The sequence below is a fragment of the Methylophaga sp. UBA3603 genome, assembly GCF_002375335.1.
Taxonomy (GTDB): Bacteria; Pseudomonadota; Gammaproteobacteria; order Nitrosococcales; family Methylophagaceae; genus Methylophaga.
In genome coordinates, this window is the sequence record NZ_DFMC01000002.1 from 269,723 (window position 1) to 327,393 (window position 57,671).

50 protein-coding genes (2 of these 50 running past the window's edge) are annotated in these 57,671 nt (G+C 46.2%); 20 read left to right on the forward strand and 30 right to left on the reverse strand.

The features are described from left to right. The 4 genes from B4F66_RS01870 to B4F66_RS01885 form a co-directional block, all read left to right on the forward strand. Nucleotides 1–1,094, forward strand: partial view of a type IV pilus secretin PilQ gene (locus B4F66_RS01870; RefSeq protein ID WP_292358241.1) — the 3' portion only. 1,042 nt of this gene lie to the left of the window's left edge; only the last 1,094 of its 2,136 coding nucleotides appear in the window; its start codon lies off the left edge, out of view; it ends in the stop codon at nt 1,092–1,094. A gap of 93 nt (nt 1,095–1,187) precedes the next feature. Beyond that, nucleotides 1,188–1,715, forward strand: a complete 528-nt coding sequence (gene aroK, locus B4F66_RS01875; RefSeq protein WP_292358239.1) for a shikimate kinase AroK — start codon at nt 1,188–1,190, stop codon at nt 1,713–1,715. 5 nt (nt 1,716–1,720) lie between these two features. Continuing rightward, on the forward strand, nt 1,721–2,806 hold the full coding sequence (gene aroB, locus B4F66_RS01880) for a 3-dehydroquinate synthase (protein ID WP_292358237.1): 1,086 nt from the start codon (nt 1,721–1,723) through the stop codon (nt 2,804–2,806). Between the two features lie 8 nt (nt 2,807–2,814). Continuing rightward, the gene (locus tag B4F66_RS01885; RefSeq protein WP_292358235.1) at nt 2,815–4,524 is read left to right on the forward strand and encodes an SPOR domain-containing protein; all 1,710 of its coding nucleotides are present in this window, start codon (nt 2,815–2,817) and stop codon (nt 4,522–4,524) included. Here the strand turns inward: B4F66_RS01885 and B4F66_RS01890 are convergent. Genes B4F66_RS01890 through B4F66_RS01910 form a run of 5 tightly spaced genes read right to left on the reverse strand, consistent with a single transcriptional unit; the run spans nt 4,499 to nt 9,679 of the window. After that, nucleotides 4,499–5,680: a pyridoxal phosphate-dependent decarboxylase family protein gene (locus B4F66_RS01890; RefSeq protein ID WP_292358233.1), complete on the reverse strand. Its 1,182-nt coding sequence runs from the start codon at nt 5,678–5,680 to the stop codon at nt 4,499–4,501. The genes B4F66_RS01885 and B4F66_RS01890 overlap by 26 nt on opposite strands. Next, entirely contained in the window at nt 5,677–6,252 is a 576-nt protein-coding gene (locus B4F66_RS01895) for an amino acid kinase family protein (RefSeq protein WP_292358231.1), read from the reverse strand. Before B4F66_RS01895 ends, B4F66_RS01890 begins: the two co-directional genes overlap by 4 nt. Next, nucleotides 6,253–7,638, reverse strand: coding sequence for an aminodeoxychorismate synthase component I (gene pabB, locus B4F66_RS01900; protein ID WP_292358229.1), 1,386 nt, complete (start codon nt 7,636–7,638; stop codon nt 6,253–6,255). A gap of 9 nt (nt 7,639–7,647) precedes the next feature. Further along, the gene (locus B4F66_RS01905) at nt 7,648–8,691 is read right to left on the reverse strand and encodes a hydantoinase/oxoprolinase family protein (RefSeq protein WP_292358227.1); all 1,044 of its coding nucleotides are present in this window, start codon (nt 8,689–8,691) and stop codon (nt 7,648–7,650) included. After that, nucleotides 8,684–9,679 carry an ATP-grasp domain-containing protein gene (locus B4F66_RS01910; RefSeq protein ID WP_292358226.1) on the reverse strand — a complete coding sequence of 332 codons (996 nt, stop codon included), beginning with the start codon at nt 9,677–9,679 and terminating at the stop codon, nt 8,684–8,686. Before B4F66_RS01910 ends, B4F66_RS01905 begins: the two co-directional genes overlap by 8 nt. Nucleotides 9,680–9,701: 22 nt before the next feature. On the opposite strand from B4F66_RS01910, the gene B4F66_RS01915 reads away from it, so the two are divergent. Next, nucleotides 9,702–10,397, forward strand: coding sequence for a HisA/HisF-related TIM barrel protein (locus B4F66_RS01915; RefSeq protein WP_292358225.1), 696 nt, complete (start codon nt 9,702–9,704; stop codon nt 10,395–10,397). Nucleotides 10,398–10,438: 41 nt separating this feature from the next. Here the strand turns inward: B4F66_RS01915 and fae are convergent, their stop codons facing one another. From fae to pilG, 12 genes are all read right to left on the reverse strand, one after another. After that, nucleotides 10,439–10,957, reverse strand: coding sequence for a formaldehyde-activating enzyme (fae, locus tag B4F66_RS01920; protein WP_014705284.1), 519 nt, complete (start codon nt 10,955–10,957; stop codon nt 10,439–10,441). Nucleotides 10,958–11,075: 118 nt separating this feature from the next. Then, nucleotides 11,076–11,954: a triphosphoribosyl-dephospho-CoA synthase gene (locus B4F66_RS01925; RefSeq protein WP_292358223.1), complete on the reverse strand. Its 879-nt coding sequence runs from the start codon at nt 11,952–11,954 to the stop codon at nt 11,076–11,078. Beyond that, nucleotides 11,944–12,870: a RimK family alpha-L-glutamate ligase gene (locus B4F66_RS01930; RefSeq protein ID WP_292358221.1), complete on the reverse strand. Its 927-nt coding sequence runs from the start codon at nt 12,868–12,870 to the stop codon at nt 11,944–11,946. The genes B4F66_RS01925 and B4F66_RS01930 overlap by 11 nt, the downstream gene beginning before the upstream one ends. A gap of 9 nt (nt 12,871–12,879) precedes the next feature. Continuing rightward, nucleotides 12,880–13,863: a methenyltetrahydromethanopterin cyclohydrolase gene (mch, locus tag B4F66_RS01935; protein ID WP_292358220.1), complete on the reverse strand. Its 984-nt coding sequence runs from the start codon at nt 13,861–13,863 to the stop codon at nt 12,880–12,882. A gap of 62 nt (nt 13,864–13,925) precedes the next feature. Continuing rightward, nucleotides 13,926–15,167, reverse strand: coding sequence for a multifunctional CCA addition/repair protein (locus B4F66_RS01940; RefSeq protein WP_292358218.1), 1,242 nt, complete (start codon nt 15,165–15,167; stop codon nt 13,926–13,928). A gap of 9 nt (nt 15,168–15,176) precedes the next feature. Beyond that, a complete protein-coding gene (locus tag B4F66_RS01945) occupies nt 15,177–17,120 on the reverse strand; it encodes a transglycosylase SLT domain-containing protein (RefSeq protein WP_292358216.1) in 1,944 nt (647 codons plus the stop codon). 9 nt (nt 17,121–17,129) lie between these two features. After that, nucleotides 17,130–17,615 (reverse strand): chemotaxis protein CheW, encoded by a 486-nt coding sequence (locus B4F66_RS01950; RefSeq protein WP_292358214.1) that lies wholly within the window; start codon nt 17,613–17,615, stop codon nt 17,130–17,132. A 22-nt stretch (nt 17,616–17,637) separates the two neighbouring features. Then, nucleotides 17,638–23,364, reverse strand: a complete 5,727-nt coding sequence (locus tag B4F66_RS01955; RefSeq protein ID WP_292358212.1) for a hybrid sensor histidine kinase/response regulator — start codon at nt 23,362–23,364, stop codon at nt 17,638–17,640. Between the two features lie 28 nt (nt 23,365–23,392). Further along, nucleotides 23,393–24,655, reverse strand: coding sequence for a methyl-accepting chemotaxis protein (locus tag B4F66_RS01960; protein ID WP_292358210.1), 1,263 nt, complete (start codon nt 24,653–24,655; stop codon nt 23,393–23,395). Between the two features lie 24 nt (nt 24,656–24,679). Then, complete coding sequence (locus B4F66_RS01965) at nt 24,680–25,228, reverse strand: chemotaxis protein CheW (protein WP_292358208.1); 549 nt, start codon at nt 25,226–25,228, stop codon at nt 24,680–24,682. After that, nucleotides 25,225–25,596, reverse strand: a complete 372-nt coding sequence (gene pilH / locus B4F66_RS01970; RefSeq protein ID WP_292358206.1) for a twitching motility response regulator PilH — start codon at nt 25,594–25,596, stop codon at nt 25,225–25,227. Before pilH ends, B4F66_RS01965 begins: the two co-directional genes overlap by 4 nt. 6 nt (nt 25,597–25,602) lie before the next feature. Further along, nucleotides 25,603–26,010, reverse strand: a complete 408-nt coding sequence (gene pilG, locus B4F66_RS01975) for a twitching motility response regulator PilG (RefSeq protein WP_292358204.1) — start codon at nt 26,008–26,010, stop codon at nt 25,603–25,605. A 278-nt stretch (nt 26,011–26,288) separates the two neighbouring features. Between pilG and gshA the strand changes: the two genes are divergently transcribed. Beyond that, nucleotides 26,289–27,563 carry a glutamate--cysteine ligase gene (gene gshA, locus B4F66_RS01980; protein WP_292358202.1) on the forward strand — a complete coding sequence of 425 codons (1,275 nt, stop codon included), beginning with the start codon at nt 26,289–26,291 and terminating at the stop codon, nt 27,561–27,563. A gap of 25 nt (nt 27,564–27,588) precedes the next feature. On the opposite strand, the gene B4F66_RS01985 is transcribed toward gshA, so the two are convergent. From B4F66_RS01985 to B4F66_RS01995, 3 genes are all read right to left on the reverse strand, one after another. Next, a complete protein-coding gene (locus B4F66_RS01985) occupies nt 27,589–28,731 on the reverse strand; it encodes an FIST signal transduction protein (RefSeq protein WP_292358201.1) in 1,143 nt (380 codons plus the stop codon). A gap of 207 nt (nt 28,732–28,938) precedes the next feature. After that, nucleotides 28,939–30,381 (reverse strand): Asp-tRNA(Asn)/Glu-tRNA(Gln) amidotransferase subunit GatB, encoded by a 1,443-nt coding sequence (gatB, locus tag B4F66_RS01990; RefSeq protein WP_292358199.1) that lies wholly within the window; start codon nt 30,379–30,381, stop codon nt 28,939–28,941. A gap of 46 nt (nt 30,382–30,427) precedes the next feature. Further along, on the reverse strand, nt 30,428–31,084 hold the full coding sequence (locus B4F66_RS01995) for a histidinol-phosphatase (protein WP_292358197.1): 657 nt from the start codon (nt 31,082–31,084) through the stop codon (nt 30,428–30,430). A 148-nt stretch (nt 31,085–31,232) separates the two neighbouring features. Between B4F66_RS01995 and B4F66_RS02000 the strand changes: the two genes are divergently transcribed. Then, nucleotides 31,233–31,736, forward strand: coding sequence for an RNA pyrophosphohydrolase (locus B4F66_RS02000; protein ID WP_292358195.1), 504 nt, complete (start codon nt 31,233–31,235; stop codon nt 31,734–31,736). Between the two features lie 8 nt (nt 31,737–31,744). On the opposite strand, the gene argA is transcribed toward B4F66_RS02000, so the two are convergent. Continuing rightward, complete coding sequence (gene argA / locus B4F66_RS02005; RefSeq protein ID WP_292358193.1) at nt 31,745–33,040, reverse strand: amino-acid N-acetyltransferase; 1,296 nt, start codon at nt 33,038–33,040, stop codon at nt 31,745–31,747. A gap of 122 nt (nt 33,041–33,162) precedes the next feature. Between argA and ilvD the strand changes: the two genes are divergently transcribed. Then, complete coding sequence (gene ilvD, locus B4F66_RS02010) at nt 33,163–35,016, forward strand: dihydroxy-acid dehydratase (protein ID WP_292358191.1); 1,854 nt, start codon at nt 33,163–33,165, stop codon at nt 35,014–35,016. A 306-nt stretch (nt 35,017–35,322) separates the two neighbouring features. On the opposite strand, the gene B4F66_RS02015 is transcribed toward ilvD, so the two are convergent. Genes B4F66_RS02015 through B4F66_RS02030 form a run of 4 tightly spaced genes read right to left on the reverse strand, consistent with a single transcriptional unit; the run spans nt 35,323 to nt 39,867 of the window. Next, the gene (locus B4F66_RS02015) at nt 35,323–37,107 is read right to left on the reverse strand and encodes an ABC transporter ATP-binding protein (protein ID WP_292358189.1); all 1,785 of its coding nucleotides are present in this window, start codon (nt 37,105–37,107) and stop codon (nt 35,323–35,325) included. A gap of 60 nt (nt 37,108–37,167) precedes the next feature. Continuing rightward, on the reverse strand, nt 37,168–37,929 hold the full coding sequence (locus B4F66_RS02020) for a heme ABC transporter ATP-binding protein (protein WP_292358187.1): 762 nt from the start codon (nt 37,927–37,929) through the stop codon (nt 37,168–37,170). A gap of 7 nt (nt 37,930–37,936) precedes the next feature. Continuing rightward, nucleotides 37,937–38,998 (reverse strand): FecCD family ABC transporter permease, encoded by a 1,062-nt coding sequence (locus B4F66_RS02025; protein ID WP_292358185.1) that lies wholly within the window; start codon nt 38,996–38,998, stop codon nt 37,937–37,939. Continuing rightward, entirely contained in the window at nt 38,995–39,867 is an 873-nt protein-coding gene (locus B4F66_RS02030) for a heme/hemin ABC transporter substrate-binding protein (protein ID WP_292358183.1), read from the reverse strand. The genes B4F66_RS02025 and B4F66_RS02030 overlap by 4 nt, the downstream gene beginning before the upstream one ends. A gap of 244 nt (nt 39,868–40,111) precedes the next feature. Here B4F66_RS02030 and B4F66_RS02035 point away from each other — a divergent pair, with 244 nt between their 5' ends. From B4F66_RS02035 to B4F66_RS02045, 3 genes are all read left to right on the forward strand, one after another. Further along, complete coding sequence (locus tag B4F66_RS02035) at nt 40,112–42,136, forward strand: TonB-dependent receptor, heme/hemoglobin family (protein WP_292411164.1); 2,025 nt, start codon at nt 40,112–40,114, stop codon at nt 42,134–42,136. Nucleotides 42,137–42,150: 14 nt separating this feature from the next. Beyond that, nucleotides 42,151–42,570, forward strand: a complete 420-nt coding sequence (gene hutX / locus B4F66_RS02040) for a heme utilization cystosolic carrier protein HutX (protein ID WP_292358179.1) — start codon at nt 42,151–42,153, stop codon at nt 42,568–42,570. 254 nt (nt 42,571–42,824) lie between these two features. Continuing rightward, the gene (locus B4F66_RS02045; RefSeq protein WP_292358178.1) at nt 42,825–43,361 is read left to right on the forward strand and encodes a HugZ family pyridoxamine 5'-phosphate oxidase; all 537 of its coding nucleotides are present in this window, start codon (nt 42,825–42,827) and stop codon (nt 43,359–43,361) included. A gap of 44 nt (nt 43,362–43,405) precedes the next feature. Here the strand turns inward: B4F66_RS02045 and B4F66_RS02050 are convergent, their stop codons facing one another. Next, nucleotides 43,406–44,083 carry a TIGR04211 family SH3 domain-containing protein gene (locus B4F66_RS02050; protein ID WP_292358176.1) on the reverse strand — a complete coding sequence of 226 codons (678 nt, stop codon included), beginning with the start codon at nt 44,081–44,083 and terminating at the stop codon, nt 43,406–43,408. A 152-nt stretch (nt 44,084–44,235) separates the two neighbouring features. Here B4F66_RS02050 and B4F66_RS02055 point away from each other — a divergent pair, with 152 nt between their 5' ends. Then, the gene (locus B4F66_RS02055; protein ID WP_292402959.1) at nt 44,236–44,676 is read left to right on the forward strand and encodes an arsenate reductase ArsC; all 441 of its coding nucleotides are present in this window, start codon (nt 44,236–44,238) and stop codon (nt 44,674–44,676) included. 32 nt (nt 44,677–44,708) lie between these two features. On the opposite strand, the gene B4F66_RS02060 is transcribed toward B4F66_RS02055, so the two are convergent. Both B4F66_RS02060 and B4F66_RS02065 read right to left on the reverse strand, forming a co-directional pair. Then, nucleotides 44,709–46,499 (reverse strand): GGDEF domain-containing protein, encoded by a 1,791-nt coding sequence (locus B4F66_RS02060; RefSeq protein ID WP_292358174.1) that lies wholly within the window; start codon nt 46,497–46,499, stop codon nt 44,709–44,711. 93 nt (nt 46,500–46,592) lie between these two features. Beyond that, complete coding sequence (locus B4F66_RS02065; protein ID WP_292358173.1) at nt 46,593–47,975, reverse strand: OprO/OprP family phosphate-selective porin; 1,383 nt, start codon at nt 47,973–47,975, stop codon at nt 46,593–46,595. 228 nt (nt 47,976–48,203) lie between these two features. On the opposite strand from B4F66_RS02065, the gene B4F66_RS02070 reads away from it, so the two are divergent. The 3 genes from B4F66_RS02070 (at nt 48,204) to groL (ending at nt 50,783) form a co-directional block, all read left to right on the forward strand. Further along, on the forward strand, nt 48,204–48,659 hold the full coding sequence (locus B4F66_RS02070; protein WP_292358171.1) for an FxsA family protein: 456 nt from the start codon (nt 48,204–48,206) through the stop codon (nt 48,657–48,659). Nucleotides 48,660–48,806: 147 nt separating this feature from the next. Further along, complete coding sequence (gene groES, locus B4F66_RS02075; RefSeq protein ID WP_014705256.1) at nt 48,807–49,097, forward strand: co-chaperone GroES; 291 nt, start codon at nt 48,807–48,809, stop codon at nt 49,095–49,097. Between the two features lie 57 nt (nt 49,098–49,154). Further along, nucleotides 49,155–50,783 (forward strand): chaperonin GroEL, encoded by a 1,629-nt coding sequence (groL, locus tag B4F66_RS02080; protein WP_014705255.1) that lies wholly within the window; start codon nt 49,155–49,157, stop codon nt 50,781–50,783. A 90-nt stretch (nt 50,784–50,873) separates the two neighbouring features. Here the strand turns inward: groL and B4F66_RS02085 are convergent, their stop codons facing one another. Further along, a complete protein-coding gene (locus tag B4F66_RS02085) occupies nt 50,874–51,242 on the reverse strand; it encodes a DUF6164 family protein (RefSeq protein ID WP_289281406.1) in 369 nt (122 codons plus the stop codon). Nucleotides 51,243–51,306: 64 nt separating this feature from the next. Further along, nucleotides 51,307–51,927, reverse strand: a complete 621-nt coding sequence (locus B4F66_RS02090) for an alternative oxidase (protein ID WP_292358167.1) — start codon at nt 51,925–51,927, stop codon at nt 51,307–51,309. 122 nt (nt 51,928–52,049) lie between these two features. Between B4F66_RS02090 and glnE the strand changes: the two genes are divergently transcribed. The 5 genes in view from glnE to ruvA are tightly spaced (at most 48 nt apart) and all read left to right on the forward strand, a layout consistent with a single transcriptional unit that may run on beyond the window. Next, the gene (gene glnE, locus B4F66_RS02095) at nt 52,050–54,887 is read left to right on the forward strand and encodes a bifunctional [glutamate--ammonia ligase]-adenylyl-L-tyrosine phosphorylase/[glutamate--ammonia-ligase] adenylyltransferase (protein WP_292358165.1); all 2,838 of its coding nucleotides are present in this window, start codon (nt 52,050–52,052) and stop codon (nt 54,885–54,887) included. Nucleotides 54,888–54,929: 42 nt separating this feature from the next. Continuing rightward, nucleotides 54,930–55,859 carry a branched-chain amino acid transaminase gene (locus B4F66_RS02100; RefSeq protein WP_292358163.1) on the forward strand — a complete coding sequence of 310 codons (930 nt, stop codon included), beginning with the start codon at nt 54,930–54,932 and terminating at the stop codon, nt 55,857–55,859. A 48-nt stretch (nt 55,860–55,907) separates the two neighbouring features. Continuing rightward, a complete protein-coding gene (locus B4F66_RS02105) occupies nt 55,908–56,657 on the forward strand; it encodes a YebC/PmpR family DNA-binding transcriptional regulator (RefSeq protein WP_292358161.1) in 750 nt (249 codons plus the stop codon). Nucleotides 56,658–56,670: 13 nt separating this feature from the next. After that, nucleotides 56,671–57,210: a crossover junction endodeoxyribonuclease RuvC gene (gene ruvC / locus B4F66_RS02110; RefSeq protein ID WP_292358160.1), complete on the forward strand. Its 540-nt coding sequence runs from the start codon at nt 56,671–56,673 to the stop codon at nt 57,208–57,210. Then, nucleotides 57,207–57,671, forward strand: the 5' portion of a protein-coding gene (gene ruvA, locus B4F66_RS02115) for a Holliday junction branch migration protein RuvA (RefSeq protein WP_014705249.1). The gene runs 132 nt beyond the window's last position; the window shows 465 of its 597 coding nt (coding positions 1–465); its start codon is at nt 57,207–57,209; its stop codon lies off the right edge, out of view. Before ruvC ends, ruvA begins: the two co-directional genes overlap by 4 nt.

Below are 57,671 nucleotides of genomic sequence, written 5' to 3' on the forward strand. Positions count from 1 at the left end.
ATGTCATGCTGATTGCCCCAGCAGCAGAAATTGCCGCTCGCGAAAAACAGGAGCTTGAGGCCAGACGTCAATTGGTCGAGCTGGAACCACTCTATTCCGAGATATTTGAAGTCAACTTTGCAAAAGCCACAGATATGGCTGAGATTTTAACGACAACTCAAGGTCAAACTACAGCCGGGAGCAGTGCTGGCGGATTTCTTTCAGATCGTGGCAGCGTAGTGGTTGACCAACGGACCAACTCTTTACTGCTTCGTGATACTGCTAGAAATCTTGCCGATGTTCGCAAATTAATTGAAAAACTGGATATTCCGGTACGTCAGGTGTTAATTGAATCGCGGATTGTTATTGCCAACAATGACTTTACTAAGGAGCTGGGGGTGCGTTTTGGCACCTCAGCTGAAAGTGGCACCTTGGGAGCAGGCACATCCGGTTCTCTGGAAGGTTTGCAGGTTCCGGCGAATAATCTGGATGCGGTGGTTCCCACAAACCAGGCTGGATTACGTGGTCAGGATTTAAATGTGAACTTACCAGTTGCCAATCCGGCAGGGACTATTGCTTTGGCGTTGGCTAAATTGCCTTTGGGAGCGGTGCTGGAGTTGGAGCTTTCTGCGATGCAGGAGGAAGGCAAAGGTGAGATTATTTCAACACCACGTGTCATCACTTCAAACCAAAAACAGGCTACCATTGAGCAAGGTACCGAAATTCCCTATCAGGAAGCTTCATCAAGTGGTGCAACCTCGGTTTCATTCAAAGAGGCACTGTTAAAACTGGATGTGACTCCGCAGATTACGCCGGATGATCGCATTGTGATGGATCTGGAAGTGAATAAAGACGAAGTAGGTGCCATTTTCCTCGGCGTTCCTAGTATTGATACCAGAAGCGTTCGCACGCAGGTATTGGTGGATAATGGCGAAACTGTGGTGTTGGGGGGTATTTATGAACAAACGTCTAGAACAGAATCGACACGTGTACCATTCTTTGGTGATTTGCCTTATGTGGGCTTTCTCTTCAAAACCAATACGAATGAAGATCGCCAGCGTGAGTTACTGGTATTTGTGACACCAAAAATTATTAAGGAAGGTATGGATTATTAATTCCTGCTTTTTCAGTTAATATAAAAAACCGGATCGACTCAAGCCTGTCGATCCGGTTTTTTTTTCACGATAAACAGTTGAGTCATTAGCCACGTGATTTCAGGTAATATATTTCTGGTGGGACCAATGGGGTCTGGAAAGTCTACCATTGGTCGACAGCTTGCTAAAAAGCTGCATCGTAAGTTTTTTGATAGTGATCGTGAGATTGAAAAGCGCACTGGTGTATCCATCTCCTGGATTTTTGAGATGGAAGGTGAAGAAGGCTTCAGAGAGCGCGAGCAAAAAGTGATTGATGAGCTTAGCGCAATGGATAATATTGTAATGGCAACTGGTGGCGGTGCTGTGCTGGCGGAGGCAAACCGGCGCAATCTGAAACGTGGCAAGGTTGTCTATCTGGCGGCTACAGCCGAACAACTTTACCGCCGCACATCTCGTGATACCAGTCGCCCCTTGTTGCAGGTGGCGGATCGGCGCCTGCAAATAAAACAATTAATGGCACAGCGGGACCCTTTATATCGGGAAGTGGCTGATGTGGTGCTACAAACAGGTGATCAATCTGTTACCCGAACCGTGAACGCAGTGATAAAACAATTACAACAATTAAAAACAAAAGAAACCTGAATATGATGAAAACGCTTCAAGTTGCGCTCGGTGATCGCAGTTATCCCATCCATATTGGTGAAAATCTGCTATCGGGAAGTGATTTATTTACCGCCCATATCCGGGGAAAGGAAGTGTTGATTGTTACCAATGAAACGGTGGCACCTCTGTACCTGGATACCGTAAAAACAGCGTTAAAAGACTATCGGCTGGAAAGTGTTATTTTGCCAGATGGTGAACAATATAAAACGCTGGACACCATGCAGCTGATTTTTGATCGTTTACTGGAAGCCAGATTGTCTCGTCAGGTAACCATTATTGCGCTGGGTGGTGGTGTTATAGGCGATATGGCAGGATTTGCTGCAGCCTGTTATCAGCGGGGGGTGCCCTTTATCCAGGTTCCCACCACCTTATTATCACAGGTCGACTCTTCAGTTGGCGGCAAAACCGCGGTCAATCATCCGTTAGGCAAAAATATGATTGGTGCGTTTTACCAGCCGCAATGTGTACTGGCAGATACTGCCACGTTAAAAACGTTGGATGATCGTCAGTTTTCTTCGGGACTGGCAGAAGTCATTAAATATGGTTTGATTAATGACGCTGAATTTTTTGACTGGCTTGAACAGAATATGTCGCTGCTGGTTTCGCGTGATCCTGAGGCACTGGCACAAGCGATTGCCCGATCCTGTCAGGATAAGGCAACCATTGTGGCAGATGATGAGCGTGAACAAGGTGTCAGAGCTTTGTTAAACCTTGGCCATACATTCGGTCATGCCATTGAGACTGGTTGTGGCTACGGGAATTGTCTGCATGGTGAGGCGATTGCAATAGGTATGGTGATGGCAGCCGACTTGTCGCAACGTATGGGATGGCTTAGCACGGAAAAAGTTACCCGTATCAGCGACATTATGAAAGCCGCTAATCTGCCTGTTACTGTTCCGGGCAAGTTAAGTTCTGCAGATTTTATGAACCTGATGGCGGTAGATAAAAAGGTTCAGGATGGACTGATTCGTCTGGTGTTGTTAAAAGATATCGGTCAGGCCATTATTTCCGATGACTACGATGGTGACGCTCTGGCTGAAACCCTGGCGAAATTTACTGCTGGAAATTGAGTAATGCAATGACTGCAGCGGCAGCTGAACCAAAATATATTTCAAGATTAGCGCTTCAGTCGAATCCATTCAGTGCTGAGGTGACAGAAGCCGGACTGTATATGGGGCCGGAAATTAAGCAGCGTCTGGACCTGGTTCTGCATCTGCTGCGGGCCAGTGACAAAATTCCTTTGCTGTATGGCAGCAACGGTCTGGGTAAAACCACTACTTTAAAAGCCTTAATGAATCGGGGGGGCGATGATTTGCGTTTTTGCCTGATTCAGGCAGAACCCTCATTAACCATTCAGTTTATGGTCAGCCGCTGTTTACAGGTTTTTGGTGCGCCTCAGGAGAGTACGCTGGGCAGTAACAACCTTCAGCTATTACAACAGCGATTACAACAACTGCAGACTTTGCAGATTCGTCCGGTGTTATTGATTGATGATATCAGTAAGCTTGCCGAGCCATTACTCCAGCAATTAAAAACCTGGTTTGACTGGCAACATGAAGGCAACTATCTATGGCGGGCGGTAGTAACTGATGTTACGGCTGATGTCATGGCTTCTCAAAATGAGCGCATTCAACCCTTACTGCTGGGGCCAATTCCACAACAGGAAACCGCTGCTTATTTATTGCAGCGGTTACAGGGTGTTGGTTTCAACGGTGACAGCCCATTTGATAACAAAGCATTAATACGTTTTCATCGACAGTCTTCAGGTGTTCCGGCAGCATTGAATCATCTTGCCCATAAATTTTTACTGGGACAGGGCAAACCGGTGCAGCTGCCTTTCAGCTTCAAGTTTCCTGCTGTTTCTTTGCGCTGGAATAAATGGTTTGGACTGGTTCCGCTGGGTGTTTTATTTGCATTGGTTTTGTTTTACCAGCAGCAGATAAATGACTTGTTTGTTGCTGATAAAAGCACGATTGAAGACGATGTGCTAAATACGGATGCTTTAACCGAAGACTTGCCCATGGTCGTTGTGGATGAGCCAGAAGAACTTACCAGTGTTGCAGAAGCCGATCGCCAGGAATTAGTCGAATTACTCGAAGAGTTGGAACAGACAGATATAGAAGCTGAACCGACGACTGACTCTGATGTTGAAGCAGCAATCGAAACCATTTCCCCGACCGATGAAGTAGAGCCTGAACCTGAACAGGAAGTCGCTGCAGACGTTTTACTTGATCCTGTAGAAATAATTGAACAACCCTCTCAGACTGCTGATTCAGAGGAATCTATTGCCGACGTTGTCACGGTGAATGATGATTCAAGTTCTGAAATAGAAAAAGTGACTTCTGAAACAGCAGAAGAACAAGAGGTTGAGCCACCTTCAACGCCTGAACAAATTAACCCGCCAATTGAATTAATTCCCGAACCCGCTACCACCACGGAGAAAGCTGATACAGCATTTTCTGATCTGGTCGATACGACTTTAAAGGATAAAGAGTGGATTATGCAGCAATCCGCTACTGATTTTACCTTTCAATTAATGGGAACATGGGATAGATCTGAAGTGGACAGCTTTGTGGAAAAAAATGAACTGACAGGTAATGTTGCAGTTTTTGAAAGTATGCGTAATGGTGAAGTCTGGTATGCCGTGATCTACGGGGTATATCCTTCAAAACAGGTAGCAATGCGTGATAGTCAGCAATGGTCCTCTCCGTTAAATAAAATATCGCCCTGGCTAAGACGCTATGATGGCGTACAAAAACAGATTATAGATAAGGCGCCAGATCGCTAATCAGTGTGTCACTGCGGGTCCCAGGTCCGGCAAAGACAGCACGATAGACTCTTTTTCCAGCAATTTCTGTAAGTGAAAAAATACCTTTTTCAAGCAAACCGGAAAGGTCTTTTTGAGGGGGGGGATTAAAACAGACAATGCCTGTGGGAGAACCTTCTGCCTGCCAACCTGGCTGCTCATTGAGAAAATCGGCAAATTTTCTGGCCTGATCGAGTTGAAAGTCAATTTGCTCAACAAGACCTGCTTTTCCAAGTGCTTTAATGGTCAGCCATAAAGGCAGTAAAAGCTCTGCTCCATAGGAACCCGGTAATGTGTCACGTGGTGTTTGTGTCAGGTATTGGGTTGGCGAGGCCGTAGCTTTAATTGGTTGCTGATACATCAATAACCCGCAGGGACGGGGCTGGCCCAGACTTTTGTGCGGATCAAAACAGACCGAATCAGCTTGTCCGAGCTGTTTGTCAGTCAGGGGACTAGTGTTGATTAAACTTAAAAAACCACCCCAGGCTGCATCGATATGCAGCCAACATGGACTATGCCCAATAATTGCTTTAACCGCATTGATATCATCGATCTGTCCACTACTGGTGGTGCCTGCTGTAGCAACAATGGCCATTGGCGTCTGCTCGTTACAGGCAAACGCAAGTGCGGCAATATCCATCTGCTGGGAATCATTGGTGGGGATCAATTGTAACTGCAGGCCCAAAATGTCACACGCCTTGAAAACGGAATAGTGGGATTGATCGCTGGCATATACCCGGTTTGAATGGCCACCGAATTTTTTTCGAGCCTGCCATAACGCATCAAGGTTGCCATAGCTGCCACCATGCGTCGCATGTCCGTGTTGTTGACCAAACAAAGGGCAGAAAAAATCAAAGATATCTTTTTCAATGATCGCAAGTTCTGGATAAAGCTCTGATGAGAGCAGATTACCTTGATGCAAAGCCGCCACAAGCTTTCCCAGTGCGGCTAATTCATTTACTGCAGGCGTCATATGACCTGCCCAGTTTGCTTGTCTGTGACGCTGTCCTGCAAGGAGTAAGGTATCTATTTGTTGGGAAAGCTGTTGAAGCGTTTTAGCATCGATGTCGAATTGTTGCAGAGACTGATTAATTAACGCTGACAGCGTGGCAGATAGTTGACTTGAATCAATGCTCATCCGAGCTTAATTCCATGCTCGGGAAAGTTATCCAGGGCTTGATAATGGATCAATTGAGTTGAAATTGGTCTTTGTTGGAACAGTGCAGTAAAACCCTGATCAATAATGCCTTTTTTACTTAACTCGTTGAGATCTCCACTCTCTGCGGAAACACGTTTGATTAGACTCAAGCTGCTTTGTGGAAATTGCTGTGTAAACCACAAAGCCAGACTGTCGGAAGTGATCTGCCAGTTTTGGGTAATTTCTTTGACTTGCAGTAATTGATCATCTGGCAACCAGATAGCCAGTTGGCAATGGCTGGAAACTTCTGCTGGCGTTTTTACAAGGACAGCGGAGGGTAACAAGGCCTGAAGCATCAACCCATATTGTGCCATGGCAAGGATCGCCATATGGTGAGCATGTTGATCATCAAATTTATGCAGTTGCTGCGCCTGACGCACCATATCAGCAAAAGGACCACCGCCCGGAACAATTACCACAGACTCATTAAGCGCCGTTTGTTCCAGCAATGTTAACCAGGATTTGAGTTCAGCAGTGTGATATAGGCTACCACCCAGTTTAACGACATACATTTAACGTAATGACTCCACCAGACCCAGCATTGCCGCGGCTTTATCAGCCACTTCCTGATATTCGGCTTCCAGTTCGGAATCCGCCACAATACCGCCACCAGCCCAGAAACGCAGACGATTATCACTGAATACCAATGTACGAATCGTAATATTGCTGTCCATATTGCCGTCAAAGCCAATAAAAGCAATGCTGCCACAATAGACCCCACGGCGTTGCGGTTCGAGTTCTTCGATGATTTCCATCGAGCGCAGTTTGGGTGCACCGGTAATGGATCCCCCAGGAAAACAGGCTCTTAATAAGCTGACAGCATCCTGATCTTCAGCCAGTGTCCCGGTAATAGTGCTGACCAGGTGATGTACGGTAGCAAAAGACTCGAGCGCAAAAGGAGATGGCACGGATATGGAACCTGGTGCACAGACTTTCCCCAGATCATTGCGTAGCAAATCAACAATCATTACATTTTCAGCGCGATCCTTGAGGCTGTCCTGTAATTGCCGGGCGAGCATGCGGTCGCGCTCTGCATTGTGCAAATCCCGTGGACGTGTGCCTTTAATTGGTTTGGTTTCCACCAGATTATTTTTGACCCGTAATAATCTCTCCGGTGATGAACTTAATACCGCTGCCTGAGGCGTTGCTAAAAAGGCTGAAAAAGGTGCGGCATTCTGTTTTCGTAACTGCTGATAGGCAATCCAGGGATCCCCTTCAGCATTTACTTCGTAACGTTTGGCCAGATTGACCTGGTAACAGTCCCCATCGGTAATATAGTTTTTTATTTTTTCAAAGGCCGTTTGATAGGCCTGTTGATCCATGTTGCAACGTAATTCGCCGGTCACTTTAAAGCTTGTGGAGTCAGTGATTGGCATTTGGTGTAGTCGGCTGAGTAAATCTGACCATTGCTGATGAGTGAAAGGGTCAACACCATAACTGACTAACCAGCAGCGCTGTTGCTGATGATCATTAATGACTGCCCAGTCATAAATGCCAACAGCCATTTCCGGTATTTGTTCCGAATCTACCGCCAGACTAGGCAGGCTTTCAATTCTGCGGCCCAGATCATAACTGAAATACCCAATGGCACCCCCACAGAAGGGCAGTTCGGTTGACTGCTGAGCATATTTTTTCAGCACAGTCTGCAACAACAAAAAGGGATCGTCCGCCGAATTCAGGCTATTTGCAGTTCGATAGTCAATAGTTGTTGTTTGACCGGTGGTCTGCAGCGTAATAAAGGGATCTGCCGCGATGATATCGAAGCGGGCATTATCGCCTTCGGTAATGGCACTATCCAGGAAAACCGCCCACGGCAAATCACGAATAGCAGCAAACAGTGTGGCACTGTCTATTTGATAGGGAAGCTCGGCACATAAAGGCGGCAATTGAGAATTCATCACAGTATTTTACGTGAACTGCCTCTGGGCTAGAAGGGCGAGTGCGCTGGCTGGGGCATATGTCGCGGCGGTTTCATGTGAGTCAAGCAGGCTATCAAAATCAACATATGGACGCTGTAAACGCTCAGCAATCTGGCTGACGATAAATCGTCCAGCACCTGCGCCAATCACCGGTGCTTGTTTATCAAGATCACAGTGAGCGGATAATACCTGTAAGCAGGCATTATGGATCTGCTGGATTTGCTGTTCAGAAAACCATATTGCGACATTCTGCCAGTCTTCTGCTGTAAACAAATTGGCATCGGTTCCCAGCATTCGAGCTAATCTGCGTTGGCAGTTTTCGGTTTGCCAATCATTGCCATCCGCACTGCTATCATTAATCTGTGTAGCACTGATTTTATCCAGCAGCCGCCAGCAATCCCCAGTAGTCGCAAATAATTCAGCCGTGATAGTTTGCCACTCTCCACGAAACGGCAGCTTCTGCCCGATAGCCATCAAGGGGGTACGGATAACACCTGTATACAGTAACTCACCACTTTTTAGCCGGCCTTGATCATCATATGCGGTTAATTGTGGCTGAGATTGATTAAGTGTAATAATGTCGGTGGTTGTGCTTCCACAATCAATTAAAAGTCCTGCTGGATAATTTGTAGCGGCTAACTGGGCACTGGCCAGCCAATTCATCGAAGCTACTTTATCCCAGTGAGTGCGGGCTTGTTCCTGACTTAACCAGCCATTGCTGCTGAATACCGAAACCCGATCAGTTGGAAAATATTCAGCTATACAGGCCAGAATTTCCGATACACCGGAAGCTCGGTCAGCAAAGCAATCTGCCAGTTCGCCGGTCATGGTAACAAGTTGTTGATCCAATTCATTGTTCAGCGTATCAACTGCCAGACGAATAGCCTTGCGCAGCGCTTCTTTGCCCCGCCAAAGTGGGCAGGGCAGTTCAAGCGCCTGTAATAGTTCGCCCTGATTATTACAGCGAACTACTTTCAAGTGTGCTCCACCAATATCCCAGCCGGTGAAACAGCCTTTTTCTTGTCTATGCATAATATGCTTCTTGTTGCTGAAAACGTTGTAGATGCTGCCATAACGGCAGGGCAGGGTTACGCTGTTTATTGGCTGCAAGGTTGACATAGGCTGTTGTCAATCGGGGGTTAATATCTACCACCACTGGCCCTTGCTTAGTTAATATAAAATCGATACCAACGTAGCCGGATAATCCTGCAATCGCCTGATCAATCAAAGTGGCAAGCTGCATTGCCTGCTGGTCAGTAAATTGCTGTGTCGCAATAGTGTTTACCTGACACCCATGAAAGACAAATTGTTGTGCCTGTTGTTCGATTAATTGCTGATTAATTGACAGTAACTCGATGTTATTTTGTCCCACATACAAACTAATGCTCAAGGCCGGGCCATCAAGGTAAGGTTGCACAATCAGTTTGTTTCGTACCTCTTTAGGCAGACCTATCAGGTATTGTCGAGTTTGTTGTATCGATTCAAATTTGAGAGTATCAAGACAACCGGCACCGTCCTGAGGTTTGACGACATAAGGCTGGTCGAGCAGGCACTGGTCTAATAAACCATCGGCAGCTGATAAAGTCACTGGTGTAGCAATGCCTTTTTTCAGCAGTTGCTCAGAACATTGAATTTTGTCCGTACAAAAGCTGGTTGCCTCAATTGAGCACCCCAGATAGAGATTGTTCGCAGCGATAACCTGCTGTTGCAGGGACAATAAAATATTATCGGTTTCGGGAGCAATCAGTAAAAAAAACGAAAGGTTTTTTAAACAATACTGCCAATTTTGATCAAATTCCTGGCGACTAGCGCAAGTTTTTATCGTGATACTGGAGGTCTTCATCCAGTCAGACTCACTAAGTCGCTTATCTCTAAGGATAGTGATATGAATCTGACCCAGCCGGAGAAGATCCTGCACAATGGCAGAAAGCATCATTTCGCCTTCATGTGAGAGCGATGGGGGTAACTGCTCGTCACACAATGCGCCACTGGTGATATGCTCGTAGACGACTAAGTTCATTTTTCTGAGGTTACTTAAAGAAGTGTTGATTATACCGGTCATTGATCTGATGGGGGGGAAGGTCGTACATGCACAAGGTGGAAGGCGTGATCACTATCAGCCGCTTAAATCGCAATTAACCTCCAGTGTCTATCCAAATGCGGTGATTAAACAGTTACTGACATGGTATGCGTTTACCGATATTTATATTGCGGATCTGGATGCAATCGAAATTGGAAAAATCGATAAAGCGTTTTATTTGCAACTGCACCGGCTATTTCCACAATTAACCATCTGGCTGGATGCGGGCATCCGTACTCTGAATGATTGGCAGTTCTGGTGTGATATACCAAATATTAAGCCGGTATTAGGGAGTGAGACTCTGCAGGATCTTCAATTGTTAACCACGTTGCAACCTACGGAATTTATATTATCGCTGGATTTTCGGCAGGGACAGTTATTGGGTCAACATGATTTGTTAACGCGTGTAGATTTATGGCCTGAAACTATTATCGTGATGAGTCTGGATACGGTGGGGATGGATAGTGGGCCAGATGAAAAGTTACTGAATAAAATTCAAATGATTAAGCCTGGTGCGCAATTAATTGCGGCGGGTGGTGTGCGTGGGGAAGAAGATTTAATGAATTTGGCAAAAAACCAAATCAAAGGGGCTTTGATTGCCAGTGCTTTACACAAAGGCAGGCTTGGCGTCGATACAGTACGCCAGATAATGAACTGAAAATGCCGCCCCGAAGGGCGGCATTGACATCAGTCTAAAACTTACTTAGCACCAAATGGGTGTTCAGAAGCTTTGTATTGTGCAACAACGTCAGCCGCTTTAGGCTCACGAGCTACTGCACGTTTGATAGCTTCTTTAGTTGCACGGTAGTTCCAGTCCTGGATTTTTTCATCACTGTCAGCAGTTGGTGAGATAAATACACCAACGCAAATGAAGCAATCATCAGCTTCACTGAGAGGGATAGTGCCATCTTCAACACACTCAGCAACCGCAACAGAAACACCACGTTGTGCAGGGCCAAACATTTGCACAGCTTGTTTCATGTTTTTGATGGTTACTTTGTTGAACATAACGGTAGCTGGTTTGACCATCAGGTTAGGTGCAACCACAGCCAACAGGCCGTTAACACCTTGTTTCTGGTCGGTCATAGTGCGGCAGAAAGCATCTTCTGCTGCTGAACCACGTGGGCCCATTAATAAATCAATGTGAGCAACGTTGTCTAAGTCACCATCTTCAATGACTAAGGATTCACCTACAAGTACGCGATCGATAACTGGCATGTTATATTTTCCTGTTCCAAAAAAATTGTCAAAAAGGCTCATTTTTTCCTCAACCTTTTTATGTGAGATTGAGGTTTATACGTAATAAAGGAACGTATCACCTGCTCAGTGCCGCCCGCTATAAGCATCGTGCTACTGAAATTCGGTTTGAATCAAACGCCTGCTCGAACGCAAATAGCAGCAATGCTGCTGCGGTCATATCTGCGGAGGTTCCGGGATTTATGGCGTGACTCTTTAATTCTTGATCCCAGACGGTCAACTCGGCTGTTGATTTGCTTAAGGGTCTATTTTTATTCATTTTTAAAATAAATAACTGTGCCTTCTGTGCCACTGTCTGGGCGATATGCCGGGATTGCTTTCTGATAATTAGCGTATCCGGCACACGTGCTAGTAAGTAAAGATACGCGATTGTGGAGGCCCATTCAACCTTTTCCCCACATTTCAACGCTTCTGTCAATTGTTTATAGCCGATATCCCATACTTGCTGGTAGTTATTTACATATTGCAAGGCGATTGTGTCTCGATTTTGCGCTAATTCCATCGCTTTTCGCAGGGTGACTTTTGGCTGTTGATGTATGTCTTCTTCAGCTTGCTGACCCATTCCGCCCGCATCAGCCAACCGAATCGCTTCATAACACAGACGGGCATCTTCAATGGTTAAAGCCGCTAGGGTTTTTTCAAGCTCTGAAGATAGTTGATCAAAGCTGGAACATCGCTGAATTGCATCACATAACGGGGCAAATAATAATACGATACCAAGGTTGGTATTACAGTCGACGACTTTACGGGTAGCTTTAATGGACTGCAAAATCCGTTCGCCAACCTTTAGATTGGGTTGCGCCATTACCGGCGCAATTGCTGCAGCACTGGAGAGAAAGTCCTGCACAGCCATATTATGTCCGTCACTCCAGACATTTACATTGCCGGGTTTTGGAGCGTTGACTTCCTGCTCACAGGCCCAACGGACACTGTCAGCAATCTGTTGTTCAGCTAGCATGTTCGGGGAGAGATACCTGTCTGGTTTGCTGAATATGAGAAGCAACCATTGTTGCAAGTCGAGCAGCAATATCAATACCTGTTGCCTGATATAAGCCTTTCCAGGCGGGTACGCTATTGACTTCCAATACACTGAATTGGCCTTGCGGATCCTGAATCAGATCGACGCCGGCATAAGGTGCTTCCACCGCAGCCGTCGCTCTGATAGCAAGTTGTGCCATTTCATGGGGCACTGTACTGGCAAAACAGCTGGCACCTTGAGCAAAGTTGGTTATCCAGTGATTCGAGCGACGAGTCATGGCCGCAATGACTTCTCCATTGACCACCATCAAGCGCCAGTCCTGCCAGCAACCGATTTGAGCCGGTGCCACATAATGCTGAAGATAATAAGCCTCACCAACTACTGAGAGATTATCCAGTTGTGCTAACGCATCAAGGCGTTGTATGCCTTTCCCCTGACAACCAAATAACGGTTTAACGACCAGGCTGAACCCTTTGGCGAATTCTTCGCGGGCAATTTGCAATGCCTGTTCGCGGCTTTCGCAAGCCCAGGTATGTGGAGAAGGGATATTCGCCAGATGGAGTCTTAATGACGTACGCGCTTTATCGACGGTGAGTTCAATAGCATGTGCGGGATTCAAAACCGGCACACCTAATTCGGCAAGGGTATGCAATACGTCCATGCGTAAGGTGATTTGTTCGAGGCTTCCGGGAGCGATCCCTCTGACCAGTACGGCATCAGGCAATGTCGTTTCAAAATGAGGAATCACCATGCCTGTTGGACTGCGGGTATCGATCCGGCATTCCGCCAGATCGATAAGCACCGTTTCAATATTTAAGTCAGCCAGTGCTTCAGTCAGCTGAGCACTATGCCACCCGTGAGTATCATTAAAAACAGCAACGCGGGCGCTAGGCATAGTCAATCATTAAAGTCCGAAGGATTGCTTCAATAAGTCAGCATTCAATTCACCAGCAGTGAAGCTTTTCCCGGTTTGGGTGCTGGTGATAATGACTTTTGCCGGACTGAAAAGCATCGGATCAATTTTGAAAAAGTCATATTCGTACGATTTGAAAATCTGACCGAACGGACGGCCGTAATCAGACGATGTATTGCTGGGCATTTTCTTGGCAAGATCTTGTGCTTCATCATTGGTACTGTCCACAAAAAGATGCACGGTACCGCCATACAGAATAGCGTCGTTGGTACGGCCCATGCCGGTCATAAAATCACCACCGGGTGGTGCGACAGGCGTGGTTCCAAAACCATCCACAATTTTATCCATCGGAAAGTGCAGGGTATGAGCTTTATGCATGGCCACTTCCAGTACACGAATGGCAATTTGCATTACCCCTGCCAGACTGGTGGTTGGGGTCAGAATTAACGTTAGATTTTCAGGTTTGATACCACAGTTATCAGCAACTTTATCGGCGATTTCGACGGGTGGCATGCTATCTACTTCCAGCACGATAACCGTTGAATCTGCTTTATCCTGATAGCCAAATTCCTTGAATAACTCTTCACGGGCAGCAAGTGCACGACCTGGCCCGGAGCCCAGGGCGAAAAATTTCACATCCTCACTTTTATGAGAAAGACTCCAACCCGCATATTGACTGCCAAGACAACTTAATACCGGCGTTTTTGCATGAACATTCACTGACCATGGCCAATCGCTAAAACCGCTGGTACTGCCGAGAGTTGCGGTACCCAGTCCACCCATGCAGATTTCACCAATCAGTCGACCCGCTTCCAGACCACCGGTGGCATTGATACCTGCATCAACGACGCGTGTACCATTGGATAAATGACTGATTTCCAATTGCAGGGCTTGAGCATTGTCGATTAATTTATCAACCAGTGGCTTACTGGCGGCGTTAACACTGGTCCAGTTGGCGGAGATTTGACTGCTCATGAAAAGATCCTGTCTGATAAAAAATGAAAATAGTATACGTTATGCATTGGGCGCTGTAATGATCAGCTAACTTTTCCATCGGTGTTTTTACAAAATGGTTTAAGTACCTGTTCGATTATTCTGCATCGCTGTTCTGCCATGGCCGAGGCAATAGCTGGACCCTGCAATCCCTCATTAACAAAAGGTGCTGCGCTTACCTCTGATGCAGCATCAAAACAGGCCTGAAAAGCGACTTTTTCGGGAAAATCAGTGTTTTCGTAACCAGGACGTCCTCGAAAGTCGGCCTCACAAGCCAAGAGATATTGTGAAAATCGTTGCGGTTTGCGAAACGCATCAAGCCCTTCTATTACGTTTAATACTTCACGCGCTGATAATTCAAAAAGTAAATGGCAATGTGTGTGAAATTCAGCGACTTTTAGTGCCAGACTGCTGATCTCACGTGGTACGCGTAAACGTTCACATAACGTATGGGTTAATGCGATACTCCGTTGTTCGTGCCCTTTATGACTTGGCAAAATGTCTGCAGGGGTCGTTCCTTTGCCCAGATCATGACATAACACGGCAAAACGCACGGCCAGATCATCAGTTAGTCTGGCGGCTTGATCCAGCACCAGCATCACATGCACACCGGTATCCACTTCGGGATGCCATTGAGAAATCTGTGGAACACCAAACAGCCGATCAATTTCTGGAAACAGTGTTTTTAATGCGCCGACTTCTTTTAAGCTGAAAAAAAATAAAGAGGGTTGGCTGCTTAATAGCGCTTTTTCCAACTCCTGCCATACGCGCTCAGCGACCAGATGTTCCAGTTCACCATTGGCTATCATCTGATGAATTAATTGTTTGGTCTCATCGGCTACATGAAAACCGAAGCGGGCAGCAAACCTTGCCATGCGTAATACCCTGACCGGATCTTCAACAAAGGCATTTGATACATGGCGTAAAGTCTTGTTATGCAGATCGGTTTGTCCATCAAATGGATCGATGACATTGCCATCGTCATCTTCAGCCATTGCGTTGATAGTCAGATCCCGACGTGCCAGATCTTCTTCTAAAGTAACCTCTGGTGAAGCGTGAATTTCGAAACCATGATAGCCCGGCGCCGTTTTCCGTTCCGTACGGGCAAGCGCGTATTCTTCGTGGGTTTGGGGATGCAGAAAGACGGGGAAGTCTTTGCCCACGGGGCGAAATCCCTGAGCCAGCATTTCCTCTACAGTGCTGCCCACAACAACCCAGTCTTTATCTTTTACCGGCCGTCCCAGTAAGCGATCCCGAACACAGCCACCTACTTTATATATTCGCATGACGCTATATTAAGGGTTTTTGGGGCGTACTGCTGGCATGCGTTCCGACATTCGCTTGATAGCCTGTTTTCTTTGAAAGTCATAGGTAGCAGCATAACTGAACACCGAGCGAACATAGCGACGGGTTTCGGTAAAGGGAATGTTCTCTACCCAGATATCGGCAGGCATGGTTTGAGCCGGTAGCCAGCGTGAAACACGATGAGGTCCGGCATTATAAGCTGCGGTGGCCAGTATTGGATTGTTTTGAAATTGATCCTGCATCCGGCGGATATAAAAGCTTCCTATCTCGATATTACGCGGCGGATGATAAAGCTCAGAATCCTGCTTTAAAGGCTTATTCAGCCAGCGTCCAACCTGTTTACCAGTAGCGGGCATGACCTGCATCAACCCCATTGCGCCAGCATGTGAGCGCGCTCTGGAATTAAAAGCACTTTCCTGCCGGGCAATGGCAAGTAACCACGAAGCATCTACTCCTACATCAGCACTGGCCTGCCGCATTTCAGTGTCGTAAAGCACCGGAAAACGTAAATCCAATGCATCCCAGTAGCGTGCAGTGCCTAACAAGGCAATGGTTTGATTGTGCCAGCCCCACTTATGGGTTTCCGTGGCAACAATCTGTAGTTCCCGTGGAGTCAATGTTTGTTGCAGAAAATAGGCTTCACGTCGGGCATCAAGTAACTCATCCTGCAGATAGAACTCACGCATGCGTTGTACGCTGTCCATGGAGAGAATCGACTCGCTGTATTGGGGCTCAGCGACAATAGGATGGTGATTCATTGCATAGTCAGCATCAACTTTATCTGCTGCCAGAAAGGCATAAAAATCACGCTCATCCACCAATGTGCGCCATATTGCTTCGGCTTCAGTGCGTTGGCCCTGTTCTGCCAGACTTCTGGCAAGCCAATATTGCCAGCGTGTTTCCTGACGTGTTTGTTCATCCAGGCTGGCGATAGCTTTTTGTACTTCAGGCCAGTTTTGTTGCCATAAGGCTGCACGAACACGCCATGGATGATTTGGGGTATCACCATAATAATAAAGTGCTTTATCGTCACGATCCAACGCGGCCCAAAGTCCAATGCTGCCCTGAACATCATGGCGTTCATCAGTAGAAAACTGATAACTGTTTTCCAGACGTGTCCAGTGATAGTGGGCTTTAGCCGGATCATTTCTGGCTAAACGTTTCAGGCCATAAACAATAATTTCCCTGGCCATATCAACATCCTGTGCCAGAGAGACTCCCTGAGCAGGTGCCTGGGCCGGTAACTGAGACAGCAAGCTGACAGGGTTTGTATGAATATCTTCCCAGCGTTTTGTCCAGGCCTGGGCGGTTGCACTCTGTTTTACCGTTTTGGCAAGATAGTTAGCCAGAGCAAATTGCTGGTTGCGTAATGCCAGTAGCAGCCGTTGCCAGCGTAATTCATCCGTTAACCAACCACGCTGTTCTGCATGATGAAAAACGGCATCACATGCCTTGTCCTGCGAGGCGGCAACCAACCAGAGTTTTTCGAATGCTTCAGCAGCGGCCTGTTGTTGATTGGTAGCGATTAATGCCCGGGCATAATGACATTCACGTGCTGCCGACTGAGGCGCTTGATAAAACTCCAGATACTGATGCCATTGTTTATTGTCTGCCAGTTTGTCCAGCCAGGCGCCGCGCAGGCGCGCCTTGAAAAAGCTGTCTTCACGAGTTTGCAGAAAGCGTTTGATGGTTGCTGCTTCGGTATCGTTTATACGATGTTGCAGATATAAATAGTCCAGATATTCCTGCAACGGATAACCTTCCAGTTGATCCTGGAGTTGACGAAACTGAGTCAGCTGATGTGTTTGCAGCGCTTTTTTGGCTTGCTGATAAAGCTTGCGCTGTTGATTGATGTCAGATGCTGCAGTCACTGCCTGAATAGGCAAAAAAACGGCAAGCATCAGCAATATTGCAATGCGAATTTGATTTTTCATGCCGGTATCTTAAAGCAAATTGTCAGAGATTGTATTACCCGACAAGCTGTTTTGCAGATGAGTTTCAATATTGTCTAGTTTTGGAATAAAAGCGACATTGGATCCGATCTTAATCTGGCAGTGAAGCCAGTCCGAATCGACAATATCATGCGTGGGTTGCAGAGCAGTTTCATTAATGGTGATAAGTTGAGGCGCGCCACAGCAGGCAACTGCATAATGTTTGATTTTAGCGTCGCTGTTGATGCCGTTGATCACACATAGTTTATTGATTTGGCGGTTGTTTTGTTGGCCACTTCCAATCAGCGTTTCCAAATCAATCACTTCTAATGGCAGATCACGCCAGAAAAACTGGCCGATACACCAGGATGAGTTGATATCACTATCAGTCAGACGCGGCAGCGGAATAACTTCGGCAATCGTTGGGTTCGGTAACAATAAATAATGCTGCCGTAATGGAATCAACATGCAATGAATAAAATCTTTTTCTTTCTGCATAATTGCCTTTTGTGAGTTTTTCTCAACGCTTTTCGTTAGGATATTTATAGGCGAGTTGTTGTTTCATCGAAATAATCAACTCATCATCCTGATAGGGCTTACCAAGGTAGGCATTCACTCCAATGCTCATCGCGCGTTGACGGTGTTTATCCCCGGTACGAGAAGTGATCATAATGATTGGCAAGTGTTTGAATTGCGAATCGTTACGAATAATCGAGGCGAATTCAAAGCCATCCATTCGAGGCATTTCCACATCGAGCAACACGATATCGGGTGTTTGTTCGTATAATCGAGCCAGTGCATCAACACCGTCTTTCGCTGTCACCACGTCAAAGCCAAGACGGGTTAACAGGCCTTCCGTTGCCTTACGCATGGTAATTGAATCATCCACAATCATTGCCAGTGGATTACGATTTTCTTCGATTTGCTTAAAGCTCTCACTGGCCTGCTGCAGGTTAGTTGTACCGGAGGGGGCCTGGTAATCCTCGATTAGTGTTGGAATGTCCAGGATAAAAATAACCCGACCGTCCCCCAGGATAGTTGCGCCGTTGATCGCACTGATTTGTCCGAGCTGCTGTCCGACTGATTTGATAACGATTTCCCGATTGCTATCAATACTGTCAATGGCCAGGGCAATTTTGATATCACCGCTACGGAATAACAGTAACGGCATTTGGTGCGACAGATTTTCCAGCAGGTTTAAAGGCTGACCAAGCAGGTTTCCGAGTGGAATAAAGTCATAATTTTCGCCATGGAAAGTATAGGTAGGCTTCTGCTGAGCCATCAATTCGCCAATACGCTGTATGCTGATACGCTCACCGGCGTTGACAGCTGATAGCGGCACAGCAAACTGCTGTTGATTAACCGAAATCAACAATGCCTGCATAACCGACAAAGTTAATGGCAGCCGCAGGTGAAACTGAGTGCCTTTACCAGGTTGTGAACTGATTGATAAACGACCTTTCAGTGCCCGGATTTCGTTACTGACAACATCCATACCGACGCCACGACCGGCTAATTGAGAGATAGTGTCGGCAGTACTGAACCCCGATGTCAGAATCAACTGGATCAGTGTCTGTTCATTAGGAATGTTATTTGGATCAATCAGGTTTTGTGCGATAGCGCGCTGTTTGATTTTTTCAATATTCAGCCCCTGACCATCATCAGCTATGGTGATGACGACCTCCGAGCCTTCACGTTGCATGTCGATCTGTAACCGACCCGATTGCTGTTTTCCTTGTTGTGAACGTTCGTCGGCAGTTTCCAGCCCATGAGCGATAGCATTGCGAAGAATATGTTCTATCGGTGCCACCAGCCGATCCAGGATAGTACGGTCCAGTTCCAAATCTGCGCCACTGACCAGTAATTGGGACTGTTTATTTAATTCACTATTGGTTTGACGGACTATCCGTTCCAGACGCGGCACTATCGAATTAAATGGCAGCAGGCGGGTATGCATCAAGCCCTGCTGTAAATCAGTATTCAGCCGGGATTGCTGCAGTAGCAAAATATCGGTTTCACGCATCAGGTTACCCATTGAACGACTGATATTATTCAAGTCGTTAACGGTTTCGGTCAGGCTGCGTGATAACTGCTGGATAGTCGAAAACCGATCCAGTTCCAATGGATCAAATTCAGTGTTGGTATCCTGAACAGTGTCTTCATAGCGATACAGGATCTGGGTTTCGGTTTCTATTTCCAGTTTGCGTAATTGCTCTTGTAAGCGGGAAACGGTTTCTTCCATTTCCTCAAGCTGCTGATGCATGACACCATGCTGCTGGGTTACCTGATCGCGGGTGATGCTGACTTCACCGGCAAAATTGCTCAAATAATCCAACAGGTCTGCTCGTACCCTGATTTTTTCCGAGCTTTGTGAGCTGCTGGATTTAGCGGTATCAGCTGGAGCCTTATTAAAGCTGCTGGTTTCGGCGGGAAGTTGCTCAACAGTCGAAGCTGATTGCGGCAACGTATCTCTATTATCAATATCTGCCGGTACATATCCGGAATACTGTTGAATTTCCTGCAGTAAATCAATGGCTGCAGGAATGTCAGACCGGTTCGCCAGCTGTTCCTGCATTTCGGTCAGCCGATCCTGGCAGCGTTGCAGCAAACTGAAAAAACCATCGTCCGGCGTTTCCTGCTGGTCGGTAACGGACAGCACCAATGTTTCAATTTGATGAGTTAAATCCGCCATAGCCATGGTTGCAGTCAGTCTTGCACCACCTTTTAGGGTGTGCAAATCACGTTGCAACTGCATAGGGCCTGCTGGATTTTCCGGCTCAGATTGCCATTGTTTAATAGCACGATCAGTTGATACTAATAATTCAGCAGCCTCTTCGGTAAACGCTTCCAGAATTTCCGGATCGACCTCAACCGTGGAAACACTGTCAAAAGCTGTCAAAGTGGCACGAATCTGTTCACGGAAGAGGGTGAAATCGGCTGGTGTCTTATGCTGTATCAGCGCCTCAATCTGATCATTAACAATTTCTAACGCTTCATCAAGCAGGGCTTTTAAATTCTCGCTTCGGCTTTGAGGATGCGAGATAAGGCGTTGCATTAACTGATAAAGGGCTGCCAGTTGAGGCAGTACGCTATTTTCGGCATTTTCTGCGAGCGTATTTAATGTCTGTTGTAACGCTAGGGGAGGCTCGCTATCCGTTTGCTGCCATGCAGCAAGTTGCTGGCTGTACTCATTAAGGAGGGCATCAGTCTCTTCAAGGAAGCTGACCAACTGTTCCGGGTCCAGTCGCGCAGTGTGACTTTGTTCTGACTTTTGCGGACAAAGTTCAAAAATTCGCCGATCCAGCAAGCGAATATCCGGCTCATCTTCCCCTGTTTTTACAGCCTGCAACAACTGACTCAATTCCATGACGATGTCATTCAATTCGCTGATTGATTCTTCAGTGAACGTTTGTTGCTGGTGGTAAAGATTACGGAAAGTCTGGTCGAGCTGGGTGGCAATGATGGCGACGGGTTTGACACCGGCAATATTGGCACAGCCTTTGAGAGAATGCGCTGCACTGAGCATGGATTTATTAATGACTTTGCCGACTTGTAAAACAGCTGTTTCAGCAAATAGGTTTTGCAGGTGCTGTTCTGCTTCCTGATAGAAAATGTCTCGTAAAGCTTTGTCTTCGTCCTCTTCATCTGCACTATCCAACACACTTTCCTGTTCAGTGAGTTGTTTGGCCAGTATGGTTAATGCTGCTGCAGATTCAGTGAAATCAGATTGTGCCTGGGTGAATAAATGTAAACAGTCGCTAACTTCCGGAACGGCTTCCATGACTAACGCCATGATTTCATCCGAAACAGGTAAAGCATCTTCTAAAATCTGATTTAATAAATGTTCTACTGCTTGTGCCATATCGGCAATGGTAGTTGCACCAGCCATCCGCCCGCTGCCTTTTAGGGTATGAAAATGACGGCGGATGGTTGGCAGATCGCCATTTTCCGGAGTTTCACTCCAAATAGGCAGTAGTTGCTGCAAATCGTCTAAAACTTCATTGGCCTCTTCAACAAAAACTTCAGCGATTTCAGGATTAATATGCTCTTCAAATTGCCAATTCCCGGAGATATAGTTATTGCTACTTTCGGAGGAGTCGGCAGCTTCAGCAGAAAAAGATGTTGGTTCTTCAAAAGCAATTGATTTGGTGGCCTCGGATTCTTCCTGATCAAAGTGGATGTCCGTTAACTGATAATCCTCTAACTCCAATGGTTCATCTGCAGGGACATCCTCGCTGAGGTCTACAACAGACGGCTTGAAATCTTCGAACTGCAAAGTTTCAGTATCAGTTTCCCTGTCGTCAAGCGCTTTGATATATAAATCGACAGAACTCAATTTCAGAGGTTCAGCTTTTTCAGCGGGGGCTTCACTGGAATTTTCAGCAGAAAAATTAATCTCAGGCAGCTCTAACGCTTCAACTTGTTCTTCTGAGTAGCTGATGTCATGCGCTGCAAAAGATTCCTGATCCGGTGGAGCGATGCTGAGCTGAGAGGCGTCAATATCTGCTGTGTTATCTTCGAGCGCTTTGATATACAAATCAACCGAGCTTAACTTCTCATTTTCAGCACTAACATCATCCTCACTGGACTTATCGGCAGAAAAATTAATCTCGGATAGCTGCAATTCATCAGTTTGTTTAATGCTTTGCCCAAAATTTTGCAACGTCCTAAGAGCTGTTTGCAGAATATTTTCATCGGCCTGACCGGTTCGGTGCAGATTTTCCAGATAGATTTCTGCCGACGCTAATATTTCGGCCATATCCTGTTGAGCTTTGGGAGTATTAATCGATAAAGCATCATCCTTGAACTTAGTTGCCAATGATGAAAACAGCTGTGATGCTTTACCGATATCCAGGACATCGAGACTGCCGGCCAGCATGTTTAGGCTATTTGCCAGGTTTTGCTGAGTTGTTTCATCATTGTCCGCCTGATGATTTGATTGAAGAATCAACAGTTCTTTAACACTGGCCAACTCATTAAGGCACTCGGTTAATACGGTTTTTTGTAACTGACGATGAATCGCGTCTGTGGCATCGGTTTTTCTGAGTAAGGCTTCGATTTGCAATAAGTCATCAGCCAGACTGGTCAGTTGATCGTGATAGGACTTATCAGTCGCCAGGCATTTCTGCAGTGCTGTATGTTGTTTATGTAAAAAATCACTTTGCGTCTGATGTTGTAAAAGTGTCAGCGTATCCGCCATGCTCAGTAGTTGCAGACTAATATCGTTTACAGCCTCATCGGCCTGGTCTTCGGCCGTATCAAACTGACTGATACGCTCTTTCAGTTCTTCAAGTTGCTCGAGCAGAGCATTTTGCGCTTCCTGTAATGCTGCGTCACTGTGACCAATTAATTGTGAAGCCTGATCGTAGAATGTCAGCCCAAAATGCGCTTTTACTCCGGTAACTAAAGGGCCATAGCTGCTTGAGCGGGCAACCAGTAACAGTAACTGTTTCAGCAGGGTTTCAGGATAACCGGCCAGTAATGAATTCTCATCACCTTCACAGACCAGTCGAATTGGCGAAGCCATTTTGCCAATAAGTTGTTTGGCGCTGGAATCATCGCGGATGCCTCGGTGTGCAAGACCTTCGAGCAGAGCCTCAGCGACCCACCAGAACAGCGCGGTTTTTTCCTGCAAACATTGCAGCCGTAAATGTCGCAGAATACCCCGCATCTTACGCAGACTTTTATCGTCCTGTTCGCGCATCCAGGTCAACAGCAAGTGTTGAAATACGTGTGCTATTTTATGTCTTTCCAGCTCTAGCGGGGGAGCCGTGTGAGCCGGGTTAGGGGCAATACTGTCCGGAAGGCTGATGGATAAATCCGGGGCAAACACATCGGTTTCAGCAATAGCGGGTTTATCTCTCAATAGTCTTAATTCATTTATTGAGTCCAGCAGACACAAAGCATTGTCTGGAAACTTCTCATTCACTTTCTGTAAATACGTCGGCAACAGAATCAAGCCACGGGTTAACGTTTCCAATGCTGAATTTTGTTTATCATCCGGGAATGAACGCATATAACCCGCAATGGACTGCATTTCAGCCGCAAGCATCTGTGCGCCGTCCAGATTGAGCATTTCCAGCGTACCGTTCACCTGATAAAGATGCTCTACACAACGGCTCAGCGATTCTGACTGTTGCGGATCATCAATATAGGTCTGAACCGATTGTAATGACGCAGCGAGAGACTTCTGCAATTCATCCTGCAGCCATGTCAGAGCATTGTAGTTGCCTCTGGATTGGGTCATAGTCGCTTCTCCACCAGCTCAGGCTGCATCAGGGTAATTTGAAACCAGAGACTGACTTACGCAGTTCATTTGTCAGTTCAAGCAGTCTGCCGATCGCCGCCGCACTCTCATTGGTACCGGTTGACGTCTGCATGGTGATTTCCTGAATCACACTCATATTTTCTGAAGTCCCAATCGCTGCTGTAGCCTGTTGTTTTGCATTGCTGGAAATATTGTTAATCAGTTCGGCTAATTGCTGAGAAACGGTTTCAATTTGTTCCAGCGAGGCACCGGCATCCTGCGACAGGCGTGCTCCGGAAACCACTTCAGCGGTACTTTGTTCCATGGAACTGATGGCTTCACTGGTGTCACTTTGAATGGTACGTACCAGCGCATCAATCTGGCGAGTGGCACTGCCTGAACGTTCCGCCAGTCGCTGAACCTCATCGGCAACTACCGCAAAACCACGACCGGCTTCACCGGCCATAGCGGCCTGAATCGCCGCATTCAAGGACAGAATATTGGTTTGTTCTGCGATGTCATTGATTAGTTCAACGATTTCACCGATTTGCTGCGAACTTTCACCCAGACGTTTCATCCGCTTGGATGTTTCCTGAATCTGTTCGCGAATGGTGTCCATTCCATGAATAGCCTTTTTCACCGCACCATTACCTTGTACGGCAAGACTTACCGATTGTTTCGCAACTTCAGAAGACTGTGTGGCGTTTTCAGACACCAGTTCGATAGAAGCTGCCATTTGGGTAATGGCCGAGCTGACTTCGGAAATCTGTTGCGCCTGATGTTCACTGGCATCGGTAAGATGTAAGGCCGTAGCCTGGGTTTCCTGTGCTGCAGAAGCAACCTGTAAGGTAGTTGAGTTGATTTGGGCCACCAGGCTGCGTAATGCATCGATAGTGTAGTTCACGGAATCGGCTATCGCACCGGTAATGTCTTCCGTGACGGTCGCGGTGACGGTCAGATCACCATCGGCCAGATCGCCCATTTCATCCAGTAGGCGCAAAATCGCATCCTGGTTATGGCGGTTCTGTAACTCCATTTCATCCATGGATTGTTTGATTTTACGCAATGGTTGATACGCCACCATCAACGCGAATATCACCGCCAAAATGACGCTTAGACCACTGACTGCAGCTGTTACCAGTGGATCGGGATAAACCAGAACATATTGTCCGGACACCAATAACCAGATACCGGCGAGCGTCAAGCCACTGAAAAGAATTATCAAGATAAGGTAAAACAGATTTTTGCCGCTGAGCAGCGAAGAAAAAAACAGTTTACTGGTGGCGTTCATAGGGCATGTCCTGAAATAAAATCGTTAAGCGGCTGCATTCAAAAATTTTGGGTCTTCAGCCAGTTTAAGCAGGCTGAATACGTGCCAATAGGTTTCTTGCTGGTAAAGTCGACCCTGCAGATACGGTTTAAGATGTAAGTGCTGTCTTGCATCTGCCGGTTCAGGTTGGCGTTGGAAATGTTTTAGACCGAAAACCTCATCCACTATCAATCCAGTGAAAAACTCAGGGTGGTTCAAAACAATAACGCGTTTGCGTTTATCCGGTGGGCTAGAGCTACCATGCAAAAACAGGTTCAAATCGATTAGCGGTAAAAGATCGCCACGCAGGCTGGTTATGCCAACGACCCAGGGCTGTGATTTAGGAACAGGGGTAATCTGTAGTGGTAGCGGGAAAACTTCTCGGGACTGGCTGAGGGGAATAAGCAGATGTAAATTTTCCAGACGGAAGCCGATGGCTGTCCAGGCGCCCTCCATATTATCCTGCTGCGATAAGCCCGCCATACGCTGTTGACTGCGTCGCTCAATATCCTTAAGGGTGGCAATGATATCTGCCGGGTTGTCCATCGTGGTCATGCTGAGATTTCCACTAATTCGTTAATCTGTACTATCAGGTCATTCTCGGCGACGGGTTTGCCAAGATAGCCCCGGGCGCCTTGTCGCATGCCCCACATACGATCAGTTTCCTGATGTTTGGAGGACACAATAACAATTGGAATATGCGATGTGGCGGCGTCTTTCGTTAATCTGCGAGTCGCCTGGAAACCATTTAAACCGGGCATAACCACATCCATCAAAATTAATTGAGGCATTTGAGATTGCGCCATTGCAACTGCCTGCTCACCATCTGTGGCCACAATCACTTCATGACCATTTTTTTCCAACATTTTCTGTAACACATACACTTCAGTTGGCGAGTCATCGGCTATTAAGATTAAAGCCATATAAACCTAAGCGTCCTTGTTTTTGTCGAACAAATGCGTCCGTATCGCATCCAGTAAATCATCGCGGGTAAAAGGTTTTGTCAGATACTGTTCTGCGCCAACAACCCGCCCCTTTGCGCGGTCAAACAATCCATCCTTGCTGGATAGCATTACCACCGGAATATCGCGGTATTTAGGATTGTTTTTCACTAAGGCACAGGTTTGATAGCCATCCAGACGCGGCATCATGATATCGATAAAGATGATATCGGGATGCTGCCCACTGATTATAGGCAACGCCTCAAAACCATTGTCCGCGGTAAGAACCTCACAACCTGCTTTCTGCAGCAGGGATTCGGCACTGCGGCGAATCGTTTTGCTGTCATCGATGACCATCACCTTAAGGCCTGAAAATTCTGATAAAGTCTCACTCACGGTCATTTGTACCTACAGCCTGAAACATTCGATTAAAATCAGCCTTGAAGATAACCCATTTTTGATCGTCAGGCTAGTGACTACTTTCGATGTTAAGGTCTGTTATTCCCTCATTTATAAACGCATGGCAGAGTATGTATGACTTGAAATATCCGATCTGTGTCCCATATCACAGTAACTAGGCTCTGTTAATCTTTCATTGACACCACTGTCGGCGATGAGAGATAAACAGACTCTAACCCCGTCATCCTCATTTTTATTGATTCAGAGAGTTCATCATGACATCAGCCGTACCGCACCTTACTACTGCCCTGAACGGGCCTTTACTGGAACTGGAAGCGCATTTACTGGAGCGGCAGGCCGATGTCGAGTGCTGGTTGCGAGAGCAATGGCTAAAAACGCCGGCGCCTTTTTATGCTTCGGTAGATTTGCGAAACTCTGGTTTTAAACTGGCGCCCGTTGATACCAATTTATTTCCTGCAGGCTTTAATAACCTGAATCCTTCTTTTATGCCGCTATGTGTGCAGGCTGCACAGGCAGCTGTTGAAAGACTTTGTCCCAAAGCCCGGCGGGTATTGATTATTGCGGAAAACCACACACGAAATCTTTTTTATCTTGAAAGTGTAGAAACCTTAAGGGATATTTTCGAAAAAGCCGGTCTGGAAGCACGTATTGCCAGTTTGCGCGATGATATTAAGGAACCGATAACGGTTGAGCTTCCTTCGGGCAAAATCTGTGAAATTTCACCATTAGAGCGTCAGGGTAATCGAGTTGCCATTGGCGATTTCTCTCCCTGTCTGGTGTTAATGAATAATGATATGTCAGGCGGGCAACCAGCGATTCTGGAAAATCTGGAACAGGAGCTGGCACCACCATTGAAAGCCGGCTGGTCAACCCGTAAAAAGTCAGATCATTTTACCCACTATGCGATGGTGGCCCATGCATTTGCTGAACAGATTGGCATTGATCCATGGCTGGTTTCACCACTGAGTCTGCAATGTGGTGAAGTCAATTTCATGGAACGTAATGGCATGGAATGTCTGGCACGTAACGTCAATACACTGCTAACCGCTATACAGAACAAATACGATCAATACGGCATAGACCGAGAGCCGTTTGTGGTTCTTAAGGCCGATTCAGGTACCTATGGAATGGGCATTATGATGGTGAAAAGTGCAGACGAATTATTGAACCTGAACCGTAAACAGCGTACCAAGATGTCCTCAGCCAAAGAGGGGCTGGTGGTGGATAACGTGTTGATTCAGGAAGGAGTCTATACTTTCGAAACGCTGGGAGAGGATGAAGCGGTTGCTGAGCCGGTAATTTATATGATGGATCACTTTGTTATCGGCGGATTTTATCGTGTGCACACCGGGCGAGGCGTGGATGAGAACCTCAATGCTCCAGGTATGCATTTCGAACCGTTGGCGTTTGCCCAATCCTGTATTACACCGGATAAATTTGATAAACCTGATGCAGAACCTAATCGCTTTTATGCTTACGGTGTGATTGCCCGGCTGGCCCTGCTCGCCGCTGCAAGAGAACTGGCATAGGCGTTATGCCAATGCCAGTTTAGTCTCAGGAGTTATGTTCGCTTAAATAGGCGATAGTCATAGTCTGGTTATGCAACAGGCTGTGACTATCATCTTCTCCGGAGCAGATTTCGCCATTAGAGTAAAAACCGGTAATGCCAGTTTGCATCCCCAGCAGACGCTGCACCGCATAGACTTCATCTGAAACCTGATCTTCCATCACCAGTTTGCGTCCAACACAACTGACACAGATGGCTAATGCCTTATCGTTAATATCCACTTTCTTCAATAAAATCTGTCTCGCGGCCTCACTGGCACCAGCAACCAGTTGATCGTGATCAGATTTGAGAAAACGGACGGTTGAGCCTTCAGCAATGTTGCCGGCAAAAGTCATGCTGTTGTCTTTTTCGTTAATCGACAGCAATGTTCGAATCACATTGACGTTTTTATCATCCATGATGGCAAACGGAAAATTCAGACCCGAAGAGGGCAATTCGCTGGCGTAGTAGCCGATATACATTTTGTAAAGTGGCAAGGCGGGTTTATTGTCCATTTCATAAACCACATTTTTGATGGCTTTGGTAATGCGTCGAGGTGGCCCATAAGGTTTCCAGCCTCCCAGTGCACCACTGGTTACAATGGCATCTTTACCGTATATGCCGACGGCAATCACAATGCGATCCTTGATTTGATCATTATTCAGTAACAGGGTCTTGGTAAATTTTGCATCGTCGCCAGCCAGTCCGCCGGTAATAGGGGTATTAGGGAGTACTTCCTGCAGACCTTCCACCAGTTCCGAGCCGTTTACGTTCAGACCGTCACTGAGGACAAACACGCCTTTCAAATCTGGCGCGACTAATTCGTTAGCTATCTGCGCACCTAATGCATGTGATTGCTCCATGCTGTTCACCGGTTTACAGATAAAGCGTAGCTCGCTTTTCTGCCATTGCATGGCTGTGATGTGCACGCTGTCATCGAACACGCCGTCACCGGTAATTTCACCGGAGGTGGTGCAGCCGATAATCTGGGCTTTGGGATAGCGTTTCTGTAATTGACTGGCGAAGTTACGTTCGCTAAAACGGTTAACCGAGCCGAAGACCAGGACCCAGTTTGCATCACTCAACGACGATGTTGAGGAGAGTTTGTTCAAACCGGTTTTGGTAGGTAAATGTTCCTGTACAAACTTCATTTTAGTAGGCCCAACATCCTGAATTTTAAATGAATCATTAGCATCCTTGTTATGCGTGTTCAAAAAACATCAGCCGATACTACATCAGATTGTCGAATACTGGGAGTAGCTTAATCCAAAATGTGAACTGATTTGCACAAATCTGGCACATAAAAAAGCCCTGAGCACCTATCCTGCGTCAGGGCTTTCGAGTTCATTGTAAAAAGCTTAACCAGCCAATTTTTGTTTGAGGATCTCGTTGACCTGAGCGGGATTGGCTTTGCCTTTTGAGGCTTTCATCACCTGTCCTACAAAAAAGCCGAATAACTGCTCTTTACCGTCACGATATTGCTGTAACTGTTCCGGATTAGCAGCAATCACTTCATCAATCATCGCTTCGATGGCACCAATATCGGTGACCTGCTTCAGACCTTTGGATTCGATGACCGCATCGGCGTCAGCGCCTTCCCCATTCCAGATGGCTTCAAATACTTGTTTGGCAATTTTGCCAGAGATGGTGTTGTCCTGAATACGTAATAAAACGCTGCCAAGCTGTTCAGCAGATACTGGAGATTCGGTGACTTCCAGACCAGCTTTATTCAGCGCGCCGGACAGAGTACCGGTTACCCAGTTGGCGCATTGTTTAGGATCTTTATTTCCTGTCGCCGCCAGCACCGCTTCAAAATAATCGGCCAGTTCACGACTGCTGGTCAGCACGCTGGCGTCATATTTGGATAAGCCCATTTCACTGATCAGACGATCACGTTTTTCATTTGGCAATTCGGGCAACGTAGCACGGACCTGTTCCAGCAGTCCTTCATCAAGTACCACAGGTAATAAGTCCGGATCTGGGAAGTAACGGTAGTCGTTAGCTTCTTCTTTGCTGCGCATGGAGCGGGTTTCATTTTTATCGGCGTCATACAGACGGGTTTCCTGAACGACTGTACCACCAGATTCGATCACATCAATCTGCCGCTCAATTTCGATATTGATAGCGCGCTCAACATTGCGGAATGAATTAATGTTTTTCAGTTCAGCGCGGGTGCCGAATTTTTCCTGACCTTTGGGGCGAATGGATACGTTGGCATCACAACGGAAAGAACCTTCCTGCATATTGCCGTCACAGATTTCCAGATAACGCACCAGAGAATGAATTTTTCTCATATAGGCCACAGCTTCTTTAGCGCTGCGCATATCCGGCTCGGAAACAATTTCCAGTAATGGTGTACCAGCACGATTCAAATCGATACCGGTCTGATCATGAAAATCCTCGTGCAGGGACTTACCGGCATCTTCTTCAAGGTGGGCGCGGGTAATGCCGACAATTTTCTCGCTGCCGTCTTCCATTTCAATGCTGATTTGACCTTTGCCAACGATTGGCAATTCAAACTGGCTGATTTGGTAGCCTTTAGGTAAATCAGGATAAAAATAGTTTTTGCGGGCAAAAACTGAGCGGTCAGCAATTTCAGCATCAACGGCAAGGCCGAATTTAACGGCCATGCGCACTGCTTCTTTGTTTAATACCGGCAATACACCCGGTAAACCCAGATCAACGGCACACGCCTGAGTGTTTGGCGCCGCGCCGTAAGCAGTCGCTGCTCCGGAGAAAATTTTTGATTTGGTTGCAAGCTGGGCGTGGATCTCTAACCCGATAACAACTTCCCATTCCATAATTGACGGCCTGAATTTAAGTGATTAAAACCCCGAATTGTAGCAATTATTCACGCAGACTGAGGATTTTCCAGTCACGTTGTCGCGCAACTTCGGCCAGTTTGTCGTCAGGATCCACGGCGATTGGTGTATCGACCTGCTCCAGCAACGGCAGATCATTATGCGAATCGCTATAAAAATAACTTCCTGCAAGATCCTGCTGATGTTCATCCAACCAATGTTGCAGACGTTCTACCTTACCGTGCTGGAATGACGGTACGCCGAAAACTTTTCCGGTATAGCGTCCATCCAGCATTTCAGGATCAGTCGCAATCAGATTGTCGATTTTCAATAGTTCTGCAATAGGTGTCGTTAAAAAACTATTGGTTGCGGTGATGATTAACAACGTATCGCCTTGCTGGCGGTGTTGTTCAATCAACTCAAGGCCTTTTGGCAGAATAATCGGCAGGATTTTCTGTTGCAGATAATCTGCACGCCATGCCAACAGATCTTTCATGCTGTTTTTAGCCAGAGGCTCAAACACAAATTGCAGGAAAGCATTTATATCGAGTTGCCCCGACTGATAGTCGTTATAAAAGGCCAGATTGGTGTCGTGATAACTCTGCGGATCCACTATGGCATTTTCCGCCAAATAGCGCCCCCACAAATAATCACTGTCACCGCCGAGTAAGGTATTGTCTAAATCAAATATTGCTAAAGCCATTGTAACTGGTCATGTCCCGATAAAATGAGCGCCTATTGTAAGACAAAATGCGTTGCATCCTCATGTCTCATTCACTAATCTAAACCTATTAAATAAATTATTGTGCCGGCGGCCATTGCTTACCGTTGCCCCGGTGAGAGATTGAACCGTGATAGACAAAGATGGCTTCAGAGCCAATGTGGGGATAATCCTCTGCAATGATCTCAACCAGGTGTTGTGGGCGCAACGTGCTCAGCATGACTCATGGCAGTTTCCCCAGGGCGGCATAAAAATCAACGAGACACCGGAACAGGCTGCTTTCCGTGAACTTACGGAAGAGATTGGTCTGGGCCGTGAGCATGTTGAGTTGATTGCAACCACGCGGGGCTGGCTGCGTTATCGGCTACCGAAGCGTTATCTGCGCTACGGTAACAAGCCTTTATGTATCGGACAGAAGCAACGCTGGTTTCTGATGCGCTTTACCGGTGATGAAACCGATGTGCGGCTGGATCTGCATGAAAAACCAGAGTTTGATGACTGGCGCTGGGTAGATTACTGGACTCCGGTTGAGGAAATTGTGTTTTTTAAACGCCGAGTATATGAAAAAGCCCTGCATGAATTCGCGCCGCTGTTATTTCCAGAGTATCGCAAACGCGCCGGCAACCGCGATTGATCATCTGGCTAAACCAGTTGTTTACGAAAGACACTGGAATTCCGCTGATAGTTATACAGAGCCTGTTTTTGCATCGGTAAATCACTGATTGCAGACGGCTGAAAGCCATGCTCGATAAACCAGTGTGCTGTTTGTGTGGTGAGTACATACAACGTGTCCCAGCCGGCGGCTTTGGCTTGTTTTTCCAGAATATTTAATAACTGTTTGCCGCGACCCTGATGGCGGTAATCAGATGATATTGCCATACAGGCCAGTTCAGCCGCATTGTTTTCCGGGTAGGGGTATAACGCCGCACAGGCAACGACAGTGCCGTCGCGCTCCATCACGGTGAAATGATCAATTTCCCGTTCCAGCAATTCCCGTGAGCGTTTGACTAATACACCGCTTTGTTCAAGCGGTTGCATAAGCTCCAGAATACCGCCAACGTCATCAATATTTGCCTGACGGGTTGTTTCAAAAGACGTCGCACTGATCAATGTGCCAACCCCGTCCCGGCTGAACAATTCCTGCAACAAAGCCCCATCAACAGAACGATCCAGTAAATGGACCCTGCTGACACCAGCTTTACAGGCGGTAACGGCAGCATTAAGCGAGGGATGCTCATAATCCCTGGCTTGTTGGATGGTTATTTCGCGCGGTAAATTTTCATTACTCTGACCAATAAAAATAAGTTTGTCAGCCTGTAACCGGGTAGCCACTGCGGTTGCGATTGATTCCGCTGATAAGTTAAAGATCTCACCGGTTAATGAATATCCCAAAGGCGGCAGCAATACCAGATTGCCACTGGTCAATTGCTGTTGAATACCTTCGGCATCAATTCTTCTGACTTCACCGGTATGTCCCAGATCAATCCCATCAATAATGCCAGCAGGTCTTGCGGTAACCAGATTTCCACTGACACAGCGAATCCGTGAATCAGCCATTGGGGTATGTGGCAGACCAAAAGAAAGTTTTGATTCAATGGCAATACGCAAGTCACCCACTACGGCCCGGGCAATTTGCAAGCTGGCATCATCAGTAATTCTTAAGCCTTGATGATATTTCACTGCTACACCAAGCTTTTCACATTTCGCTTCAATTTGTGGGCGGGCACCGAATACCAAAACCAGTCGGATATCCAGACTATTGAGAATGGCCAGATCATGAATCAGATGATCAAAATTATCGGCTGCGACCGTTTCGCCATCAAAAGCGATAACAAAAGTCGCGCCACTGTGGGCATGAATATAGGGCGCAGCCGCTCTGAACCACGAGGTTGTGGTCGCGAAATGGGCGTCAGCAGGTTGTTGTGATGATGAATTCATAGTGTCTTTTTATCGTAGTCTCACCACGCTTGCCAAGTTGCGTGTAAAATCTCGTGGTTAAACTGATGTAGTTCCGCTGTGGCAGAGCGTCCGTCAGTCTCAATTTCAGTTGGAGAGTATTAATGCCTGAATATCGTTCAAAAACTTCTACTGCTGGCCGTAATATGGCGGGCGCCCGTGCTTTATGGCGAGCTACGGGCATGAAGGATGATGATTTCAGCAAGCCTATTATAGCGATTGCGAACTCATTCACACAGTTTGTTCCGGGTCATGTGCATCTGAAAGATCTGGGGCAGTTAGTCGCGCGTGAAATCGAACGGGTCGGCGGTGTTGCGAAAGAATTCAACACCATTGCGGTCGATGACGGTATCGCCATGGGGCATAGTGGCATGCTTTACAGTCTGCCCTCGCGTGAAATAATCGCCGACTCTGTTGAATATATGGTTAACGCGCATTGTGCTGATGCGCTGGTGTGTATCTCCAACTGCGACAAGATTACTCCCGGCATGCTGATGGCAGCATTACGCTTGAACATTCCGGTAGTGTTTGTTTCCGGTGGCCCGATGGAAGCCGGTAAAACCAAATTGGCCGGGCAGGATGTCAAGCTTGATCTGGTCGATGCCATGGTGCAGGCGGCAGATGACAATGTCAGTGATGAAGATGTTGCTCAGGTAGAACGCAGTGCATGTCCAACCTGTGGTTCGTGCTCGGGTATGTTTACAGCCAACTCAATGAACTGTCTGACAGAAGCGCTTGGTTTGTCCTTGCCGGGAAACGGTTCCTTACTGGCGACACATGCGGATCGCCGCGAACTGTTTCTGGAAGCAGGTCGTCGTATCGTCGATCTGGCAAAACGTTATTACGAAAATGATGAAGAAGATGTCTTACCCCGGGCGATTGCCAGCAAAGCGGCATTCGAAAATGCGATTGCTTTAGATATCGCGATGGGCGGATCAACCAACACCGTTCTACATTTACTGGCTGCTGCGCATGAGGGTGAAGTGGATTTCACCATGGCGGATATCGATCGGATGTCCCGCAAGATCCCGAATCTTTGCAAGGTAGCCCCGGCTACCAATAAATATCATATGGAAGACGTGCATCGTGCTGGTGGTGTTATTGGCATTTTGTCTGAACTGGCTGCTGGTGGATTGTTACATACCGAAGTACCAACAGTGCATAGCAAAACGATGGCCGAAGGGCTGGCTTTGTGGGATGTGGCACGCAGTGATCACCAGCCTGCGCAATTACGTTATCTGGCCGGTCCTGCCGGTATACCAACGCAGACCGCATTTAGTCAGGACTGCCGCTGGCCTTCTCTGGATCTGGATCGTGAAGAGGGCTGTATACGCGATGTTGAGCATGCCTACAGCAAAGACGGTGGCTTAGCAGTGTTGTTTGGCAATCTGGCCGAAGAGGGATGTATCGTCAAAACTGCTGGTGTGGATGAGTCGATACTGAAATTCTCTGGTCCGGCGCGTATTTTTGAATCGCAGGATCATGCAGTGACCGCCATTCTGACTGAACAGGTTCAGGCTGGTGATGTTGTGCTGATTCGCTATGAAGGGCCGAAAGGCGGACCGGGTATGCAGGAAATGCTTTACCCGACCAGCTATCTCAAATCCAAAGGACTTGGCAAACTCTGTGCATTGCTGACCGATGGCCGATTCTCCGGTGGTACCTCCGGTTTATCTATTGGCCATGCTTCTCCAGAAGCGGCAGAAGGTGGCAATATTGGTCTGGTCGAAGAGGGTGATATGATTCACATTGATATCCCTAATCGCAGCATCAATGTTTACTTAACCGATGCCCAGCTGGCGGAAAGACGTATCGCGATGGAACAACGTGGTGAGATGGCATGGAAACCGGTTAACCGCGAACGTAAAGTCAGCCTTGCATTGCAGGCCTATGCCGCTTTGACGACTTCTGCTGCCAAAGGCGCAGTACGTGATGTGGATCAGCTGAAACGCCGCTGAGGATTTAAGATATTAACCACAGAGACACAGAGGGCACAGAGGTTTAAAAAATATATCCGCAGATTACGCAGATTAATTAGCCGTTTTTCTTAATGTTTATTATGTCTTTCAGAGATAAGACAACTGACAAGCAAATCCTTAAAGGGCCGGTTAGAAATAATATTTATGTATCAGCAAGCTAATAGCTTGCTGATACATATTAAGAATCGGCGAAAATCTGCGTAATCTGCGGATAAAATAACCACATACTCCCGAAAGCTTTCTTTGTGCCCTCTGTGCCTCTGTGGTTATTTTGTGGTTTTGATATCAAATCTGCTGGGCATAGAGTTTCTGATAAATGCCGTGTTCCTGAATCAGGCTGTCGTGATCGCCATCGGCAATGATTTCACCACCATCAAACACCACAATACGATCGGCTTGCCGAACAGCACTTAAGCGATGAGCAATGATGATGGTGGTGCGGTTTTTCAGATAATCCGCCAAGGCGATATGCAGATGATGCTCGGTATTGCTGTCCAGCGCTGAAGTAGCCTCATCGAGCACCACCACACTGGGATTCATTAATGCCATTCTGGCGACGGCAAGGCGTTGGCGTTGGCCGCCGGAGAGCTTAACACCGGAACGGCCAACCAGTGTATCCAGTCCTTTTGGCATGGCCTGAATGACATCCTCAATCTGCGCGGTTTTTATCGCCTGCCAGATTGCTGTATCGGGATAATCACGTCCCAGTGTAATGTTTTCCCGCACCGAGTCATTAAACAATGCAGGATGTTGTAATACGGTTGCGACATGCTCGCGCACCCCTTCCAGCCCTATCTCGCTGACCGGCACATCATTGAAATACACCATGCCTTTATCGGCCGGATACAAGCCTAATAACACATTGACCAGCGTGGATTTACCGGCACCACTGGCGCCCACCAGAGCCACTTTTTCACCGGCTTTGATTTCCAGCGAAACACCGCTGAGTACCGGATTATTTTCGTCATAACTGAAATGCAGATTTTCAATGCGGATACTGCTGGCCTGGCCTTCGATAAACGGATTGGTTTTGGCCGGATAAACAACTTCCTGTTTTAACGAAAACAATTTGTTTAGACGAGAAACCGCGGCACCCGCAGCATAAAAGGCATATTGAATATTCAACACTTCTTGTACCGGTCCCATCATGAACCAGAGATAGCCAAATACGGCAAACATCTGACCGATACTCAAATCGGAAAACACCACCATCCACATGCTTACCGCGCGAAAGATATCAAACCCAAACAGGAATATGACAAAAGAAATACGATTGGCGGCATCGCTTTTCCAAGCATAGTCAGTGGCATGGGTGCGGACTCCGCGAGCCCGATCGATAACTCGCAGAAAATAATGTTTTTCTCGGTTGGCGGCACGGATCTGCTGAATGGCATCAAGTGTTTCAGTCAGGCTCTGCTGAAAAACCTCCACCGCCGTATTTTCATTTTTTTTCAGATTTTTGACGTGTTTCCCCACACGCATGGTGAAATAAATCACCAGGGGATTCATAAACAGAATCAATAAAGCCAGTTGCCAGTGCAGAAACAGCAGGATCACGGCGGTGCCGATAATACTCAGCACTGCAACGATAAACCGGCTTATGGTATTGCCAATAAAATTATCAATCACCTCAATATCGGTGACAAAATGCGAGGATATTCCACCACTGCCACGGGTTTCATATTCACTGATGGCGATTTTTTCCAGCCGTTTGATCAGTTGACGGCGAATTCGAAAGGTAATGCGTTTGGCAATGATGGTGAAATAGCGTGACTGCAATACATTTAAAACCAATGAGGCCAAACGTAATACCAGCGTAAGAATTAACATGGCGCTGATAAAAAGAATTGGACCGTGCAAGTGCTCGGGCGTAAACGAAGAGATAAACGCCACGGCAGTACCGGGTTGGTCCAGTAAGACTTCATCCACCATGATCGGTAACAATAAGGGCACAGGAACTGCACAGAGAGTGGCAAACAGCGCGATCAGGTTGGCTTTAATCAGATGCTTTTTATAACTCAACGCCTGTTTGAGTATGCCTTTAAGCTGATAGCTGGTTTCTGTGCTCATGGATGTTAGTCAATTCAGTTAGGGTCTATAGGCAGCAATTTAACGGTGACTTTACCCTCCTCAGACCAGTATCTGCTGGCCCTGGCTGTTAAAAAACAGCTCCGGTTGATAACCCCATATTTTCATTACTGTTTCAGGTTGAAGCACCTGCAGTGGTGAGCCCTGGGCGACGAGTTCCCCCTGTTTTAAAAGCCACACTTTGTCAGCATAACGACTTGCTTGGTTCACATCATGCAAAATACTGATCACCGCAAAACCATTTTCCTGACAAAGCGATTTTACCAAATTCAATAACTGATGTTGCTGTCCAAGATCCTGCGCTGATGTTGGTTCATCCAGTAATAACAATGGAGCCCGTTCTGCCTGCGACAGTTGTAATAATACTCTGGCCAATTGTACCCGTTGTCGTTCCCCGCCTGATAAGCTTGTATAAAGCCTGTCAGCAAATTGCCAGGTATCCGTTGCCTGCATCCACTTTTGAACTGCATAATTAATCTCACGGAGACTCAGGCTAAGGGGAGTGGAACCTATCGCAACGACCTCCTGCGCTTTAAATGGAAAAGATAACTGGCTGGCTTGAGGCAATACACCCAGGTGTTTGGCCAGTAATTCTCTGTTCCAGTGTTCTAAAGAGTTGCCATGCAGATATATCTGGCCTTGACTGGCGGGCCATTCACCACAGATGGCTTTGATTAAACTGGATTTACCAGCTCCATTAGGACCTAACACCGCAATGAACTCGCCAGAAACCAAACTGGCTATTGGCAAATTCAGAATTTGGCGGTGTTCCTGTTGAATAAGCAGATTTTCGATAGTGAGCATAGGCGGGTTATAACGTACTGAGTCGTTTACGTTGCTGGATTAGCAAAAAAGCAAAGAAAGGCGCACCGATTAATGCGGTCACCAAACCTACCGGTAATTCGGCAGGAGCCAGCAATACTCTGGCACCAATATCTGCCATCAGTAACAATACTGCTCCGGTCAGTGCGGATAATGGCAGTAATAATCGATGATCCGGGCCCATGGTCATGCGAACCAGATGTGGTACCACCAGACTGATAAAACCGATAATGCCGGTGGCTGAGACAGCAATACCTACGCCGATGGCTGTGACCACGATCAATTGCAGCTTTAATTTCTCAACATGGATGCCCAGATGGCGGGCTTCGGCTTCACCTAGCAGAAAGGCATTTAATGCCGGTGCCTGGATTTGGTAAAACACCAATAGGCAGAGACAGGTCATTGCGGATAACCAGATAGATGTACTGTTTGCGCCGTTAAGCGTACCCATACCCCACAAGGTCAGCTCGCGTAAAGCCATATCATTGGCAATATAAGTCATAAAACCAATAATCGCCCCGCTAAAAGCCGCTATGGCAACGCCAGCTAGCAATAGAATCAATACCGAGGTACCACCATTCTGTGATTGTGCCAGCCGATAAACCAGTAAGGTGGTTATCAAACCGCCAAGAAATGCAGCGACCGGAGTCGTCAGATAGCTGAGCGAAGCCGGTAACAACACGATGGCAATGGCCGCGCCAAGTCCTGCCCCGGAAGAGACACCAATAATGCCGGGGTCAGCTAACGGATTACGGAATAGTCCCTGGGTGACGGCACCGCAGAGGGCTAATAAAGCACCAATAAATAGAGCGAGTAGTGTTCTTGGCCAGCGTAACTCCCAGATAATGGCCGTTTGAAAGGCATTTAATTGACTCAGTTCACTGCCGAGAAACTGATCTATTATGCTCAATAAGCTTTGTTTTGCAGGCAAGGTCATTGGACCCAGGATGATTGATAACAAAATACTTGCCAGCAGTAACAAGCAAAACATTGGCCAGACACCACGTCGCCAACCCTGCGGTCGGGCTGGTAAATATTTGGCATAGCTCATCTTGCAGAAGGAAAAATTATTTCTGCCAGTTGGTTGGCTTGATTTACGGCGGTGATACTCAAGCCTGCAATCAATTTACTGGCATCTACACTTACTATGCGTTGGGCTTGTCCGGCTGCAGTATTTTTCAACAAAGGATAACGGGCCAGCAATTGTTCCTTTTCCGGAGCACCATTGATGCGTTTACCAACGATGATGACATCAGGGTTTATGGCCAGAATAGACTCCAGCGACACAGTCTGAAAACCATTAAAATTGCTGACATTCTCACCATGAAGCAATGTAATCAGTGCGTTACCAACGGTGTCCCGACCAGCCTGTGATAGACCACGATCATTCAGATCCAGTAAAAAAACCATGTTTAATGCTGAACCGTTCTGTTTGCTGACAATAGCGTTTTCCAGTTGTTGAATATCGTCAATGAGTGCCTGTCCGGTTGCCTCGCGATTAAGTGATTTTGCTAATCGATGAATATTACGACTCAATTCTGCCACGCTCTCCGGACTATCGAGCTGGATAAAGTTGATTTGTGCCTGCTGAATCGCATTTACTGTGGCGGCAGGTCCTGTATGGTCGCTGCCAACAATCAGATCCGGCTGTAGGGATAAGAGCGCTTCGGCCGATAACGTGCGGTGATATCCTAGTATTTGAATATTTTCTCCCTTAAGTAATGGCTCACTGGTGATATCGGTAGCAATAATTTTTGACCCAACCCCAAGGGCCAGCAAAATTTCTGTGGCATTACTATCGACACTGATGATTCTCTCAGCATGAATCGGCTCAGCGATGGCTATTTGAGTACTGAATAACACTAAAACGCCGTAAAATAGCTTTCTAATGGAGCGACGTGAAAATTCAGATTGATTCATACAAATCTCCAAAGGTGTATTCAATTCTTTATATCTGCTGATGATGGGGGAAGCCATCATTGTCATTGCAGAAGTTTAACCAGAAATCATTAAATTGTTAAGTTAAATCTAAATAATAATCATTACTATTTACAGAAAGTATTTGTTGTGATAATTTTCTCGGCCATATGCCACTTGTTTTAACGTTGCATAAGCACACTTTTAATCAGGCGCTCTGTTAAAGCGCGTAGTTTCTGCTGAGGAAATGATGAACGCTGAACGTAAAATCTTATCCATCCTGATACAGTCCTTACTTTTACTTACTCCATTGATCTCGGTTGCCCAAACGCCTCTGGAAATGGAAGAAATCAAGATCACTGCAACACGTAATGCAGAGCCGTCAGGCACGCAGAGTCGAAATATCACTGTTATTGATAAAACCGAATTAGATGAACGGCAGGCGACGTCTGTGCCACAAACAGTTGCACATCTGCCGAATGTCACACTGAGCGGTGGACCTAGGGAAGATGTTCAGAATGTGAATATCCGTGGGTTAGGAGATAACCAGGTATTACAGCTGGTGGATGGGGTCAGACAAAACTTTATGTCAGGCCATCGCCCGACCTATTTTCTGGATCCGGAATTAATCAAAAGTGTCGAAGTAGTGAAAGGTCCGAGTAGTGCGTTGTGGGGGTCAGGTGCACTTGGCGGCGTAATTTCACAAAACACCATTCATGCAGCTGATTTACTGGGAGTAAGGGACTTTGGCGGATTTATCAAACAGGGTTATCACAGCAACAGTGATAAATGGTTAACCACCACGGCGTTGGCAGGACGAATGGATAGTGTCGACTGGCTGTTGTCCGGATTTTACCGTGATGGCAATGAAATAGAGCTGGGCAATGGCGAAAATCTGGAAGGATCTGCCTCTCGAGATAAAGGCGTAATGGCCAAAGTCGACTGGTTTATTGATGATGCACAAACAGCAACATTTAACCTGCGTAGTTCAGAGGTAAACGGAGAGGTTCCTTCTAATGGTGCTGCCGATTTGAGTTCATCAAATTTTATGATTCATCGTGAAAACCAAACTGATCATGCCTCGGTAGATTATCGTCTCAATCCCGATAGTGACTGGCTTAATGCCCAATTGATGCTGTACTGGAACAATACTGATATGCAGGAATACCGCTTATCGGATCGCCGTGCTGATAATACTGAGATTGAAACACTGGGGTTAAATCTGAATAACCGAACAGAGCTGAGTAATATCAGTTTTATTTATGGTGTTGATGGCTATCAGGATAAATTAAGCAGTAACCGTGGCGGACTGGATCGTCCCACTCCACCAGATGCCACAACAGAAGTATGGGGCGCGTTTACTGAAGTGCACATTCCTTTTGCTGAGGCATGGCGGTTGGAAATGGGCGGACGTTATGATGATTTCAGCACTAAGGCTAAAAATTTAAATAATGATCGTAGTGATAATGCACTTTCACCTTCAGTAGCTTTGGTATGGCAAACTACAGATCAGCTGAATCTGACACTTCGTTACGATGAAGCTTTCAGGGCGCCAACCGCTGAGGAGCTTTATACCACCGGAACACATTTTTGCATTACTTCAACTTCTTGTAATACCTTTATTCCAAATGCTGATCTGAAACCAGAAGAATCTCAAAATATCGAATTCATCGCTGACTTTAATACGCAGAATCTCTTTACTCCACAAGATTACTTTGGCATCAATGCGGCATTGTTTTATAACAATATTGATAATTTTATTGAGCAAACAGTTGATAGCCCTGTTTTTTCATCATTACCTTTTCCACCTTTTTTCAGTGTTGATGCCGGGAACACAACTTATAACAATGTTGATGAAGCTCAATTAAAAGGTTTTGAGCTAAAATTTAACTATGGTCTAAATGATTTTAATGCTGCATTGTCATACGGCCAGACCCGTGGTGAAGATAAACAGACTGGTGAGAAACTTAGCGGTATTCCAGCAGATAAATGGGTATTGGATCTGAGTCAGCGCTTTATCAATCGCAGCGTTAAAACGGGGCTGAAGGTCAGCCATATCGAGACTCAGAATCGAACTCCTTCAGAAGATAGTCGAGATTATGACCACTATACCCTGACCGATATTTATGCCACCTGGCAGCCAGCTGCCATATCTGATCTCAAGCTGGATATCAGTGTGAATAATCTGTTTGATCAATATTATCGTGTGGCGTTTCAGGAGCTTTATATGCCGGGACGTGATGTAAGATTGGCAGTACGCTATCAGTTCTAATGCGGAGTAGATTTATGCAACAGGAACAAGCAGCAACACCAGCCTCAATAATGCCGGGACAAAATGCGCAACAGTTATTGGAACAGATCAGTGATTGGGGCTCGATGACAACCATCATTATTCATGGTGGCAGTGTATTCGAATTTACCGGCGCCTTTCCAAAAGCAACCGTGGCAGAAGGTTTCTATAACCTTAAAGCTGACGGCAACGGTTTTCAGGGCCATCTTAATCTGCAGAAAATTGAGCGAATCAGCTTTCAGGCTAAACCCCATCGAGGTCGTGAAAGTTATGCCTTTGTGTTTGAGGATGCAAACGATGAAGTCATCTTCAAAGTCTTTCTCGGTCGTGATGAACAGGGCGAATTGATCGCATCACAACGTGAAAAGTTTTATCAGTTAATGCAGCAATATCAAGGGCCTGTTAATCTTTCTTAGCCACCACTGCTGGAGGCTATTTTTTGTCCGACAAGGCGGTAATGATGCGATGTAGTCATTCTAGATAAGTCATTTCCAACGAAGTAGGGGGAAAATAGCACCCAGCCCTTCGGGTTGAGGCTGAAAATGCACCACTCTTCGTTGCTCGTCGTTTATTTAGAGTCACTAAACTTCACTCCTCGCGTCTTGATTGGTGCATTTTCAGTCACAGCAGAGGCGGCTATGAAAGATCAACAGGCCCTGGGGGCACACAAATGAAAAATAAAGGTTTGGAACAACAGATCAGTGATGAAATCATGATGATGGTCAACAGCCGTAAAACGTTAATGCTGTCGACTCTGGATGAAAATAATCACCCCTATGCATCATATGCTGCTTTTGCACTTGGCAGAGACTGTCTTTATATACTGGTCAGTGATATTGCTGTCCATGGCGTCAATCTGCGAATTCATCCACAAGCGTCAGTGTTAATCATTGAAGATGAAGATTCGGCGATTGAACTGTTCGCCCGTTTGCGTGTGACTTATCAGGTGGAGGCGGAATGGATTCAAGTTGACTCTGATGCCTGGCATGTGGGAATTGCGTTGTTAACCGAGCGTCATGGCCAGCGTATAACGAACTTAAGTCAGCTGAGTGATTTCCGTCTATTCAAACTTAAACCCCGTGGCGGGCGATATGTGAAAGGGTTTGGCAAAGCTTATCAGATTGATAGTGGGACACTGGCGGGAGAGAATCTGCAACATTTACGTGAGGGACATAAAAAGCGTGAAGTAGTCATTAAGTCAGAATAACCCCAAAGCGCCGCAATATTTTGCGGCGCTTTTCTGTTGGTAGTCTAGAAATTACCCCATGAGCTTTTTTTACGCATTCGCAGACTTGGTAAAATCAGTCCGATAATCATCCCGCCAAACAACACAGCAGCACCAATCAAAAACCAGTTCTTTGCATCATTGTCTTTCAGCGTGTTGTTTTCGATGACAATGGATTGAATTTCATGATCGATTTGCTGCAGCCGCTCTTTTAATTGACGATTTTCGTTTTCCAGCGCTACAGCATTTGAGGCCGTACGGCGTAAATCATCCAGTTCTTTACTGAGTCGTTGAGCTGTTTCTTTAAGTGACATGTTCTGGTTATCAGCTTCACTGGTCTGTGAGCTCAACTGTTCAATTTCTTCTTTATAACCGGTAATTTCCAGTTCCAGATTGGCAATGCGCTGTTCTTTGGCCGCCAGCTGGTCACGGGCACTCGGATTGTTGACCAGATAACGCGATAAAACCCAGCCTTCAACCCCATCATTGGTGCGCACCTTCGAATAACCGGAGGGATCATTTTCCAGTACAGCAAGTTCGGTGCCTGACTTAAGCATTTTGCGAATACCGAAATCCAATCCCTGGCCATTGCGCATGGTGATCTCAAGCTCATCTGAAACGTAGCGAGTTGTTTGAGCGGCGCTTATCCCAGGCAAAAGTATCGGAGCGACAACGAACAACAGGCTGATAATAATTTTTTTCACATGCAGATCCGAGTTGAGTTAAAGCGTCATTCTAGCAGAAGCCATATGGCTGATTTCAAGAGCAGATAAGAATCATTATTAAGTTTGATGTGAATTAATGGGTTTGTCATAAAAGCTTGTTAAGTTGGGCGGTGATATAAATGAGGTGGGTTATGGAAAAGTTCAGAATAATGTTTTTGTGCACGGGAAATTCCTGTCGCTCTCAAATGGCCGAAGGCTGGGCCAGATTTCTGGCCGGGGATGAAATTGAAGTTCGTTCAGCCGGTATTGAGTCTCATGGCCAGAATCCTCAGGCAATACAGGTGATGTCTGAAGTAGGTATTGATATTTCACAGCAGGAATCAATACGGGTAAATGGCGAAATGCTGGAATGGGCAGACTTACTGGTCACCTTATGTGAAAATGCTGATGAACAATGTCCTGTTGTCAGCCCCCATACTTTGCGGTTGCATTTACCGCTAACCGATCCGGCAAAATATCGGGGCAGTGAAGCCGAACTACTGAAGGAATTCCGGATTACCCGGGAAAAGATCAAGCAGCGTGTTAATTATGTACTGCAACAATTAAACAAATCGGTAGTGAATGGCCGCTAAATATTAGGCCGTTTTTCATCATCTTATTTGACTTAACCTGCCTCCGCCAATGGCTGGCAATCTGATAGATTCAACTGATAAAGACTGTTGCCCGGCATTTTCTTCGCTTTCGATTTAGCCTTGGTAGCATGCTCTGCAAGATCTGTTTCATCAATCAGATAGTCAAAATCACTGATGGTGACCGCACCGATGGATAAGCTTAACAAAGGATAAAAGACTTGCTGACCATGGCGATCGTAGGCTTGAATGCCTCCTTGTTGCAGATGGGTATCACTATAAAGTTCACTATAGAGTAACGCGAACGCCTCCAGCATCATTTCACAGCGATTGCGCCAGTCATGACTATCAAATATGACGATGAAATCATCGCCACCTACATGACCTAAAAAATCATTTTCATGGTCAATAAACTGACTGAGTATTTTTGCCGTTTTGGTAATGACCTTATCGCCTTTGTTATAGCCATAGGTATCGTTATAGGGCTTGAAATTATCCAAATCGAAATAACATACCGTGGCATGACGTTTTTCCCGGATAGACTGTTGAATGTGCTCATTTAATGGTACATTACCGGGCAGGCCGCTCAGTGGATTGGCATGACGGGCGATGGTTAATTGCAAGTCAGTAATCTGCCGCAATAAATCCATCAAACTACCTACACCACGGTAGAATCCTTGTTCCGAAATGATAAAAACGCTGTGCTGATGAGAAGGTTCCTGACTCGTAATTTGCTGGCTGAGCGACTTTAGCTGCAAAGTCGTCTCAGCAATGATAGGGCGATTATCCATAAATAGATGAATCGGTTTGCGACCATGTAAGTCCCGGCCATAACGACTTGCATACAGGGTCATAAATTCATCGCGCCATACCATGCCAGCAATGGTGTCGTTTTCATGTAATACCGGCAATGCGGCCAGTTTTACGGCATTCTGGAAGCGTTCGCCTACCTGATTTACATCATGATAAGTACGCACCGGGGTTAATTGTGTCAGCAGGCTTCCCACCAGTGAATCTGAACGGGGCACCCCCGAATGAATTTTTTCTCTGGGTTGGCGTTTGGCAAATAATTCAGGCGGTAATTCTCGCTTGGGATTCGGCGTTGGGCGGCCGAAATAATAGCCCTGAGCAAAATGCATATCCATGGACTGTGCAACTAAATACTCTTCCCGGACTTCTACACCTTCTCCAATCACCCTACAGTTACTGCTTTGTGCAATATCGATCATTGATTGCACAAACTGTTTTTTCTGCTGATCTTCATGGATATTCTGCATGAAGTGACGATCCAGTTTGACATAATCCGGCTTTAACTCTGACCATGTACGTAAACCGGAATAACCCGCCCCTAAATCGTCAATGGCAATCGAGAAGCCCATTTCACGATAATGTTCAGTAGCTTCGCGCATCAGCACATAATCATCTATTGGATATTGCTCAGTTAACTCAATGACTACCTGCTCCGCAGGGATGCCGGCTTTTTTCAGGAACTTGGTCGTTAAACCGTGTGGATAGTCGGGCTGTAACAGCGCTGCTGGGATGGTATTAATAAACAGCTTGGCTTTCAGATCCAATTCACCAAATCGGGCAATGGCAACTTCACGACACAATAAATCCAGTTCAGCCAAACGGCCGTGTCGACTGGCTGCATCAAACAGATTAATTGGAGAGTGTAAAACACTATCAGAAGGACCACGGATCAGAGCCTCATAACCATAAATCTGATTGTTTTTTAATGAGACAATCGGTTGAAATATAGGAGTAAGTGCCGCCGTGGCAAGAATATCTTCCAGTGAGGTAAATTGCAGTAATTCTTCTTTTGTCATTGGAATTCAACTCTTAGTAAGCCAGATACAAAAAAGCCCCACCCAAAAGAGTGGGGCAAGTTTGCAGAGGAGATAACTCTCTAGATTCCGCGCCTACCAGAAGGCTTGAGCACGGAATTTCAGAGCAGAAGGTTCTGCATCTGAGCTTGCACCGTTGACTGTCAGGTCAGTAATTTTGTCGTAGTTCAACATAAGGCGAATATTTTTACGTGGGATGTAGTTAATACCCAAGGTGTATTTATCTGCTTCGTCTTCAGTCTGCATGCTACCACCGACCAGGCCTTCTGTTTCGATGTTCTCGAAACGGGCAACTAGCTGCCAAGCACCATATGCTGATTTCGGTGATACGCCTGAATTGTAGCCTTTTTTCCATTTGTAAGATTCACCGGTTAAGAAGTAACCTGCTTCAACAGAATAACCAGTAAAATCTTGGTCAGAATTGACTGAACTTTCTGCAGTGTAATCGACATATTCAGCCAAGGCATGGAAAGGACCATAGATACCTAACACGTCAGCGGTAAAGGCTGAAGAACCATCATAACCCGCTACAGAAGTATCGATTGGACGCTCTGATGTAATGTGACTGACGGCACGTTGACGATAACGGAATGTATCATCACCGTTACCGCGTGTAAGATAACCAGCACCAACTTGCAACATATGCTTTTCATCTTGCATGAAAGGGACAAAAGAACCACGTACAGCCCATGAGTCTGCATCATCAATGTCAGTTTCACCATCTTCAATTTCACCACTGGTGAAAGAAGTCGCTAATAACCAGCGATAGTCTTTATCATTTATTTGAAAGACTGCACCACTTTCACGAGCGGGAGAAATACTTGAATCGGCGTAAAATGGGCGATCAATAAAGCTCATATATTTTGAGCTGGCTTTGGTGTTGTAACCAAAAGCAATATGAGATTGACCCAGCTTTACACCCCATTTTGTGCTGTCAGTCAGGCTGTTACCGTAACCTACGTATGCATCTTTGATCGAGGCATCACCACCGGCAAAGTCAGCTTCAAATTTGTAGCTCCAGTCGTAAATATCACCCTCAAAGCCTAAACGTGCACGACGTAATTCTGTTCCACGACCTTCATTGTCGCTAATAGCTGTACCATCATATAAGCCATCGTTATCGACAGAAATGGCATCCCACATCACACGACCGATAGGCTGGAATGACCAGTTACCGTCACGATCTGAAACCACCAGTTTGCCATCAGTTTCAATAACCGGCATATTGGCTGTTGCTGTTTCAACTTCTTTTTTCAGCTCTTCTTTATCAGCTTCTGCCATTTCTTTATCAGCTGCTGCTGCATTGGTCAGCAATTTGTAATCATCGTTGCTGATTGTGCCTTTATCACGCAAAACCTGTAAAAGATCCATCATGGCATCATTGTTAGCCTGTGCAGGCAGTGTGGCGGCACCGAACAGTGCGCCGGCGATTAATATTGCAGACGTTTTTAATTTCAAGGGACTATCCTCTTAGTTGATAAAACACGTTCGGTCTGTATCTCCGAGACCTGCACACCTTAAAACCCAAATATTTCAGCGTGATGAAAAAACTGTGACAGTTGTGTGACAACGCAACAAATCGCCAGAAATGTTGTTAAAAAACCACATCAATAATCGACAGATTTGCTTGAAAAGCCCGGATAAGCCCCAACCTTCCTAGTGAGTGCTATCCGTTAAGGAATAAATATGTTCAAGTGGCTATTTTTATTATTTCTGCTGGTTCCAATCGCAGAAATTTACGTATTAATTGAAGTTGGTGAGGTGATTGGCGCTGGCTGGACCATTCTGTTTGTGATTGCGACTGCAGTTTTAGGTGCCTGGTTGGTTAAGTTGCAAGGGCTTTCCACCATGCAGCGAGCTCAGGAATCAATTCGTCGTGGTGACACTCCGGCTCTGGAGATGCTGGAGGGAATGACCTTATTTATAAGCGGTTTTCTGTTACTGATTCCTGGTTTTGTAACCGATGCGGTGGGCTTTTTATTATTGGTTCCGGCCTTGCGACGAGCTCTATTGCTGAAATTAATTCGTAACAGCAATGTGATATTTCGTCAGCAGTGGTCTGCGCAGAAACGTTATTCGCAAAGTGAGGATATTATTGAGGGTGAGGTCATCAAGGATGACGATCAGCGCAATATTCGTTAATGCTGATAAATCAAGCAATTTACTGCATCTGACAGTTTTTTCAGAAATTTTTTAACTCAGGCACTTGAAGTTTATTCAGCCAGCCCCATTAAAGGGGTTCCTGGAATTTTCTTGGTCATTTTTTGTTACTTTTGGAGGATAAAACTAATGAACCTTCGTCCCCTTCATGATCGTGTGATTGTTCGTCGCATGGAAGAAGAAACTACCTCTGCTGGTGGAATTGTCATTCCTGACAATGCAGCAGAAAAACCATCTCGTGGCGAAATTATCGCAGCGGGTAACGGCAAACCTACCGATTCTGGTGAAGTCCGTCCTCTGGCTGTTAAAGTCGGTGACAAAGTGCTGTTTGGTAAATATGCCGGCACCGAAGTCAAAGTGGAAGGCGAAGAACTGCTGGTAATGCGTGAAGACGATATCGTTGCTGTGATCGAAGCGTAAGCTTCCCGACGATTTCACATCTGGTTACGTTAAACATAGCTATAAAGAGGAATTAAAATGGCTGCTAAAGAAGTCAAATTTGGCGCTGATGCGCGCCAGCTAATGGTCAAAGGCGTTAATACGCTGGCCAATGCGGTAAAAGTGACATTAGGACCTAAAGGTCGCAATGTTATTTTGGATAAAAGCTACGGTGCACCAACTATTACTAAAGATGGTGTTTCAGTTGCTAAAGAAATCGAACTAGAAAACAAATTTGAAAACATGGGCGCACAAATGGTGAAAGAAGTTGCTTCGCAAACTTCTGACGCTGCGGGTGACGGTACTACTACCGCCACCGTACTCGCTCAAGCCATTCTGCGTGAAGGCATGAAATCAGTTACTGCGGGTATGAACCCAATGGATCTGAAACGCGGTATCGATAAAGCCGTTACTGCTGCTGTTGAAGAGCTGAAAAAAATGTCTTCACCTTGTGATGATGACAAAGCCATTGCTCAAGTCGGTACTATCTCTGCCAACTCTGACAAATCAGTCGGCGACATCATTGCTGAAGCAATGAAAAAAGTGGGTAAAGAAGGCGTTATCACGGTTGAAGACGGTCGTGGTTTTGAAAATGAACTCGACGTTGTTGAAGGTATGCAGTTTGACCGTGGTTACCTGTCTCCATACTTTGTTAACGAACAGCAAACTATGTCAGCCAATCTGGATGACCCATACGTTCTGCTGTACGACAAAAAAATCTCTAATATCCGTGAACTGCTGCCAACACTGGAAGCGGTTGCCAAATCAAGCCGTCCACTGCTGATCGTTTCAGAAGATGTTGAAGGCGAAGCGTTGGCCACTCTGGTTGTTAACAACATGCGTGGTATCGTTAAAGTCTGTGCGGTTAAAGCGCCAGGTTTTGGTGATCGTCGTAAAGCGATGTTGGAAGATATCGCTGTGTTAACTGGCGGTACCGTGATTTCTGAAGAAGTTGGTCTGAATCTGGAAAAAGTTACTCTGGATGATCTGGGGCAAGCGAAGAAAATCTCTGTCAGCAAAGAAAACACCACTATTATTGATGGTGCAGGCCGTGCGGATGAAATTACTGCACGTGTTGAACAGATTCGTGCACAAATCGCTGATTCATCTTCAGACTACGACAAAGAAAAACTGCAAGAACGCGTGGCTAAGTTAGCCGGTGGTGTTGCGGTAATTCGTGTTGGTGCTGGCTCTGAAATTGAAATGAAAGAGAAAAAAGCCCGTGTTGAAGATGCATTACATGCGACTCGCGCTGCCGTTGAAGAAGGCGTAGTTGCTGGTGGTGGTGTTGCTCTGGTTCGTGCCGAAGTAAGCTTGGGCGAACTGAAAGGTGACAACCTGGATCAGGATGCTGGTATTGCTATCGCACGTCGTGCAATGCAGGAACCTTTACGTCAAATCGTTACCAACTCTGGCGATGAAGCCTCTGTTGTTTTAAATGAAGTCGCTGCAGGTAAAGGTAACTACGGTTACAACGCTGCAAGCGGTGAATATGGCGATATGATTGAAATGGGTATTCTGGATCCAACTAAAGTAACGCGTACGGCATTGCAAAATGCTGGTTCGGTTGCGGGTCTGATGTTGACCACTGAAGCCATGATTGCTGAAATTCCGAAAGAAGAAGCTCCTGCAATGCCTGATATGGGCGGCATGGGCGGCATGATGTAATTCGTTACAGCATCGCTCTCAGCACACAAAAAAGCCCTGCCTCGAAAGAGGTGGGGTTTTTTTTTGGGCTAATTAAATTGAAAAGAGCTTTTAAGGGTGTAATGTTTTCCAGAAAGGAATCAACATCAGGCTCAATACAAAGGCTATTAACAGTAATACGCCTATAAAGCGAAATGGATGCTGAAAAATGGATTGGAAAAATCCCGGTATTTCGCCATTTGCACGCAGATTTTCATATTGCTGACGCTGATCTATAGCGCGTTTGGCCTGATATTCATCGAGCGTGGCTTTGGCAATAGGCAGTTGTTCATCATTTATCAACCAGATGGCTGCCACACCAAGGCCAAAAAATCCAGCCTGAGTTTCGTAAAAGGCAAAGCCTTTATCGTCCAGCAATTGCCGAACGTCTTCCGCTTCGTCTTCAGGTACATTGTTGAGTCGAAATAATAAAGTCGCCATAGTCGTCCTTGTCTGTCAGCGCGGTTAGAATCTAACCCGATTTGTTACTTCATTCAGCGGCATATTAGGCGTTTTGCAATTGATTGGCAAAATCATGATTTACATCACGATGCTTGGCCTCATCATCTCTTACAACTAACACTACATCACGTAGCAGCGCATCCTGTGGCAGGTTCCAGTAATCAATGGCAATTTGCGGTGCGGCTACGTTTTCGTATTTGCCTGAATCGATACCTGCTAAATACTCGGTATAGCTGTACACAGCTTCTTCCTCAAGATAACCAACAATTCGATGGGCTACTCGAGATGAGAAAATATATAAAATAAAGAACAAGTTATAAAACACACCCTGAGCAATGATAATCAACACGCGTTCGAACCAGCTTGGTTTGGCAATATGCACAAAGGTAAGCAGATGCATGCGTTCATTGTCAGCTTCTTCCAGCAAAGTACTGATCCAGCCATCATCATTTTGCATCCGGCGCAGTGAACGAAGATGCTGAAGAGCCCCGCCAACCATGCCAGGTACGGCTGCAACCGTTTCCAGTACGACAGCACGATGTCCGTAACGCCCGGAAAAAAAGACGTCAGCAAAAAAACGCATAAATTTTACAATTGCCAGCGCCACCCGATCAGAAACGCTTTTTGGGGTGAAATGCGGGGCGTTATATTCATTGCTGTCCATCGTTGTCTCCTTTGACGAGACGAAGGTTATTTAGTCTGAGAAAATACATTTGCCGATGTGAAAATTTCGTGGTTATTACATCGCGATAAGTCATATGTTCTGTTAGTTTAGACACATTTTCAATGACTGTGCATTTTGAAATATCCAATGAGGCAAAAATGACCACAACACAACTTACAGAACGATGGCAATCGATTCTGCAGGATAAGCAAAATCTGCTTGATTCTGCCTCTGAAGTATTAACGGCCAGTGAGTATGTGTTGAATCAGGGCGACAGGCAACCACAGCGTTTGCGTGAGTTGGTCGAAAGTGGTGATTTGGAAACTGTCTATGCAGAAGATGGCTATCAGCAACGCCTGCAAACCCGGCTGGCACAGGTAAATGATGAAGCCACTTTGCAACAACAATTGCGGTTCTTTCGACACCGAGAAATGGTGCGTATTATCTGGCGGGATTTAAGTGGATGGGCCGATCTGGCAGAAACGGTGCGTGAGTTAACGGCATTGGCGGATTGTTGCGTTGAGCAGGCATTAAACAAGCTTTATCAATGGCAAACCGAACTGCTTGGCACCCCGATGGATGAGTTGGCTCAGCCACAGCATTTAATCGTGCTGGGGATGGGCAAAATGGGTGCCGGGGAATTGAACCTGTCTTCTGACATAGATTTGATTTTTACCTATCCTGATGATGGCGAAACACAAGGCGCACGGAAAAGCCTCACCAATGAAGAGTTTTTTACTCGCTTGGGTCGCAAACTGATTCAGGCTCTCGATAATGTGACCGTTGATGGATTTGTGTTTCGGGTAGATATGCGTTTGCGCCCGTTTGGTGAAAGTGGATCATTAGTCGCCAGTTTTGATGCCATGGAGGATTACTACCAGACTCAAGGCCGGGAATGGGAACGCTATGCAATGATCAAGGCAAGACCTGTTACGGGCAGTGAACAGGATAAGAAAGCTATCAGCGAGCTACTACGACCGTTTGTCTATCGACGTTACCTTGATTACGGCATGTTTGATTCACTGCGTGAAATGAAATCCATGATTGCCGGACAGCTTCATTTAAAAGGCATGGAAGACAATATCAAGCTTGGAGCAGGAGGGATCCGCGAAATTGAGTTTATTGGTCAGGTGTTTCAGTTAATTTATGGCGGGCGTGACAAACCTTTGCAGCAAAGACCCATTCTGACGATTCTGGATTTATTGGCTGAGCGAAAATTATTGTCAGATTACGCTGTAACAGCCTTAAAAAATGCGTATGTGTTTCTGCGTCGAACAGAACATCGTATTCAGGCCTGGGCAGATCAACAAACACATTTATTACCCAGTAATAATGAGGCCCGAATTCGTTTAGCAAGGAGTATGGGATTTGAGAGCTGGACTGCTTTTGTTGAAACTCTCAGTGAACATCGGCAGCAGGTGCATGAACATTTCCAACAATTACTGACTGCACCACAGGCCGATGATGAGAGTACCGACAGTATTGCATTGTTAACTTCCAGCGAAGCAGAAATAACGTCTTATCTTGAAACATGGGGATATCACGAACCAGAGCAATCCCAACAGACGATTGAAAAATTGTTGAACCTACATGTCGTGAAAAACCTTAGTCATACCGGTCTCGGACGTCTCAAAAAATTATTGCCATTATTGGTTCAGGCTGCTGCTGGCACTGATGAGCCTGATACTTGCCTGAATCGGATGATTCCGTTATTGGAATCGATTATGCGACGTTCAGCCTATATGTCGCTATTAGTTGAAAATACCCTGGCCTTATCTCAACTGGTCAAACTCTGTGCGGCAAGTCCATTAATTAGCCATCAGTTAGCACGTTATCCAGTATTACTGGATGAATTGCTGGATCCGCGATCACTTTACGAAGTGCCTGGCCGAGAACAGCAACAAGCCTTATTAAACCAGTTCCTCTCAGCTGCTGAAGACACCGATCTTGAACAGCAAATGAATTTATTGCGGGAGTTTCGGCAAATTGCCACTTTGCATGTTGCTGCAGCAGATGTCACCGAAGTATTACCGTTGATGCGGATCGGTGATCAACTCAGCGAATTGGCAGAAATTTTGTTGGAACGTGTGTTGCAATTGGCTTGGCAATATCTGATCTCGCGTCACGGATTACCGCCCGCTGCGGATAAAGATGATATGACGGAGTGCGGCTTTAGTGTCATTGCCTATGGAAAATTAGGTGGACTGGAGTTGGGGTATGGCTCAGATCTGGATTTAGTTTTTGTATTTGATGATGCGCGGGAGGGAATGACTGATGGTGATAAACCTGTCGATTTGATGGTGTTTTATACACGTTTGGCTCAGCGGATGATCCACTTATTAAATACCGTGACTGCGGGTGGAGTGCTTTATGAAGTCGATATGCGACTGAGGCCAAGGGGTAATTCAGGGTTGCTGGTGAGTCCAATTTCAGGCTTTGATGATTATCAACAAAATGAAGCCTGGACGTGGGAACATCAGGCTCTGGTCAGAGCCAGGTGTGTCGCAGGAGATAAAAAATTAGCTGAAGAATTCAGTAACATTCGCCAGCAAGTTTTGTCCAAATCACGTACTGAATCCGAGCTGGCAAAAGAAGTCAGTGAAATGCGCCATAAAATGCGTCAGCAACTGGATAAGTCGTCTGCAGGAAATTTTGATCTTAAGCAGGGCGTAGGTGGTATCACTGATATTGAATTTATGGTGCAATATGCAGTACTAGCTTGGTCAGCAAGCTTGCCAGATCTGATGGTTTACACCGATAATATCCGAATTTTGGATGCTTTAGTCGCGACAGGCAAGCTCAGTGAACAAGAAGGGAACATGCTCGCAGATGCTTATCGCTATTATCGTAGTGAAGCAAATCATTGTGTTCTTCAGGAACAACCGGCAGTGGTGCCGGAGGCCAAAGTGGCCGATTTTCAGCAACAAGTGAACGCAATTTGGCAACGCTGGTTACGTTAAGACCAGTTTGATATCAATATTAAGTCTCAAAAGTAGGTAATTATGGCAGCAGTAACAATGGCAGATCGTGATGGCGTTATCTGGTTGGATGGCGAATTTGTGCCTTGGCGCGAAGCTAAAGTCCATGTGCTGACGCATACACTGCACTACGGAATGGGGGTGTTTGAAGGAGTCCGTGCCTATCAAACAGATGCTGGCGCTGCTATTTTTCGCCTGCAGGAGCATACAGACCGGCTCTTCCGTAGCGCCAAGATTCTCGGTATGAACATCCCGTTTGATAAAGCGACTTTAAACGAAGCACAACGTGCTGTGGTTCGAGATAACAAACTGGATTCTGCCTATATTCGTCCGATGTGTTTTTATGGTTCTGAAGGCATGGGTATCCGCGCTGACAATTTAAAAACACATGTGATGGTGGCTGCCTGGAGCTGGGGTTCCTATCTGGGTGAAGAAAACATGACCCGCGGTATTCGCATTAAAACCTCATCGTTTACCCGTCACCATGTGAATATCACCATGTGTAAAGCCAAAGCCAATGGCAACTACATGAATTCGATGATGGCGTTGCAGGAAGCCGTGAATGATGGTTATGACGAAGCACTTTTATTAGATGCCAACGGCTTTGTTACTGAAGGCAGTGGGGAAAACTTTTTTATGGTGCGTGATGGTGTACTTTATACACCTGAGTTAACCTCTGCACTGGAAGGTATTACCCGCGATACCGTTATGCGTCTGGCGAACGATATTGGTTTGAAAGTCATTGAAAAACGCATTACGCGTGATGAAGTTTATATCTGTGATGAAGCCTTTTTCACTGGCACTGCCGCAGAAGTTACCCCTATTCGTGAGTTGGATAATCGTCCTATTGGCGAGGGCAAACGCGGTCCAATCACTGAACAGTTGCAAAGCATGTATTTCGATCAGGTTTATGGTCGCAGCGAATATTATCGCGACTGGAATACCCTGGTTTAATTCAGAAAAACTAAATATTTAACGTAATAACAAAGAGGTTAGTACCAAATGGCAGGTCATAGTAAATGGGCGAATATCCAGCATAGAAAAGGTGCGCAAGATGCCAAACGCGGCAAACTGTTCACCCGGCTGATTCGTGAAATTACTGTTGCCGCCAGAATGGGCGGTAGTGACCCGGCGACTAATCCACGCTTACGTGCTGCCATCGATAAGGCTTTGGGCAGTAATATGACCAAAGATGTTATTGAACGAGCGTCTAAGCGTGGTGCAGGTGAACTCGAGGGTGCTGCATACGAAGAGGTACGTTACGAAGGCTACGGGCCAAATGGCATCGCTATTATGGTGGATTGCATGACGGACAATCGTAACCGCACGGTTGCTGAGGTACGCCATGTTTTCAGTAAACGCGGTGGCAATATGGGCACCGATGGCTGTGTGGCTTTCATGTTTAATCAAAAAGGCATTATCAGTCTAGCGCCAGGTCTGGATGAAGACGCGGTCATGGAAGTCGCGCTGGAAGCGGGTGCTGAAGATATTGTCACCAATGATGATGGTTCCATCGATGTGTTTACCACGCCGGATGAGTATGCTGCTGTTAAAGATGCCTTGGATGCCGCTGGCTTTGAGGCGCAATCAGCCGAAGTCACCATGCACCCTGACAATACCGTCAGTCTGGAGTTGGATGACGCACAAAAAGCCATCGCCATGATAGAAGCGTTTGAAGAGCTTGATGATGTGCAACAGGTCTATTCAAATGCAGACTTCTCTGATGAGGTGATGGCGCAGCTGGAGAACTAGCGGCCATCCCCCTATGTCACGCATTCTCGGTGTTGATCCCGGCTCCCGTAAAACCGGTTTTGGCATCATAGAGCTTGACGGTAAACAGATTAAGCACGTCATTAATGGCAGATTGCTGGTGGGTGATGGCGAGTTTGCTGATCGTCTGAAACAGATTTTTGATGGATTGACCGATCTGATTCTGCGGTATCAACCTGAAATTATGTCTATCGAACAGGTGTTTCTGCATAAAAATGCTGATTCAGCTTTGAAACTTGGTCAGGCTCGAGGGGCTGCCATTTGTGCCGCAGTCAATCAACATTTAAAAGTCCATGAATATTCCGCCACACAAATAAAAAAAGCTGTCGTTGGTAATGGACATGCCAAAAAAGAACAGGTCCAGTATATGATGTCGGTCATGTTGCAATTAAAAGAAGCGCCAATGGAAGATGCCGCAGATGCCTTGGCCTGTGCGGTAACCCATGCAAATCATGCAGCACTGGATAGTCTCAGCAATAAACTTCCCGCAGGAATGCGGATCAGTCGTCGTCGAGGAGGACGCTATAGCCGATGATTGGTCGTCTTACCGGAATTATTATCGAAAAACAGCCGCCGGAATTGGTGCTGGATGTAAATGGGGTGGGCTATGAAGTTTCCGCTCCCATGTCTACTTTTGTAAATTTGCCGTCACTTAATGAAAAAGTGAGTTTATATACCCATTTAGTCGTGCGCGAAGACGCCCAGTTGTTGTATGGTTTTGCTACTACTCGCGAACGATTATTATTTCGCAGTTTACTTAAGGTAAATGGAGTGGGAGCGAAACTGGCACTGACGATTTTATCGGGTAGCGACGTCGATAGCTTTGCTCGAAGTGTGCAGGAAGGTGATGCCGCAAGTTTGACGCGTTTGCCTGGTGTCGGTAAAAAGACAGCAGATCGTCTTATTATAGAGATGCGCGACAGACTTAAGGAAGTCGGTTCTGCAATGGGGCTTGATGAACAAATTACGACGAATATGCCGAGTAGCAGCGGGGCA

Excerpts from the sequence above, each read along its gene's own strand:
- gatB (WP_292358199.1), bottom strand. The coding sequence starts at position 30,381 with ATGGAATGGGAAGTTGTTATCGGGTTAGAGATCCACGCCCAGCTTGCA.
- B4F66_RS01895 (WP_292358231.1), bottom strand. The coding sequence starts at position 6,252 with ATGTATGTCGTTAAACTGGGTGGTAGCCTATATCACACTGCTGAACTC.
- fae (WP_014705284.1), bottom strand. The coding sequence starts at position 10,957 with ATGCCAGTTATCGATCGCGTACTTGTAGGTGAATCCTTAGTCATTGAA.
- groES (WP_014705256.1), top strand. The coding sequence starts at position 48,807 with ATGAACCTTCGTCCCCTTCATGATCGTGTGATTGTTCGTCGCATGGAA.
- B4F66_RS02030 (WP_292358183.1), bottom strand. The coding sequence starts at position 39,867 with ATGAATCAATCTGAATTTTCACGTCGCTCCATTAGAAAGCTATTTTAC.
- aroB (WP_292358237.1), top strand. The coding sequence starts at position 1,721 with ATGAAAACGCTTCAAGTTGCGCTCGGTGATCGCAGTTATCCCATCCAT.
- ilvD (WP_292358191.1), top strand. The coding sequence starts at position 33,163 with ATGCCTGAATATCGTTCAAAAACTTCTACTGCTGGCCGTAATATGGCG.
- mch (WP_292358220.1), bottom strand. The coding sequence starts at position 13,863 with ATGAGCAGTCAAATCTCCGCCAACTGGACCAGTGTTAACGCCGCCAGT.
- B4F66_RS01950 (WP_292358214.1), bottom strand. The coding sequence starts at position 17,615 with ATGCAGAAAGAAAAAGATTTTATTCATTGCATGTTGATTCCATTACGG.
- B4F66_RS02035 (WP_292411164.1), top strand. The coding sequence starts at position 40,112 with ATGATGAACGCTGAACGTAAAATCTTATCCATCCTGATACAGTCCTTA.
- pilH (WP_292358206.1), bottom strand. The coding sequence starts at position 25,596 with ATGGCTTTAATCTTAATAGCCGATGACTCGCCAACTGAAGTGTATGTG.
- B4F66_RS02025 (WP_292358185.1), bottom strand. The coding sequence starts at position 38,998 with ATGAGCTATGCCAAATATTTACCAGCCCGACCGCAGGGTTGGCGACGT.
- B4F66_RS01945 (WP_292358216.1), bottom strand. The coding sequence starts at position 17,120 with ATGAAAAATCAAATTCGCATTGCAATATTGCTGATGCTTGCCGTTTTT.
- B4F66_RS02100 (WP_292358163.1), top strand. The coding sequence starts at position 54,930 with ATGGCAGCAGTAACAATGGCAGATCGTGATGGCGTTATCTGGTTGGAT.
- B4F66_RS01960 (WP_292358210.1), bottom strand. The coding sequence starts at position 24,655 with ATGAACGCCACCAGTAAACTGTTTTTTTCTTCGCTGCTCAGCGGCAAA.
- B4F66_RS02020 (WP_292358187.1), bottom strand. The coding sequence starts at position 37,929 with ATGCTCACTATCGAAAATCTGCTTATTCAACAGGAACACCGCCAAATT.
- glnE (WP_292358165.1), top strand. The coding sequence starts at position 52,050 with ATGACTGTGCATTTTGAAATATCCAATGAGGCAAAAATGACCACAACA.
- argA (WP_292358193.1), bottom strand. The coding sequence starts at position 33,040 with ATGAATTCATCATCACAACAACCTGCTGACGCCCATTTCGCGACCACA.
- B4F66_RS01940 (WP_292358218.1), bottom strand. The coding sequence starts at position 15,167 with ATGCGAATATATAAAGTAGGTGGCTGTGTTCGGGATCGCTTACTGGGA.
- pabB (WP_292358229.1), bottom strand. The coding sequence starts at position 7,638 with ATGAATTCTCAATTGCCGCCTTTATGTGCCGAGCTTCCCTATCAAATA.
- B4F66_RS01905 (WP_292358227.1), bottom strand. The coding sequence starts at position 8,691 with ATGCATAGACAAGAAAAAGGCTGTTTCACCGGCTGGGATATTGGTGGA.
- B4F66_RS02060 (WP_292358174.1), bottom strand. The coding sequence starts at position 46,499 with ATGACAAAAGAAGAATTACTGCAATTTACCTCACTGGAAGATATTCTT.
- gshA (WP_292358202.1), top strand. The coding sequence starts at position 26,289 with ATGACATCAGCCGTACCGCACCTTACTACTGCCCTGAACGGGCCTTTA.
- B4F66_RS02105 (WP_292358161.1), top strand. The coding sequence starts at position 55,908 with ATGGCAGGTCATAGTAAATGGGCGAATATCCAGCATAGAAAAGGTGCG.
- B4F66_RS01995 (WP_292358197.1), bottom strand. The coding sequence starts at position 31,084 with ATGGCTTTAGCAATATTTGATTTAGACAATACCTTACTCGGCGGTGAC.
- B4F66_RS02070 (WP_292358171.1), top strand. The coding sequence starts at position 48,204 with ATGTTCAAGTGGCTATTTTTATTATTTCTGCTGGTTCCAATCGCAGAA.
- B4F66_RS01925 (WP_292358223.1), bottom strand. The coding sequence starts at position 11,954 with ATGCTAGCTGAACAACAGATTGCTGACAGTGTCCGTTGGGCCTGTGAG.
- B4F66_RS02055 (WP_292402959.1), top strand. The coding sequence starts at position 44,236 with ATGGAAAAGTTCAGAATAATGTTTTTGTGCACGGGAAATTCCTGTCGC.
- hutX (WP_292358179.1), top strand. The coding sequence starts at position 42,151 with ATGCAACAGGAACAAGCAGCAACACCAGCCTCAATAATGCCGGGACAA.
- B4F66_RS01965 (WP_292358208.1), bottom strand. The coding sequence starts at position 25,228 with ATGACCACGATGGACAACCCGGCAGATATCATTGCCACCCTTAAGGAT.
- B4F66_RS01890 (WP_292358233.1), bottom strand. The coding sequence starts at position 5,680 with ATGAGCATTGATTCAAGTCAACTATCTGCCACGCTGTCAGCGTTAATT.
- B4F66_RS01955 (WP_292358212.1), bottom strand. The coding sequence starts at position 23,364 with ATGACCCAATCCAGAGGCAACTACAATGCTCTGACATGGCTGCAGGAT.
- B4F66_RS02085 (WP_289281406.1), bottom strand. The coding sequence starts at position 51,242 with ATGGCGACTTTATTATTTCGACTCAACAATGTACCTGAAGACGAAGCG.
- B4F66_RS01985 (WP_292358201.1), bottom strand. The coding sequence starts at position 28,731 with ATGAAGTTTGTACAGGAACATTTACCTACCAAAACCGGTTTGAACAAA.
- B4F66_RS02045 (WP_292358178.1), top strand. The coding sequence starts at position 42,825 with ATGAAAAATAAAGGTTTGGAACAACAGATCAGTGATGAAATCATGATG.
- ruvC (WP_292358160.1), top strand. The coding sequence starts at position 56,671 with ATGTCACGCATTCTCGGTGTTGATCCCGGCTCCCGTAAAACCGGTTTT.
- B4F66_RS01910 (WP_292358226.1), bottom strand. The coding sequence starts at position 9,679 with ATGAACTTAGTCGTCTACGAGCATATCACCAGTGGCGCATTGTGTGAC.
- B4F66_RS01885 (WP_292358235.1), top strand. The coding sequence starts at position 2,815 with ATGACTGCAGCGGCAGCTGAACCAAAATATATTTCAAGATTAGCGCTT.
- groL (WP_014705255.1), top strand. The coding sequence starts at position 49,155 with ATGGCTGCTAAAGAAGTCAAATTTGGCGCTGATGCGCGCCAGCTAATG.
- B4F66_RS02015 (WP_292358189.1), bottom strand. The coding sequence starts at position 37,107 with ATGAGCACAGAAACCAGCTATCAGCTTAAAGGCATACTCAAACAGGCG.
- B4F66_RS01930 (WP_292358221.1), bottom strand. The coding sequence starts at position 12,870 with ATGCCTAGCGCCCGCGTTGCTGTTTTTAATGATACTCACGGGTGGCAT.
- B4F66_RS02090 (WP_292358167.1), bottom strand. The coding sequence starts at position 51,927 with ATGGACAGCAATGAATATAACGCCCCGCATTTCACCCCAAAAAGCGTT.